Annotated in this window: 53 protein-coding genes (3 of these 53 only partly in view); 30 read left to right on the forward strand and 23 right to left on the reverse strand. The window is 68.2% G+C overall.

Annotated features, from left to right (window positions below):
• On the reverse strand, positions 1-10 hold the start of the coding sequence (gene avs1b, locus I6I07_RS10475; protein WP_198486583.1) for an AVAST type 1 anti-phage system protease Avs1b. The gene continues 5807 nt to the left of window position 1, outside the view; only the first 10 of its 5817 coding nucleotides appear in the window; the start codon lies at positions 8-10; the stop codon falls past the left edge of the window.
• On the reverse strand, positions 1-1181 hold the 5' portion of the coding sequence (gene avs1a / locus I6I07_RS10480) for an AVAST type 1 anti-phage system MBL fold metallo-hydrolase Avs1a (protein ID WP_198486584.1). It extends 13 nt beyond the left edge of the window; 1181 of the gene's 1194 nt are visible here — the first part of the coding sequence; it begins with the start codon at positions 1179-1181; the stop codon falls past the left edge of the window. The genes avs1b and avs1a overlap by 23 nt, the downstream gene beginning before the upstream one ends.
• A 136-nt stretch (positions 1182-1317) precedes the next feature.
• A complete protein-coding gene (locus I6I07_RS10485; protein WP_198486585.1) occupies positions 1318-2586 on the reverse strand; it encodes a type II toxin-antitoxin system HipA family toxin in 1269 nt (422 codons plus the stop codon).
• Entirely contained in the window at positions 2583-2936 is a 354-nt protein-coding gene (locus tag I6I07_RS10490) for a helix-turn-helix domain-containing protein (protein WP_232626028.1), read from the reverse strand. Before I6I07_RS10490 ends, I6I07_RS10485 begins: the two co-directional genes overlap by 4 nt.
• A 186-nt stretch (positions 2937-3122) precedes the next feature.
• Complete coding sequence (locus tag I6I07_RS10495; RefSeq protein ID WP_198486586.1) at positions 3123-3743, reverse strand: TetR/AcrR family transcriptional regulator; 621 nt, start codon at positions 3741-3743, stop codon at positions 3123-3125.
• Positions 3744-3851: 108 nt separating this feature from the next.
• Between I6I07_RS10495 and I6I07_RS10500 the strand changes: the two genes are divergently transcribed.
• The 6 genes from I6I07_RS10500 (at position 3852) to I6I07_RS10525 (ending at position 9826) form a co-directional block, all read left to right on the forward strand.
• Complete coding sequence (locus tag I6I07_RS10500; RefSeq protein ID WP_198486587.1) at positions 3852-5312, forward strand: amidase; 1461 nt, start codon at positions 3852-3854, stop codon at positions 5310-5312.
• Between the two features lie 52 nt (positions 5313-5364).
• Positions 5365-6420 carry a DUF72 domain-containing protein gene (locus I6I07_RS10505; protein WP_198486588.1) on the forward strand — a complete coding sequence of 352 codons (1056 nt, stop codon included), beginning with the start codon at positions 5365-5367 and terminating at the stop codon, positions 6418-6420.
• A gap of 59 nt (positions 6421-6479) precedes the next feature.
• On the forward strand, positions 6480-7541 hold the full coding sequence (locus I6I07_RS10510) for an RNA methyltransferase (protein ID WP_054429103.1): 1062 nt from the start codon (positions 6480-6482) through the stop codon (positions 7539-7541).
• A 119-nt stretch (positions 7542-7660) separates the two neighbouring features.
• The gene (locus I6I07_RS10515; RefSeq protein ID WP_082404322.1) at positions 7661-8326 is read left to right on the forward strand and encodes a hypothetical protein; all 666 of its coding nucleotides are present in this window, start codon (positions 7661-7663) and stop codon (positions 8324-8326) included.
• Between the two features lie 146 nt (positions 8327-8472).
• Positions 8473-9147: a hypothetical protein gene (locus I6I07_RS10520; protein WP_054429102.1), complete on the forward strand. Its 675-nt coding sequence runs from the start codon at positions 8473-8475 to the stop codon at positions 9145-9147.
• Positions 9140-9826: an RES family NAD+ phosphorylase gene (locus tag I6I07_RS10525; protein ID WP_232626029.1), complete on the forward strand. Its 687-nt coding sequence runs from the start codon at positions 9140-9142 to the stop codon at positions 9824-9826. The genes I6I07_RS10520 and I6I07_RS10525 overlap by 8 nt, the downstream gene beginning before the upstream one ends.
• A 12-nt stretch (positions 9827-9838) precedes the next feature.
• On the opposite strand, the gene I6I07_RS10530 is transcribed toward I6I07_RS10525, so the two are convergent.
• Entirely contained in the window at positions 9839-10615 is a 777-nt protein-coding gene (locus I6I07_RS10530) for a Crp/Fnr family transcriptional regulator (RefSeq protein WP_232626030.1), read from the reverse strand.
• A 138-nt stretch (positions 10616-10753) separates the two neighbouring features.
• Between I6I07_RS10530 and I6I07_RS10535 the strand changes: the two genes are divergently transcribed.
• Genes I6I07_RS10535 through I6I07_RS10545 form a run of 3 tightly spaced genes read left to right on the forward strand, consistent with a single transcriptional unit; the run spans position 10754 to position 13713 of the window.
• Positions 10754-11977: an ABC transporter substrate-binding protein gene (locus I6I07_RS10535; protein ID WP_116521108.1), complete on the forward strand. Its 1224-nt coding sequence runs from the start codon at positions 10754-10756 to the stop codon at positions 11975-11977.
• 10 nt (positions 11978-11987) lie between these two features.
• Positions 11988-12902 (forward strand): 3-keto-5-aminohexanoate cleavage protein, encoded by a 915-nt coding sequence (locus I6I07_RS10540; RefSeq protein WP_061073209.1) that lies wholly within the window; start codon positions 11988-11990, stop codon positions 12900-12902.
• Between the two features lie 34 nt (positions 12903-12936).
• Positions 12937-13713: an SDR family oxidoreductase gene (locus I6I07_RS10545; protein ID WP_198486589.1), complete on the forward strand. Its 777-nt coding sequence runs from the start codon at positions 12937-12939 to the stop codon at positions 13711-13713.
• A 15-nt stretch (positions 13714-13728) separates the two neighbouring features.
• Here I6I07_RS10545 and I6I07_RS10550 read toward each other — a convergent pair whose 3' ends face one another.
• Positions 13729-14271: an SMI1/KNR4 family protein gene (locus I6I07_RS10550; RefSeq protein WP_198486590.1), complete on the reverse strand. Its 543-nt coding sequence runs from the start codon at positions 14269-14271 to the stop codon at positions 13729-13731.
• 339 nt (positions 14272-14610) lie between these two features.
• On the opposite strand from I6I07_RS10550, the gene I6I07_RS10555 reads away from it, so the two are divergent.
• Positions 14611-15894 carry an ATP-binding protein gene (locus tag I6I07_RS10555; RefSeq protein WP_420094571.1) on the forward strand — a complete coding sequence of 428 codons (1284 nt, stop codon included), beginning with the start codon at positions 14611-14613 and terminating at the stop codon, positions 15892-15894.
• A gap of 9 nt (positions 15895-15903) precedes the next feature.
• Here the strand turns inward: I6I07_RS10555 and I6I07_RS10560 are convergent, their stop codons facing one another.
• Positions 15904-16302 carry a hypothetical protein gene (locus I6I07_RS10560; RefSeq protein ID WP_198486592.1) on the reverse strand — a complete coding sequence of 133 codons (399 nt, stop codon included), beginning with the start codon at positions 16300-16302 and terminating at the stop codon, positions 15904-15906.
• 211 nt (positions 16303-16513) lie between these two features.
• Here I6I07_RS10560 and I6I07_RS10565 point away from each other — a divergent pair, with 211 nt between their 5' ends.
• Positions 16514-18232 (forward strand): hybrid sensor histidine kinase/response regulator, encoded by a 1719-nt coding sequence (locus I6I07_RS10565; RefSeq protein WP_198486593.1) that lies wholly within the window; start codon positions 16514-16516, stop codon positions 18230-18232.
• Positions 18233-18241: 9 nt separating this feature from the next.
• Here I6I07_RS10565 and I6I07_RS10570 read toward each other — a convergent pair whose 3' ends face one another.
• Entirely contained in the window at positions 18242-18898 is a 657-nt protein-coding gene (locus tag I6I07_RS10570) for a response regulator transcription factor (RefSeq protein ID WP_198486594.1), read from the reverse strand.
• 193 nt (positions 18899-19091) lie between these two features.
• On the opposite strand from I6I07_RS10570, the gene I6I07_RS10575 reads away from it, so the two are divergent.
• Positions 19092-20639, forward strand: a complete 1548-nt coding sequence (locus I6I07_RS10575; protein WP_198486595.1) for an argininosuccinate lyase — start codon at positions 19092-19094, stop codon at positions 20637-20639.
• Positions 20640-20698: 59 nt separating this feature from the next.
• Here I6I07_RS10575 and I6I07_RS10580 read toward each other — a convergent pair whose 3' ends face one another.
• From I6I07_RS10580 to I6I07_RS10595, 4 genes are all read right to left on the reverse strand, one after another.
• Positions 20699-22651 carry a hypothetical protein gene (locus tag I6I07_RS10580; RefSeq protein WP_198486596.1) on the reverse strand — a complete coding sequence of 651 codons (1953 nt, stop codon included), beginning with the start codon at positions 22649-22651 and terminating at the stop codon, positions 20699-20701.
• Between the two features lie 71 nt (positions 22652-22722).
• On the reverse strand, positions 22723-23907 hold the full coding sequence (gene prpF, locus I6I07_RS10585) for a 2-methylaconitate cis-trans isomerase PrpF (protein WP_198486597.1): 1185 nt from the start codon (positions 23905-23907) through the stop codon (positions 22723-22725).
• A 63-nt stretch (positions 23908-23970) separates the two neighbouring features.
• Positions 23971-26589 carry a Fe/S-dependent 2-methylisocitrate dehydratase AcnD gene (gene acnD / locus I6I07_RS10590; RefSeq protein ID WP_198486598.1) on the reverse strand — a complete coding sequence of 873 codons (2619 nt, stop codon included), beginning with the start codon at positions 26587-26589 and terminating at the stop codon, positions 23971-23973.
• Complete coding sequence (locus I6I07_RS10595) at positions 26586-27296, reverse strand: GntR family transcriptional regulator (protein WP_054429081.1); 711 nt, start codon at positions 27294-27296, stop codon at positions 26586-26588. The genes acnD and I6I07_RS10595 overlap by 4 nt, the downstream gene beginning before the upstream one ends.
• A gap of 207 nt (positions 27297-27503) precedes the next feature.
• Between I6I07_RS10595 and ykgO the strand changes: the two genes are divergently transcribed.
• From ykgO to I6I07_RS10615, 4 genes are read left to right on the forward strand one after another with little or no spacing between them, the layout of a single operon-like run.
• On the forward strand, positions 27504-27644 hold the full coding sequence (ykgO, locus tag I6I07_RS10600) for a type B 50S ribosomal protein L36 (protein ID WP_025138121.1): 141 nt from the start codon (positions 27504-27506) through the stop codon (positions 27642-27644).
• Positions 27645-27665: 21 nt separating this feature from the next.
• On the forward strand, positions 27666-28781 hold the full coding sequence (locus tag I6I07_RS10605; RefSeq protein WP_232626031.1) for an NAD(P)/FAD-dependent oxidoreductase: 1116 nt from the start codon (positions 27666-27668) through the stop codon (positions 28779-28781).
• A gap of 18 nt (positions 28782-28799) precedes the next feature.
• Positions 28800-30452, forward strand: a complete 1653-nt coding sequence (locus I6I07_RS10610) for a nucleoside recognition domain-containing protein (RefSeq protein WP_198486599.1) — start codon at positions 28800-28802, stop codon at positions 30450-30452.
• An 18-nt stretch (positions 30453-30470) separates the two neighbouring features.
• Positions 30471-30719, forward strand: coding sequence for a hypothetical protein (locus tag I6I07_RS10615; RefSeq protein ID WP_198486600.1), 249 nt, complete (start codon positions 30471-30473; stop codon positions 30717-30719).
• Here the strand turns inward: I6I07_RS10615 and I6I07_RS10620 are convergent.
• The 3 genes from I6I07_RS10620 to I6I07_RS10635 all read right to left on the reverse strand — a co-directional run bounded on the left by I6I07_RS10620 (position 30698) and on the right by I6I07_RS10635 (position 32950).
• Positions 30698-30916: a hypothetical protein gene (locus I6I07_RS10620; protein ID WP_198487735.1), complete on the reverse strand. Its 219-nt coding sequence runs from the start codon at positions 30914-30916 to the stop codon at positions 30698-30700. The two genes, I6I07_RS10615 and I6I07_RS10620, sit on opposite strands and share 22 nt — an antisense overlap.
• A gap of 72 nt (positions 30917-30988) precedes the next feature.
• Positions 30989-31627, reverse strand: coding sequence for an alginate lyase family protein (locus I6I07_RS10625; protein WP_232626032.1), 639 nt, complete (start codon positions 31625-31627; stop codon positions 30989-30991).
• A 483-nt stretch (positions 31628-32110) separates the two neighbouring features.
• Positions 32111-32950 carry an alpha/beta hydrolase gene (locus I6I07_RS10635; protein ID WP_198486602.1) on the reverse strand — a complete coding sequence of 280 codons (840 nt, stop codon included), beginning with the start codon at positions 32948-32950 and terminating at the stop codon, positions 32111-32113.
• 66 nt (positions 32951-33016) lie between these two features.
• On the opposite strand from I6I07_RS10635, the gene I6I07_RS10640 reads away from it, so the two are divergent.
• Entirely contained in the window at positions 33017-33421 is a 405-nt protein-coding gene (locus I6I07_RS10640; RefSeq protein ID WP_232626033.1) for a hypothetical protein, read from the forward strand.
• Here the strand turns inward: I6I07_RS10640 and I6I07_RS10645 are convergent.
• Together I6I07_RS10645 and I6I07_RS10650 are read right to left on the reverse strand one after the other, a co-directional pair.
• A complete protein-coding gene (locus I6I07_RS10645) occupies positions 33418-34680 on the reverse strand; it encodes a Zn-dependent hydrolase (protein WP_198486603.1) in 1263 nt (420 codons plus the stop codon). The two genes, I6I07_RS10640 and I6I07_RS10645, sit on opposite strands and share 4 nt — an antisense overlap.
• A gap of 5 nt (positions 34681-34685) precedes the next feature.
• Complete coding sequence (locus tag I6I07_RS10650; protein ID WP_198486604.1) at positions 34686-36041, reverse strand: dihydroorotase; 1356 nt, start codon at positions 36039-36041, stop codon at positions 34686-34688.
• A 101-nt stretch (positions 36042-36142) separates the two neighbouring features.
• Here I6I07_RS10650 and I6I07_RS10655 point away from each other — a divergent pair, with 101 nt between their 5' ends.
• From I6I07_RS10655 to I6I07_RS10715, 13 genes are all read left to right on the forward strand, one after another.
• Positions 36143-37039 (forward strand): LysR family transcriptional regulator, encoded by an 897-nt coding sequence (locus I6I07_RS10655; protein ID WP_198486605.1) that lies wholly within the window; start codon positions 36143-36145, stop codon positions 37037-37039.
• Positions 37040-37254: 215 nt separating this feature from the next.
• Complete coding sequence (locus I6I07_RS10660; RefSeq protein ID WP_198486606.1) at positions 37255-38346, forward strand: DUF917 domain-containing protein; 1092 nt, start codon at positions 37255-37257, stop codon at positions 38344-38346.
• An 11-nt stretch (positions 38347-38357) separates the two neighbouring features.
• The gene (locus I6I07_RS10665; RefSeq protein WP_198486607.1) at positions 38358-40013 is read left to right on the forward strand and encodes a urocanate hydratase; all 1656 of its coding nucleotides are present in this window, start codon (positions 38358-38360) and stop codon (positions 40011-40013) included.
• A gap of 50 nt (positions 40014-40063) precedes the next feature.
• A complete protein-coding gene (locus I6I07_RS10670; protein ID WP_420094572.1) occupies positions 40064-41404 on the forward strand; it encodes an MFS transporter in 1341 nt (446 codons plus the stop codon).
• A gap of 22 nt (positions 41405-41426) precedes the next feature.
• On the forward strand, positions 41427-42545 hold the full coding sequence (locus tag I6I07_RS10675) for an MBL fold metallo-hydrolase (protein ID WP_232626034.1): 1119 nt from the start codon (positions 41427-41429) through the stop codon (positions 42543-42545).
• A 110-nt stretch (positions 42546-42655) separates the two neighbouring features.
• A complete protein-coding gene (locus I6I07_RS10680) occupies positions 42656-44329 on the forward strand; it encodes an HAL/PAL/TAL family ammonia-lyase (RefSeq protein ID WP_198487480.1) in 1674 nt (557 codons plus the stop codon).
• Positions 44330-44561: 232 nt separating this feature from the next.
• Positions 44562-45260, forward strand: a complete 699-nt coding sequence (locus tag I6I07_RS10685) for a glutathione S-transferase N-terminal domain-containing protein (RefSeq protein WP_198486608.1) — start codon at positions 44562-44564, stop codon at positions 45258-45260.
• 253 nt (positions 45261-45513) lie between these two features.
• The gene (locus tag I6I07_RS10690; protein WP_198486609.1) at positions 45514-46866 is read left to right on the forward strand and encodes a c-type cytochrome; all 1353 of its coding nucleotides are present in this window, start codon (positions 45514-45516) and stop codon (positions 46864-46866) included.
• Positions 46859-47761 (forward strand): c-type cytochrome, encoded by a 903-nt coding sequence (locus I6I07_RS10695; RefSeq protein ID WP_198486610.1) that lies wholly within the window; start codon positions 46859-46861, stop codon positions 47759-47761. The genes I6I07_RS10690 and I6I07_RS10695 overlap by 8 nt, the downstream gene beginning before the upstream one ends.
• A 72-nt stretch (positions 47762-47833) precedes the next feature.
• Positions 47834-48760 carry a LysR family transcriptional regulator gene (locus I6I07_RS10700; protein ID WP_198486611.1) on the forward strand — a complete coding sequence of 309 codons (927 nt, stop codon included), beginning with the start codon at positions 47834-47836 and terminating at the stop codon, positions 48758-48760.
• A 106-nt stretch (positions 48761-48866) separates the two neighbouring features.
• On the forward strand, positions 48867-50282 hold the full coding sequence (tcuA, locus tag I6I07_RS10705; protein ID WP_198486612.1) for an FAD-dependent tricarballylate dehydrogenase TcuA: 1416 nt from the start codon (positions 48867-48869) through the stop codon (positions 50280-50282).
• Positions 50269-51474: a tricarballylate utilization 4Fe-4S protein TcuB gene (gene tcuB / locus I6I07_RS10710; RefSeq protein WP_198486613.1), complete on the forward strand. Its 1206-nt coding sequence runs from the start codon at positions 50269-50271 to the stop codon at positions 51472-51474. Before tcuA ends, tcuB begins: the two co-directional genes overlap by 14 nt.
• 88 nt (positions 51475-51562) lie before the next feature.
• Complete coding sequence (locus I6I07_RS10715) at positions 51563-52528, forward strand: Bug family tripartite tricarboxylate transporter substrate binding protein (RefSeq protein ID WP_198486614.1); 966 nt, start codon at positions 51563-51565, stop codon at positions 52526-52528.
• Between the two features lie 68 nt (positions 52529-52596).
• Here I6I07_RS10715 and I6I07_RS10720 read toward each other — a convergent pair whose 3' ends face one another.
• The 5 genes from I6I07_RS10720 to cydB all read right to left on the reverse strand — a co-directional run.
• The gene (locus I6I07_RS10720; protein WP_198486615.1) at positions 52597-53073 is read right to left on the reverse strand and encodes a hypothetical protein; all 477 of its coding nucleotides are present in this window, start codon (positions 53071-53073) and stop codon (positions 52597-52599) included.
• Positions 53074-53126: 53 nt separating this feature from the next.
• A complete protein-coding gene (locus I6I07_RS10725) occupies positions 53127-53849 on the reverse strand; it encodes a hypothetical protein (protein WP_198486616.1) in 723 nt (240 codons plus the stop codon).
• A gap of 102 nt (positions 53850-53951) precedes the next feature.
• Positions 53952-55361 carry a PLP-dependent aminotransferase family protein gene (locus I6I07_RS10730; RefSeq protein ID WP_198486617.1) on the reverse strand — a complete coding sequence of 470 codons (1410 nt, stop codon included), beginning with the start codon at positions 55359-55361 and terminating at the stop codon, positions 53952-53954.
• A gap of 25 nt (positions 55362-55386) precedes the next feature.
• The gene (locus I6I07_RS10735; RefSeq protein ID WP_006391468.1) at positions 55387-55527 is read right to left on the reverse strand and encodes a DUF2474 family protein; all 141 of its coding nucleotides are present in this window, start codon (positions 55525-55527) and stop codon (positions 55387-55389) included.
• Positions 55527-55540, reverse strand: partial view of a cytochrome d ubiquinol oxidase subunit II gene (cydB, locus tag I6I07_RS10740; RefSeq protein WP_198486618.1) — the 3' end only. The gene runs 994 nt beyond the window's last position; the window shows 14 of its 1008 coding nt (coding positions 995-1008); its start codon lies off the right edge, out of view — the gene reads right to left on this strand; its stop codon occupies positions 55527-55529. Before cydB ends, I6I07_RS10735 begins: the two co-directional genes overlap by 1 nt.

The raw sequence follows: 55540 nt of genomic DNA on the forward strand, positions 1-55540 counted from the left end.
TGCCCTTCAATTTCGATCCAATCCGTCGCTTTGTCATGCACGGTAAACGAGGCCCCGCTCTTTGAGACGTGATTGCGAAGGAAGGCTGAAGCTGGTGTCGGGTAGTTGAAATAAAGTGTGCGGGAGAACGATGCGGGCCGATCTACGATGGCCGCAAGAACTTCGATGTCAGGATGGCCATGCGCATTGCCGTTCGACGAAACGATATACCTGGGAGCATCGACGAGTCGGAGCAATTCCGGGCTCGTGTTGCGCAGGCTTCCATGGTGAGAAATCTTGATCGCATCGAAGAGCATTGAGTGGCCGTGTGACTCCAGGGCACGGAGCGCTGGAACAACGTCCTCCGCCCAGGCATCTGCAAGCATCAGGACACGAGCCCCACCAAGTTCAATGATCGTCGCGATTGAACTGCCGTTCGTGATGGAGACGTCGGGATCGTAGACGGCTTCGAGGTCTTTTCGTTCTCGAGCTGACACAGGGACAGGGCGTGATGCCGCACTTTCGCCTGCGTGCTCGCACACCAACTCGAAGGCGTCGTCTATCTCGCCGCCCGTTCCTGTTGGGCCGTTGTAACCCATTTGACGCAGCCGCCCTTTCCACCACTTCAGAAGTCCATCGAGGCGTTGTTGCGTTGGGCCGATGACGCGGATATTGCCCCCTGCGAGTTGGAACACGGGCGCGCGTTCGACAGCAATACTCGTCGCACCATCATGGTCGTTCCATCGATACCCGCCACGGCGTATCAGCGCGGCGAGCGAGCTCCCTTGCCGCGCGCTGATGTCCTTGGGTCCGTTCGGCAAGATACCAATCTGCACCGGATGTCCGCGTCGATTGATTGCATCAAGTATCAACCGATCCGTAGGCCGAATAGCGGCGTCATTTATCGCGGTCAGGCTGCGCAAACTGTTGTGCCACACCTGCCCAACACTGACTACTTTGGGTGCAGCAGATTTCTCGTTGATTGTCAGAAATCTTATGAGGCCGGAAATGTGGTCTGCGTCAATGTGACTTGCGATGACCAGATCCAGATGCTCGCCCCTAGATGCGATCTCCAAGAGATCCGACTGAATATGATCGTCAAATGTTTTGGCGTAACCACCATCAACAAGCACATTCGATCCTGCGGCACTAAGAAGAAACGCGTCTCCATTTTCAGCAGGGTACATTCTTATTCGCAACATGTTGGCTCCCTCTTGGAGTATGGTTATTACGCGGCCCCTGGGAGTGATCGAACTCCATCATCGGAAATGCATGAGTCCATAGTGCTGATCTAGATGAGAAAATTAACGGTGATGTTGAGCTCTGACGTGAAAAGTTTCAGCCCCGACCTGCGAATGCACGAAACTCTGCATGGGCTGAGAAAGCCCCCACCGTCAGAACAATGTCGGCGCCTGAGATGCCGGTCCTGCGCGCAGCGTCCTGCCAGCCATCGACCGCTGCCACCACTTCCTCCACCACCTGCCGAGCAGGGCCATCGCCAAGCCCGTAGAACGCCGCCGTGCCGAGAACCGTCTCCAGGCTCGGCCGGTTGTCGACATCGTCGATGTTCAGGACATGCTCCGCCTTGTCGATGTTCGGGTTGACATCAAACGCCGGCGCAAAGCGCCACCCGGTCTTGCCAAGCACGAAGCCATGGTTGCGCAGGTGATCGTCCCGGTTGCCGACCGCGACGTTGAATACCACGCGACGGAACAGTTGTGCCAGATCCGCGTCTGCATGCTCTGCATCGCCCTGGGCGCGGATGAACTGGGCTAATTCCAGGTAGCTCGTTCCCTCGCTCTGCGTCTTGCGCAGCAACGTCATCGCCGAGGCATAGAAGCGCCGGGCGCCATGTGCACGATCGAACCTCTGCACGCAAAAGGTGTGGAAGTCGTTGCCTAGCCTGATTAACCTTGCGGGCGGTACATCCACGCCTGCCTTCCGGGCCAGTTGGTGAACCACGTACTCCCAGGCCCCGACATCCCGGTCATCGTCACGCGCGGGGAACTTGGCGATCCAGAGCGAACCGTCGGCTTCGGTGAAGTTGGCCTTCGGCCTGGCACCACCCAACGAGGCGCCCGGCGCGACGAGCACCGCCAGCCACCTGCGCAGGGCATCGAGGTCGTCGATGCGCCGATTGCTGAGCTGATAGGCCACCACCTCCAGTTCGCGCAAGGTCGTCACCGGAGGCGCCGCCATCTTCTCGTCACCAAGGAAGGTTTCCGTGCCCAGCCGGCGAAAGCGCAATGCGCCCTGACGGGTCTGGTCCTGTACGCCGATGAGGAAGTCCCAGGCGTAGAGCGTGCGGGGTGGCCGCTTCTCGTCCTTGGCCTGCAGTGCCTCGCGGCGCTTCATGAGCGTTTGGCCCCAGCGGTCCGGCGATGAGTCCAGGAAGATCCCGAAGTTGCCCAGTTCCGGCTTCGGAAAGAAAGGGTGTTCGTCCAAGGAGAGATCGGGGTCCAGCGCGAAGGCGCGCGGATCCTTGAGCCAGTCTCGTTCATAGTGGAAGCGAATCTGGCCACGGTCATGGGCCAGCGTGCCGACCAGGCATGGAGGGCCGAGGTCATCGTCCAGCCAGACTTCCAGGGCATTGTCCTGCTTGCTCATGCCGACCCCTTGCGATTCTGGGCCGACGAAGGGGGGACCTTTTGGCGGCTGGCGTCTGATGGCGACTCCAGCGCTAGATCCTGCAGCTTGCGCCCGATCCGGTCGTCGGCAGCCAGCAGATTGAGATCGCCTTCAAGGCCCAGCACGGCCAGCACCCGGATATAGGCCCCCAGGGTTGCACCAGGATCGCCTGCCTCGACCTTGTACACGGTGGTTCTGGAAACCCCTGCACGTTGTGCCACCACCGTGTTGCTCAGCTTGCGCCTCTTGCGGGCAAGGCGTAGCCGTTCGCCCAACTCGGAGAGCAGGCGCTGCTCTTGAGGAAAGACAACGGGAGGTTTGCGCGGCATGTTCGCTATAAAAGACAAAAATTGCTATATTTGTCCATGATAGCGAAATATAAGGCCTATGGCTAGAACTTGCCAACAGGCATCAAACTGGTACTATTCCTGGTCCAAACTAGATATCTAGACTGGGAAAACTCTTTATTAATCAATGGGTTGAATGCTGGGTTTTGTTCCCTTCACCCGCTCCATTCACCGACGATCGACCGTACCCTGCCGCGCGATGACGGCCTCGACGATCCGCCGCAACTGTCGGTCGGCGTCGCGGACTGACTGGTTATGCGCGGACACCTGCGCACCCTCGAACAGGAACGTGAGTTCGCTCGCCGTGTCTTCCGGCGACGCCAGGCCCGCCCGCTCGCACAGGCTGGCCAGCCGCCGCCATTGCCGCAGCTTGTGTTCCTCGATCAGTTTGCGGCCGGGATGTTCCGGATCGGGCAGTTCCGCGATCGAGTTGATGAACGCGCAGCCGCGGTGCGACCAGGCGCGCGCCTCGTCCGAAAAATAGGTGACCCATCCGAGGATCTGCGCGCGGGGATCGTCCGGATGCGCGGCTTCGATGGCATCGAGCGCGCGCCAATAGTCGTCGATCACCTGGCGCAGCCATTCGGTCACCAGCACATCCTTTGATTGGAAATGGCGATAGATCGCCATCTTCGTCGTGTTGCCGCGGGCGGCGATGGCGTCGACGCCGGTCGCCCGGATGCCATCGTTGTAGAACAGCTCGCCGGCCGCCGCGAGCACGCGTTCGCGCGGCGCGGGAGTGGGGGCGGGCACGGCCTCGTTCTGGTTGTCGCTCTGTTTTCTTGTCATGGGTTCTTGACGGAGATACCGATCGGTATCATCATTCGGATTCCGTTGATACTGATCAGTATCACTCAGTGGCGATTCTATGCCACCCCTGGTCGATAGGAAACAGTAATGAAGCTCTCAGAGTACGTGCAATACGACGCGGTCGGGCTTGGCGGCCTCATCGCGCAAGGCGAGGTGAGTCCGCGGGAACTCGCCGACACGGCGCTTCGAGCCTGCGCGCGGGTCAATCCGCGGATCAACGCGGTGATCGAAAGCTGGTCGCCGGACCTGGCCGACGTTGACGCCGCGCGGGACAGACATTCGCCTTTGGCGGGCGTCCCCTTCCTGATCAAGGATGTGGGGGTCGCGATGGCCGGCAGGAAAAACGAGTTCGGCAGCCGGCTGGCGCAAGGCTTCACGGCCGCGGCCGATTCGCTGCTGATGCGGCGCTTTCGCGAGGCCGGGCTGGTGACCCTGGGGCGAACCGCCACGCCCGAGTTCGCCTGGAGTGGCACGACCGAATCCACGCTGTGCGGCCCGACGCGCAATCCCTGGAACGTGGCCCACGGCGCGGGCGGATCGAGCGGCGGCGCCGCGGCGGCGGTGGCCGCCGGCATCGTGCCGTTGGCCCATGCCACCGACGCGGCCGGCTCGATCCGCATTCCCTCGGCGGCTTGCGGCGTGTTCGGGCTCAAGCCGACGCGAGGCCGCGTGTCCAATGGGCTCGCGCTGGAAGAGGCCATCAACGGCCTGGCGGCCCAGCTTGGCGTCAGCCGTTCGGTGCGTGACAGCGCCGCGCTGCTGGACGCGGTGCACGGCGCGGCCGATGGCGAGCCGTATGCGATTGCGCCGCCGGTTGGCCGTTACCTGGCGCAAGTCGGCATCGAGCCCGGCAAGCTGCGTATCGGCGTCATGCCGCAGGCCTGGGGAGGCCAGCGCACCCAGGCGCCCATCCTGGAGCGCCTCGCCGATGCGGTGCGGCTGTGTGCCTCGCTCGGCCACGAGGTCGAAGAGGCCGAGGCGCCGCTGGGCGTCAGCTGGGAGGCGTTCGTGCATGCCAGCTCGGTGCTGTGGTCCGCCAATATCGCCGCATGGATCGACGGTATCGCGGGCGCGATGGGGCGTCAGCCCGACCTGGCAACCCTGGAGCCGCAGACGCTCGCGGTCTATCGAACGGGGCGCGGGATCGGCGCCATCGAGATGCTCCATGCCCTCGATCTGCGCAATGCCGTGACCCGCGGCGTGGCGGCGTTCTTCTCGCGCTACGACCTGCTGTTGACCCCCACGCTGCCCGACCTGGCTCCGGCCTTGGGGACCTATGCCGCCGGCGCCGACACGATGGACGGCCACCAATGGACCGACCGCGTCTTCGGCAGTTCGCCGTTCACCCCGGTTTTCAATGCCGCCGGACTGCCGGCCATGTCGGTGCCGTTGTTCCAGGACGCCGCGACCGGCCTGCCGATTGGCATGCAGTTCGTTGCGCCGGCCGGCCGCGAGGATGTGCTATTCCGGGTGGCCGGCCAGCTGGAGCGCAGCCTGCCGTGGGCGGCGCGGCAGCCAGGCGAGTGGGCGTCGACGGGGAACGATTGAGCCGGCGCGATTCAAGTACCCTATAGCCCATCCCCATGCCAGAACCCCCCGTATGCAAGACGATCTTTTCGGCGATGCGCTACCCGTGCCGCCGGCCAACACGCCCGATCATGCCGCGTCTCGTGCCACTCCCGACCTTTCCGCCCTTCGCGGCATGGCCAGGGTGCTGCCCGCTTCCGCGGGAGAGGAATGGCGCGCGCTCGCCCAGCAGTTGCCGGCCCAATTGCGCTTTGGCGTCTCCACCTGGTCATACCCGGGTTGGGAAGGGCTGGTCTGGGACGGTGAATACGATTCGAGCACGCTGTCCCGACACGGTCTGGGCGCCTACCATCGGCATCCGCTGTTGCGCACGGTTTGCGTGGACCGCACTTTCTGGCAGCCGTTGACGGCGAGCCAGTACGCCGCCTACGCGGGGCAGGTCGATGACGATTTCCGTTTCGTCGTCAAATGTCCCGCCAGCGTTACCGACGCCCAGGTGCGTGGCGAAGCAGGCAGGACACGCGAGGCCAACCCGCTTTTCCTCGATCCGTCGGTGGCTGTCCAGGAATTCGTGCGCCCGGCGCTCGAAGGCCTGGGCGCCAAGCTCGGCGTCCTGGTGTTCCAGCTGAGCCCGCTGCCGCTGGGCATGCTGAGCCGCTCGGCATCGCTGTTCGAGAAACTGGATCGCCTGCTGGCGGCTGTCCGGGAGGCCTTGTCCGGGCATGACGCCGTGATCGTCGCCGTGGAAGTGCGGGACCCGGAACTGCTGGGTCAGGCGCTGGTTGACACGCTCAGGGCGCATGGGGCCACGTTCTGCCTGGGCCTGCATGGCAAGATGCCGCCGATCGACGCGCAACTGCCGGTGCTGCGCGCGCTATGGCCGGGGCCGCTGGTCTGCCGGTGGAACCTGAACCGCGTCTTCGGCGCCTATGGCTATGCCGACGCGCAGAAGAAGCACGATCCGTTCAATGCCATTGTCAGCGAGGATCTCGCCACGCGCACGGTGCTGGCGCGCACGATCCGCGGCATCACGGGCGCGGGCCAGCCGGCCTACGTGACGATCAGCAACGATGCCGAGGGCTGCGCGCCGCTGTCCATCCTGCAACTGGCCCAGGCCATCGCGGCGTAGGGCCGAGCCCGGCGCGGCATGCCGGGCGCCGGTGCCGGGCGCGGTAAAATCCGCTCCCCATGCGCTACTCCGATTTCCAACAACGTCTCGCCTCCCTGGGCGCCCAGCCGACTCATCGCGGCCGGGTCATGCGCGCCTGGCTGACCGGGCAGGCGTTCGACAGCGACACCTGGCGGCGGCGTTTCGACAACTTCCTGCCGCTGGCGGTGCGCGAGGCCCTGCCGGCCCTGGCGGCGGAACTGGACGGGTTGGCGCGGGTGCGCTCCGAACACGCCGGACATGACGGCTCGCGCCTGCTGGTCGACCTGGCCGACGGGCAGATGGTGGAAAGCGTGCTGCTGCCGCGCGACGGGCTCTGTGTGTCGACCCAGGTCGGCTGCGCCGTGGGCTGTCGTTTCTGCATGACCGGCAAGAGCGGCCTGATCCGTCAGGTCGCCAGCATGGAGATCCTGGCCCAGGTGGTGCTGGCGCGGCGCTTGCGTGCGGTGAAGAAAGTCGTTTTCATGGGCATGGGCGAACCGGCGCACAACCTCGACAACGTGCTCGAGGCCATCAATCTGCTCGGCACCGACGGCAATATCGGCCACAAGAACCTGGTGTTCTCCACCGTGGGCGATCCGCGCGTGTTCGACGCGTTGCCGCGGCAATCCGTCAAGCCCGCGCTGGCGCTGTCGCTGCATACGACGCGGGCCGAGCTGCGCGAGCACCTGCTGCCGCGCGCGCCGAAGATCGCGCCGGAGGCCTTGGTGGAACTGGGTGAAAAGTACGCCCGCGACACGGGCTACCCGATCCAGTACCAGTGGACCTTGCTCAAGGGCATCAACGACGGCGACGATGAGCTGGACGCGATTCCGCGCCTGCTCAAGGGCAAGTTCGGCGTGCTCAACGTGATTCCCTTCAACAGCCTCGAGGGTGATGACTACCAGCGTCCCGAGACCGAACGCATCCGCGAGATCGTGCGCATCCTGCACCGCCGCGGGGTGCTGACCAAGATCCGGAACAGCGCCGGGCAGGACGTGGACGGCGGCTGTGGCCAGTTGCGGGCCCGCGCGGTGGGGGCGGAGCAGGTGGTGGAACTGCGCCGCATACACAGTGGAAGGCTGAAGGCCGCGGTTCGGTGATGAGGCGGTATTGCGTCTGACATTTGAAAAACAGGAGCGTGCGCTCAAGGCGCTTTGCCGCCCGCGTGGGCAGAATAGCCAGCTTTCGGTATCCAGACCGGTGGTGCACTGGGTGAAGCATGTTTCAAGTTCCCGACGGCGTTGCCTTTCAGCTATTCATCGACCATCGCAGGGCAGACCTTCAGCGAATCGCACGTCATACTCGAGGCGAATGTCAATTCGACGATGTCGTCAGTGAAGCCTGGATCTTGGCATCACGCCTGCAGACGAGCAGCAGTGAGTGCTTGGATATGTTGGACGAGGCTTGTCAAGAAAGACTGTTGAGCCATCTCTACCAACAGTTGGTTCGCTACACCGAGCAAACTGTCCGACACGCTGTGCGGCTCGACCATTCACCCGTCGGGGGCGACCACAGCGGAGATCTCCATCCTGTGGCCTATCTGCTTGTCAGCAATGAAGGACGCGATCCGTTGCGTGAATTGCTCGAGCAAGAGACCGACACGGAAGTAGAGTGCGACCTGCAGGGGCACGGCTCACTGGCGGCCGCCTACGTGTACCTTCTGCGTCAGCTCGACAACCAGATGTCCCGTGTTGCTGATCACCTGCGGATATCTCGCTCCTATGCCTATCGCTGTTGTGCGAATGCCAGAGAGCTGGCAGCCCGTCTCAGGCATATTCCGGTTCCCATCCCTGAAGACTTCGCGCCAGGCCCTTGGAGATCGTTTCGGTTACGTCGCGCTCACCTACAGCTTGCGTTTAACTTCGATGACCAATTGTCAGTCTGACGAAGGATGCTGCGCTTATGTTTGCTGGATGGGCTAGGGCACGCGACGGCAGAGGACGGAAGCACCCCTTCAAGAGGCGTGGGATGGTGGTGAGTGGTTATATTGGTTATGATGATTTTCATATCTATCATAACCATGAGGTTGCCATGACCCCGATCCGCACACAGGCAGATCTGCTTGATGTGATGACGGGCTCTCCCGAGGAAGTTGGCCAGCGGCTGAAGCGCGTTCAGGCCGACCAGGTCGTCGCCATCGGGTTGGAGCACGCATCCGCGAAAGAGGCTGGCATGATTGCCGAAACGTTGGCCCGCTTTGTTCAACTGGTCAATCTGAATGTCATTCGGCACGAACGCGAAACCCTCGAATCGCTGGTTGAAGTTTTGGTGCCCAAGGCGCCACCCACACCCGTTCAACTCAAAGAGGCGGCGATGTTGGCGAAAGCCCGCATCGCCGTGCTTCGAGAGGGCAATTGGCTGACGGCTGCGGAGATCGCCGATCTGGCAGGCTTCAGTTCCAGCAATCCCAGCGCTCAGCCCAACAAGTGGAAGCGTGACGGCCTGATTTTCGCGATCCGGCATCTGGGCGTTGATTACTTTCCTGACTACGGGTTGGACCCCGACACAGGCTATCGGCCACTCAAGGCCATGGCTGCTGTGATCAAGGTTCTTGGTGGTTCGAAAGACAGCTGGGGCCTGGCTTATTGGTTTGCCTCGGCCAACAGCTTTCTCGGCGGCGCGCGTCCACAGGATGTGCTTGCAAAGCAACCGGACCGCGTTATCGCCGCGGCCGCGGACGAACAGGAAGGGATTGTGCATGGCTGAACAAGCTGGAAAATCGTCACCGATTCCGCCTGCTGACATTACGCCGTCGCCCGTGCCAGCACTGCATGTCTCAAGGATGACATGGCCGCAGGGCATGACGTTGCATCGGATCCATCAGGCCAAGTACGCGGGCGCCGAGTTCAACCCCGGTGTCAAAGGCAATGCGCGATTCAGCCCGATCATGGATGCTCAAGGCAGGCGGATCCCGACGCTTTACGGCGGAAGTTCGTTCGACTGCGCGGCGATGGAAACCGTGTTCCACGACGTTTCGTTCGCACCAGGGTTCAAGAGCTATGACAAAACGAAGCTTGAGGGGCACGTGCATTCCCAGGTCCAGCCGGGCGTTGATCTCGTGTTGGCCGATTTGCGTGGGAAAGCGTTGCGAAAATTGGGAATTTCGCGCAGGCAACTGATCGATACCGAGAAGGATCGATACCCTGCCACGCGAAAATGGGCCCAGGCCATTCATGCAAGGTGCCCTGATGTGCAGGGCCTGTGTTGGACTTCAAGGCAGGATGACAGCGCACAGGCCGCGATGTTGTTCGGAGATCGTATCGCTGCCGACGTGCTGAGTCAGACCGGGCCCTCTCGCAGCTTGCTGAAGGATGAAAATGCCTATGACGATGTGTTGAACCTTGCTGAAAAAATAGGTGTGAACCTCGTGTCGGGGAAAAACTGAAGGATCCCGGTCCTACGCCGGCATGTCCGCCGGATGATCCGCCGGTTCCCGGTTCAGCTTCGCATGGCGGTACAAGCCTTCCCGGTCCAGGATCGTCATGCCGCCATAATGCGTCTGCAATACGCCCTCCCGCGCCAGCCGCGTCAGCGCGGCGTTGCAGCGCTGGCGCGAGACGCCGCACAGGCTGGCGATCTCCTCCTGCGAGATCTTGAGCCGGCCGTTGGTGCCGGAATGCTGCTCGGCGTTCAACTGCGCGGCGACGGCCCGGGCCACGGTGGTGTCGACGTCGAGCAGCACGTTGCCGGTGTAGCAGGCCATCAGCCAGTTCACGCGTTGCGCCAGGTGCATCATCAGCGCCTTGGTGAATTCGATGTTGTGGTTCCACAGGCGTTCGCAGGTGTCGCGCGGCAGGATCGCGACCTGGCTCGGGCGCAGCGCCACCACTTCGTATTCGAACGGCTCGCGGCGGATCATGGTGGCCTCGCCGAACCAGCTGCCGGTGCTGAAGCCGGCCAGCGACAGCGACCGGCCGTCCGACCCGCGCGACGACCATTTCACCAGACCGTCCACCACGCCATACCAGCCCAGCGATTTCGAGCCTTCGCGGAACAGGCGTTCGCCCGCCTGCAACGTGACCACGCGCAGTTCGGCGCGCACCACCTCGCGCTCCAGGCGCGGCAGGCCGTTGTACCAGGGCACGACGCCCAGCATCCGGTCCACCGGATCCTGCTTGGGCCGCCGCCTGGGGCTGGCTGATTCGTGGCCAACGCCGCCCGCCGGTGCTCGCATGGTTTTCCCCGTTTCGCCGTGGTGATCGCGCCCAGGTAAACCCTAGGGCGCTTTGTCAACATGATGACTGTTCGCTTTGGGGGGCAGTCCGAGAATGTTCGGGGCCCCAGAGCCAAAAAACCATAAGAGGAGACAGGTATGTTGTCAATGCCACGCAGGTTTTCGCGCGCTGTCCTGGCCGGCGCCATCGCCGGCGCGCTGCTGCACGCGGGCGCGGCCCGGGCGCAGATTTCCGACGATGTGATCCGGATCGGCTTCATTACCGACATGTCGGGGGTCTATTCGGGGCCGGACGGCCCAGGCGGCGCCGAGGCCATCAAGATGGCCATCGAGGAGATGGGCGGCGAGATCAACGGCAAGAAGATCGAGCTGTTGACGGCGGACCATCAGAACAAGGCGGACATCGCCTCGGCCAAGGCGCGCGAGTGGTTCGACCAGCGCGGCCTGGACATGCTGATCGGCGGCACCAATTCCAGCACGGCGCTGGCGATGTCGAAGGTGGCCGCCGACAAGAAGAAGCCGATCATCGTGGTGGGCGCCGGCGCGCCGGCCCTGACCAACGAACAATGCACGCCGTACACGCTGAACTACGCCTACGACACCGTGGCGCAGGCGCGCGGCACCGGCGCGGCGGTGGTGAAGGCGGGCGGCAAGAGCTGGTACATCCTGACGGCCGACTACGCCTTCGGCCACGCGCTGCAGGCCGACACCACCAAGGTAGTCGAGGCGGGCGGCGGCAAGGTGGTCGGGTCGGTCAAGCATCCGCTGTCGACCAGCGATTTCTCGTCGTTCCTGCTGCAGGCGCAGGCCAGCAAGGCCGAGATCCTGGCCCTGGCCAATGCCGGCGCGGACGCGACCAACGCGATCAAGGCGGCCAACGAGTTCGGCCTGACCAAGACGATGCGGCTGGCCGGCATGATTATGTTCATCAACGATATCCACGCCATGGGCCTGGACACGGCGAAGGGCATGTACCTGACCGACAGCTGGTACTGGAATGCATCGGACGAGACGCGGGCCTGGGCGCAGAAGTTCTACGAACGCCGCAATGCCATGCCGTCGTCGCTGCAGGCGGCGGATTACTCGGCGGCCATCCAGTACCTGCGCGCGGTCAAGGCCACCGGCACGGACGATGCCGACAAGGTGCTGGCCTACCTGCGCGAGAACAAGCTCAACGACGTCTATATCAAGAACGGCGTGGTGCGTCCGGACGGGCGCGTGGTGCACGACATGTACCTGCTGCAGGTCAAGACGCCCGAGGAATCGAAGGCGCCCTGGGACTACTTCAAGGTGGTGCAGACCATCGACGGCAACGAGGCCTTCACCACCAAGGCCGAGACCCGCTGCGCCCTTTGGAAATAAGAGAACCGCCATGGCAAAACGCAAAGTGATCGTGACCATTGCCCCCACCGGGGGCATGGCGTTCAAGAGCCAGAATCCGCACCTGCCGACCCAGCCGGCCGAGATCGCCGAGGACGTCTACCGCTGCTACAACGCCGGGGCCAGCGTGGTCGCGCTGCACGCGCGCCGCCCCGACGACCAGGCCACCTGCGACGCGGCCATCTACCGCGACATGAACCAGCGCATCCGCGAACGTTGCGACATCGTGCTGAACAACTCCACGGGCGGCGGCGTTCATGGCGACATGGTCAAGGAGACCACGCCGGGCACCTGGGAGATCCTGTGGGAAGAGCGGCTCAAGGGCATGGAGGCGGGCGCCGAGATGTGCACGCTGGACGCCACCACGCTCAACCTGGCCTTCGGCGACCGCGAGTACCTGATGAACACGCCGCTGAGCCGCGCGCGCGAGATGGCGGCCGGCATGAAGGCGCGCGGCATCAAGCCGGAGTGGGAGGTGTTCAGCCCGACGCACATCCTGCAGGACGCCACCACGCTGATCGGCGAGGGACTGGACGAGGAACCGCATTTCATCAACCTGGTGATGAACGTGCACCGCAACTTCCAGAACGCCATGCCGTTCTCGCCGCGCCACCTGCAGATGATGGTGGACCTGCTGCCGAAGAACAGCATCTTCTGCGTCAGCGGTATCGGGCCGTCGCAGCTGGAGGCCAACATCAGCGCGCTGCTGCTGGGCGGCCACGCGCGGGTGGGGCTGGAAGACAACCTGTATTACCGTCACGGCGAGCTGGCGACCAACGTGCAGCTGACCGAACGCATCGTGCGCATCATTCGCGAGATGGACATGGAGCCGGCCACGCCCGCCGAGGCGCGCGAGATCCTGGGGCTGCCGCTGCGCGGCGGCGTGCGGCCGGCATTCGCGCTGTGAGACCGATGCGGCATTTTCCAAGGGGTGAAGCCTGATGATCGAATCGTTGAAAGGCAAGCGGGTCCTGATCACCGCCGGCGCGGGCGGCATCGGCCTGGCGATCGCGCGCAAGTTCCTGGCGTCGGGCGCGCAGGTGCATATCTGCGATGTGGCCGCGGAGGCGGTGCAGGCGGCCGTGCAGGCGCATCCGGGCTTGAGCGGCAGCGTCACGGACGTGTCCGATGAGGCCCAGGTGCTGGCCATGTTCGCGGACCTGGCCACGCGCTGGGGCCGGCTCGATGCGCTGGTGAACAACGCCGGCGTCTCGGGCCCCACCAGCCGGCTCGAGGACACGGACCTGGCGGCGTGGCGGGCCACGCTCGACGTCAACCTGACGGGCACGTTCCTGTGCGCGCGCAGCGCGGTGCCGCTGCTGCGCGAGGCCGGCGGCGGCGCCATCGTCAATATCTCGTCGGTCGCGGGCCGCCTGGGCTTCTCGCTGCGCAGCCCCTACAGCGCCAGCAAGTTCGGGCTGGCCGGGCTGACGCAGACCTGGGCGATGGAGCTGGGGCCGTCCGGCATCCGCGTCAACTCGGTGCTGCCGGGCGTGGTGGCGGGCGACCGGGTCGAACGCATCATCGCCGCGCGCGCGGCGGCGGGCGGCGTCAGCAACGACGCCATGCGCGCGCAGCTGGTGGAAAAGGTGTCGCTGCGCAAGATGACCCAGCCCGAGGACATCGCCAATCAGGTGGCGTTCCTGTGCTCGGACGAGGGCGCGATGGTTAGCGGCCAGAGCATCTCGGTGTGCGGCAACGTCGAATACCTGGGGTGAGGGCGTGCCCGAACCCTACGCCATCTTCGCGTAGCTCGCGATCAGGGCCTCGAAGGACGGAGCCACCGGCATGAACCAGCCGTCCTCGATGAAGCCGTCGACCAGCGCGTCCACCGGCTGATCCGTGATCTCGAGATCGGCATACCCCGGGTACAGCTCGCCGTCGGTGTAAATGATGCGGCCCGCATGTCGGCCCTGGTTGATCTCGACGTAGGTACAGAAATCGCCGCCCAGGCCCAGCACCGGCGCGAACGGCAGGAAGGCCGGGTTGTGGAAGCCCATGTGCGGCGTCAGCAACGCCAGGTCGAAATCCGGGTCGCCGTTGCCGATGCCGAAGAAGGTGTTCATGTCCGCCAGCGCGGGCGAGACGCCGGCGCGGTGGGCCTCGGCGAATTCGAAGCCGAACAACAGGCCGTTGCTGCGCTTGAGGAAAGCGCGGTAGGCGGCCGAGAACCGGGTGTGCCAGGCGTCTTCGTAGGCCTGGATCGCGCCTTCCGAGGCGCCATCGAACGTCTTCAGGATCTTGCCGGAACGCAGCAGCTTGTCTAGCGGGTCCATGGGGATTCCAGTCCTTTCGAGAGGGCGGGGACGCCGCGCGGGCGGCGGACAACGCAACGCCTGGTCAGCATACCCTGCCGCGCCCGTCCTGCCTGTTTCACTTTTTTTCACAAATCCCACACAAAAGGCGGCGGAACGCGGGCGGGCTTGTTCCCTATCATCCCGGGGGCGCGCCCGCCAATAGACGCGGGCCCGGCCGTGCGGCCGCCGCGCCACCTTGCCCCCCGCTGTTTCCCGCTACCCCGCCTGCACCGCCACGCGGGCGCGCCCGCCGCGTCGAACCGTCGGCGCGCGGCCCGAAGGCCATCGATGCTCAAATTTCTCGTTCGCGTTTTCGTCGTGGTTCTGATCAGTCTCGGGGTGGCCTACCAGCTCGTGGACAAAGGCCTGGGCACGCTGTTCCGGCCGGTGGTGGAGAACGTCGCCTTCCAGTCGCTGCGCGGCCAGGTCCATGAACTACGCCAGCGGCTCGACGACGTCGCGCCGGCGCAGCGCGAAGCGGTGCTGCGCGAGCAGATCCGGCCCTACTACGGCCTGCGGCTGCAATTGCTGGGCCCGGACGAGGTGCGGCTGAACCAGGAAGAGCGCGAGCAGCTGGAAATCCTGGGGTTCGTGATGCGGGACGAGTACAGCACCCACCTGGTGCCGCTGCCCGGCAAGCCGGCCCAATGGCTGGAAGTGCGCCTGCCGGGCGAAGGCCTGGTCGATACGCTGCTGACCTGGGGCGTGTGGGGGTTCCTGGGGGTCATGGTGGCGATAAGCCTGCTGGCCCTGTGGGCGCTGCCCATGTGGCGCGACATGGACGCGCTGCGCAACGCCGCGCTGCGGATGGGCCAGGGCGAGCTGAGCATGCGCGTGCACCTGTCGCGCATTTCCGGCATCCGTCACGTCGGCGAGAGCTTCAACACCATGGCCGAGCGGATCGCCGCGCTGGTCGAGAACCAGCGCAGCCTGACCAACGCCGTGTCGCACGAACTGCGCACGCCGCTGGCGCGGCTGTCGTTCGAGGTCGATCTGCTGGACCGCGGCGGCCTGCCGGCCCGCCACGGCCGCGTCCTGCGCGACATGCGCGCCGATATCTCGGAGCTGGAAAGCATGGTGGCCGAACTGCTGGTGTACGCACGCCTGGAGCGGCCCACCGAGGAAACCGTGCAGCTCGAAACGGTGGATACGCGTGACTGGCTGGGCGAAGCACTGGCGCAGGTGGCGCACCTGGCCGAGGCGCGCAACGTGCGCTGCGTGGTGGCGCCGAACCATCCGCCGCACGTGCGCCTGAACCCGCGCTACATGAGCCGGGCCTTGCTCAATCTGGTGCAGAACGCGGTGCGCTATGCGCGCGGCCGCATCGACATCGCGCTGACGCAGTGCGCCGAGGGCGGTTTCGAGCTGGTGGTGGACGATGACGGGCCGGGGATCGCCGCGGCCGACCGCGAGCGCATCTTCGAACCCTTCATCCGCCTGGATGAAAGCCGCGACCGCGGCACCGGCGGCGCGGGCCTCGGGCTGGCGATCGTGCAGCGGGTGGCGCTGAGCCACCGCGGCAGCATCAGCGTGACCGACAGTCCGGAGGGCGGGGCGCGCTTCGTGCTGCGCTGGGCCGCCGACCAGGGGCTGCCCGAATAGCGTCGGGCGTCAGCGGCATTCGCCGCGCGCGGTGGCGTCGACCACGGTGCCCGAGGCGTCGGCATAGAACTCATAGATGCAGGTGTAGTACCCGCTCTGGTTGCCCGTGCCGGTCTTGGCGGTCAGGACGGTGCTGTTGGGCGTCATGCCCTGGCCCTGCTCGTAGTAGGTGTAGTTGTAGTCGTTGCTGTAGTTCTCGTATTCCTTCCACACGTACTTCGTCTTGCCGGCATCGCCCGACGAGACGGCGTCGGGCTGGCCGAAGCGCTTGGCGACCTTCTGGATCGGCTCGCCGATCCACGATTTGGCATCGCTGCGTGCCTGGCTGTCGTAGGCTTCCATGATGCAGCCCGAGAGGCTCATCGAGAGGATCGCTGCCGCGGTGAGTTTGAGGGCCTGTCCTGGCATTTCCGTTTTCTGTTCTCTGTTGGCGCGCCGCGGGAAGGGACGCCCGAAAATGATAAGTGGCGCGCGGGGGCGGGATCAATCATCCGCGGGCCCTCGCGGTGTACTAGTACACCGCGGCGCGGCGGGCGGAATGCGCGCCGGCGGGCCAAAAAGACGGACAATGCCGCTGGGAAACGGCGCGCGCGGCGCGCAACGGAAAAGCCGGGGACGTATGGCGGAGAAGGTCAGGGACACCGAGCGGGCGCAGGCGGGCGTGCGGCTGCTGAGCGCATTGCTGGTGACGGTCTACGCGCCGATCCTGGCCTGGGCCGGGCAGCTGCCCGCCGAGCTGGCCACCATCATGGCGATCCATGGCGTGGCGTTCCTGGGCGTGGCGCTGCTGCTGCGCTGGGCCGTCATCCGTTGGCCCGGGCACTATCCGGCACGGCGCCTGCTGGCCATGCTGAACGATTACGCGGCGCTGGGCTTTCACCTGATCCTGGGCGGACGGGCGCTGTTGCCGGTCTACGCGGTGGTGCTGTGGATGACCATCGGCTACGGCGTGCGCTACGGATCGCGCTATCTGGTGGCGGCGACTGCCGCGGCGCTGCTGGACCTGGTGGTGGTCGCCAGCCTGACGCCGTACTGGCGCGAGCAGCCCTACGTCACGGTGATGCTGTTCCTGACGACGCTCATCGTGCCGGCCTACACGCACTTCCTGCTGCGCAGCAACGAAAGGTCGCATGCCCGCGAGCGCGAGGCGACGCAGGCCAAGACCCGGCTGCTGGCGCAGGCCAGCCACGACCTGCGCCAGCCCATCCATTCGATCGCGCTGTTCGCGGACTGCCTGCGCGATGAAAACCTGAACGGCCACCAGCGCCACCTGGTCGACAGCATCGACCGTTCGCTGCACAGCGTCTCGCACCTGTTCCGCTCGATCCTGGACAGCTACACGCTGGACAGCGGCAAGCTCGAGCCCAGGATCGAGGCGGTGCGCGTGGGCGATGTGCTGGACGCGGTGGTGCGCGACAGCCGCGACGGCCTGGGCCTGGGGGCCGATGCGCCGATCCGCGTGCGCGCCGGCGCCCACCTGGTCCGGACCGATCCGCACCTGCTCGGCACCATCGTGCAGAACCTGGTGTCCAACGCCGTCAAGTACGGCGAGGGGCGCGGCATCCTGGTGGCGGCGCGCCGCCGCGGGCGCACGCTGGCCCTGCAGGTGCATGACCGTGGCCGCGGCATCCCGGAGGCGAACCAGGGCATGGTGTTCGACGAGTTCTACCGGGTGCGGCGGCCGCGCGACAGGGATATCGAAGGGCTGGGGCTGGGCCTGTCGATCGTCAAGCGGCTGTGCGGCCTGCTGGGACTGCGCGTGAGCCTGCGTTCGCGGCTCGGGCGCGGCACCACGGTCACGGTCGAGGGATTCGAACTGCTGGAGCGCGCGCCGCCCGAAGGGGCGCGGCGCACGGCGGCGCAGGCGAGCGTGCTGAACGGATTGCGGGTGCTGCTGATCGAGGACGACGCCAACGTGCTGATGGCGACGGCCATGCTGCTGGAGCGCTGGGGTTGCGTGGTCGCCAGGGAAGTCTCGTTGCCGGCGGCGCCGGCCGACTGCAATGTGATCATCAGCGACTACGATCTGAATGCCGAGGTGACGGGCGCGGAGTGCATCGCGCGGGTCCGGCAGCGGCTGGGGCGGCCGGTGCCGGCGCTGTTGCTGACCGGGCACGACACCAAGGCGATCCGCGAAGCGGTGGCCGATCCGGCGCTGCCGGTGCTGGCCAAGCCGATCCGCGCGGCGGAACTGCGGTCGTTGCTGACGACGCTGGCGCTGGGCGCGGGAACGCCCGCAGCCGGGACGCCCGATGCCGGGACGCCCGATGCCGGGATGCCCGCCGCGGGGACGCCCGCCGCGGGGTCGCCCGCCGCCACGATGACACTACGGTCCTGAGGGGGCGCGTCAGGCCGGCCCGCCGCGCGTGACGGCCGCCTGGGCGCCCAACGCCGCCGCCGCCGCGCGCGACGGCACGTTCAGCGCGCGCAGCACGGCCGACACATGGATGCGGACCGTGAACGGCGAGATATGCAGGATCCGCGCGATCTCCTTGTTGGTCAGGCCTTCGACCAGCATCGCCAGCACGTCGTGCTGCCGCTGCGTGAGGCTAGCGATGGCGTCGGCCAGGTCGGTGTCGCCGGACAGGTTCGGCCGGTTGTACTTGACCACCAGATCGCCCGCCCGCACCGCCAGGATGGCCTCGCCGATCTCCGCGGGCGATACCGATTTGCCGATGAAGCCGTCCGCGCCGGCGGCCATGACCGCGTCGATCTTCTGCGTGTCGTTGATGACCGAGACCACGATCAGCGAACTGCGCGGGCACAGCCGCCGCAGATCCGAGATCCAGTCGAGGTTGCTGCTTTCCGGGAACAGCAGGTCCAGTATCAGCGTGTCCGGCGGGCCGTCGCGCTGGATCAGCGCGAAGACTTCGTCGAGGCGACCGGCCTCGCCCACCGCGGCGGCCGGGGCGATGCGCCGGATGATCTCGCACATGCCCATGCGGAACGTGGGGTGGTCGTCGGACACCAGGAATCGTTCGGGTGAAACGGTTGCATCTGTCATGGCGCTGGGCCCCTCCTGCCTGTGCCCGCTGGAATTTTTTCCGCATGTTATGCGCAGCGCCGGGGTTTCGGCGCATCCCAAGGACCCCTGGTCGATAACTGTTACGTTTTCGTAAATTGCATTTTCATGCGCAAGACGAGCAAAAATGGTGTTTCATACGGGGGTTTCCTTTCCCCCTCATAACGAGAACGCCATGAGACATTTCCTGCCCGCCCTGGGCGCAGCCCTAGTCCTTTCCCTCGGCGCCCACGCCGCGTCGGCGCAGCAGGCGCCCGCCGCCAGCGCCGCCGCCAAGCCGGTGCGCGATCCGTTTTTCTGGCTCGGGGAGATCAACAAGGCGACGGCGGTGATCAACACCGACGAAGGGCTGCTGGACAAGTCCATGGCGCCCCGGCTGGCCGCGGGCGTGGCGAAGGTGATCAACGACGGCAACCAGCCCGGCGCCAAGCGTCCGGCCAGCGTCATCACCTTCGAGCCGCTGCTGATCAAGGCCGCGGGCGAGGACGTGACGCTGCTGCACGCCGGCCGTTCCAGCCAGGACATGCACGCCACCTACCGCAGCGCCATCCTGCGCGACAAGCTGCTGGATCTGGCGGACCAGTTGAACGCCACGTCGCGGACGCTGGTGGAGCTGGCGGCCAAGCACGCCGGCACCATCGTGCCCAACTACACCAACGGCGTGGCGGCCCAGCCCAACAGCTATGGCCACTATCTGCTGGGCCAGGCGGCCGGCCTGGAACGCGATGCCCAGCGCATCCGCGAAGCCTACGCGCGCATCGACCGTTCGCCCATGGGCACGACGGTGTTGAACGGCACCAGCTGGCCGCTGGACCGCAAGCGCATGGCGCAGTACCTGGGATTCACCGCGCTGGTGGACAACGCCTATGACGCCTCGCAGATCTCGTCGATGGACCAGCCGGTGGAAGTGGCGTCGATCGTCACCAGCATCGCGCTGCGCACCGGCAGCTTCGTCGAAGATGTGATGACGCAGTACGCGCAATCGCGGCCCTGGATCCTGCTGGAAGAGGGCGGCGGCAACACCTACGTGTCCAGCGCCATGCCGCAGAAGCGCAATCCGGGCCTGCTCAACGACACGCGCAGCGACGCCTCGACCGCGGTGACGCTGGCCATGGGGCCGGTGATCCAGACGCACAATATCACCCCGGGCATGAGCGACCCGAAGGACGTCAAGCAGAACTCGGCGATGGTCGATGCCGGCATCTCCGCGCTCAAGCGCTGGGACCGCGTGCTCAAGGCCATGGTGATCAGCCCGGACCGCGCGCTGGAGGAACTGAACAGCGACTGGACCGCGTCCCAGGAACTGGCCGACGTGCTGATGCGCAAGTACAAGCTGCCGTTCCGCGACGGCCACCACTTCGCCTCCGAGGTCGTGAGCTACGCCAAGACCAACAACATCAAGCCGCTGGACTTCCCGTATGACCAGGCGCGCCGCATCTACGCCGAGGCCATGAAGGGCTCGAAGTACCCGAACGAGCTGCCGATGAGCGAGGCCGAGTTCCGCTCGACGCTGGACCCGGTGGCGATCGTCAAGAACCGCGCCACCAGCGGCGGTCCGCAGCCGGCGGAAATGGAGCGCATGATCAAGCAAGCGCGCGAGCAGCTGGCCGCGCAGGACAAGTGGATCAAGGATCGCCGCGCCCACATCGCCGATTCGCTGGCCAGCCTGGACAAGGCGTTCGACGCGCTGGTGGCCAGCGCGCCGAAGGACAAGGGCCAGTAAGCGAGTTCAGCCAGCGTGGCGCGGGACATCAAGCGATGGCCGCGCCGCGCTGGCTCACTTCAGCGGCAGGCCATCGAGTAGCCGCAACGGATCTGGTCGGGCAGGTCGCGTCCCTGCGCGGGGTCGACCGCATCGTCCGGGGCATCCCACGCGATCAGCTGCGCCACGTCGTTGTTGCCGACCGGCCGGGCGTAGATCCACAGCCGGTCGCCCGCCCACGAGAATGCCAGCGCGCTGACGCTGTATTCCTTGGGCGCGCGCAGGTTGGCCAGCAACCGGCCTTGCGCCATGTCCACCACCACCACCGTGTTGTCGGCGCCGCTCAGGGCCAGCAGGCGGCCATGGGCGCTGCGCGCGGCGGCCGAGGTGTAGTAGACGGCCGGGGTCTCCAGGTCGAAGCGGGCATTGCCCGTGCGCAGGTCGATGGCGCGCAGGCGCCGGCCCTCGGGCGTTTCCGCGATGGCCACGGCCCAGTCGCCGCGCCGGCTGCCGAAGACCAGCTTGGGCGTCGCGGTCCGGATGCTGGCGGCCACCCGCGCGGTGGCGGGGTCGATGCCGTAGCCGTCGCGGTCGGCGGCCCAGAACAGGCCGTCGCCGAAAGCGATGGCATCGCTCGGCACCCACGGCAGCGCCTGTTCCAGCGTGTCGCTGGCGTCGCGCCGCAGCGAGGCATCCCAGTGTTGTTCGCGCCAGCGTCCCTGCGGCGTCATGGCGTACAGCATGTCGCCCAGGCGCAGCGCCACGCCGCCGGCGGCAGGCAGGGTCCAGTCGTCGATCTGCCGCTCGGGCAGCCGCGGGCTCAGGGCGTGGGACACGGCGCCGCGCTGGCCCGGGCGCCAGGCCAGCAGGGTGCGGCTGCCGTCGTCGCGAAAACCCAGTGCCCAGACCTGGCCGTCGGCGCCGATCTTGAGGGCATGCGCCAGGCCGAAGCCCGCGGTGGCTTCGCGCTCGATGGCGGTCACCGCCTTGTCGCCGGGCCGCGCGGCGGCGTCCGCGGCGGCCATGCGCGGCACGAAACGCTGGGTGGCCGTGCCGGAAGCCAGCAGGCTGCCGTCGGGCAGCGCCAGCAGGCGCCAGCCATCGTTGTCGTAGCGCCGCAGGTCGGATTCGTCGGCCGGCAGGCGGATGCCGGACACGGCCGTTTCGGGCAGCGAGGCCGCGGCGGGGGCGGGCGCGTTCGGGGCCGTCGCGCGGCCGCGCGCGTAGGCGTCGAAATAGGCCTGCATCAGGTGGTCGGCGTCGTTTTCCGGCAGGGCCCGCAGGCGTTGCGCCAGGCCGTCCAGGTAGCGGGCGAGGGCGGCGTCGGCGTGCTCGACGCTGTCGCTGTTGTATTCGATGTGCGGGTCGGGAAAGCAGGTCACGCCGACCATGCAACGGGTCAGGCGGAAACGGCGCGTGACGGTGGTGGCGGTGCCGCCGTACCAGACCAGTGTCAGCGCGTCGCGGCCGGTCAGGCCAGAGAGATCCATGACGGTGCCATAGTCGGCCTGGGTGCGACTGGATTTGCCGCGTTCGCGCTGGAACGACCAGCGCGCCACCGGCGCCGAGAAGAACGGCAACGCCTTGATGTTTTCGGGGGAATGGTCGGGCTGGCGGGCGATGGCGGCGCGGAACGCGTCCTGCTCGTCGCGGGTGATGACGCCGCCCGCCAGCGCCTTGGCCAGGACCGGGTCGGCGGCATCGCTGGCCTGCTGGTCCAGCGCCTGTTTCAGCGCGGGCAGATGGCGGGCGCCGATCTCGGGCCAGTAGAACTCCATGGACGACAGCGGTCCGCTGTCGTCACGGCCCTGGAAGCCGCCCAGGTCCTTGCCGGCCAGGCCTTGTTCCAGGTCGGCCTTGACCGTCGCGTACGGTTGCGGAATCAGGTAGTAGCGGCCCTGCGTGTAGGTGGTGCCGGGCAGGGGCTGCATCAGGATCGGGGCCGCGCCCGCGCTGGCGCAAAGCAGCAGCGCCGCGCTGGCCAGGACGCGCTTGAATCGGCGTAGCGCGCGCGAGGCGCCAGGTTGTGCCATGGACGGTTCCGTCGGCGGGCGCGGGCTGCGGCAGAGGATACCGCAGCCCGCGCCCGCCGATGGCCGGGGCGTCAGAACCCGGTGGGCGGAATGTGCACGCAGCCTTCCATCAGCACGCGCGCGCTGCGGCTCATGATGGCTTTGGTGACCGTCCATTCGCCGTCGACCAACTGGGCCTGCGCGCCGACGCGCAGCGTGCCCGACGGATGGCCGAAGTTGACCTGGTCGCGCTGTCCGCCGCCGGCGGCCAGGTTGACCAGCGTGCCGGGCACGGCCGCGGCGGTGGCGATGGCGACCGAGGCGGTGCCCATCATGGCGTGGTGCAGCTTGCCCATGGACAGGGCGCGCACCAGCACGTCGATGTCGCCGGCGCCGATCTGCTTGCCGCTGGACGAGGTGTAGGCCTTGGGGCTGGCCACGAAGGCGACCTTGGGCGTGTGCTGGCGCGCGGCCGCGTCTTCCAGTTTCTGGATCAGGCCCATGCGCAGCGCGCCGTGGGCGCGGATGGTCTCGAAGCGGGCCAGCGCGGCGGCGTCGCCGTTGATGTCGTCCTGCAGTTCGGTGCCGCTGTAGCCCAGGGCTTGCGCGTCCAGGAAGATGGTGGGGATGCCGGAGTTGATCATGGTGGCCTTGAAGGTGCCTATGCCGGGCACTTCCAGGTCGTCCACCAGGTTGCCGGTGGGGAACATCGAGCCGCCGTCGCCTTCCTCGGCCGGGTTCATGAATTCCAGCTGCAGTTCGGCGGCCGGGAAGGTTACGCCGTCCAGCTCGAAGTCGCCGGTCTCCTGCACCGCGCCGTCGGTGATGGGCACGTGGGCGATGATGGTCTTCTGGATGTTGGCCTGCCAGATGCGCACCACGGCGATGCCGTTGCGCGGCACGCGGGCCGGGTCGACCAGGCCGTTGCTGATGGCGAAGGGACCGACGGCGGCCGACAGGTTGCCGCAGTTGCCGCTCCAGTCGACGAAGGCCTGGTCGATCGAGACCTGGCCGAACAGGTAGTCGACGTCATGTTCCGGCCGGCTGCTCTTGCCGATGATGACGGTCTTGCTGGTGCTGGAGGTGGCCGCGCCCATGCCGTCGATCTGTTTGCCGTAGGGATCCGGGCTGCCGATGACGCGCATCAGCAGCGCATCGCGCGCCGGGCCCGGCGCGCGGGCGGATTCGGGCAGGTCGTCGAGCTTGAAGAACACGCCTTTGCTGGTGCCGCCGCGCATGTAGGTGGCGGGAATCTTGATCTGGGGGGCATGGGCCATGGGGCAGTCCTGATGTCTTGGGGAGAGAGGGCGGGCGCCGCGGCGCCCGCCATGCGGTGGATGTCAGCCGGCCTTCTTGGCCGAACCGGCGGCCGATTCGGCTTCCAGGAAGTCCTGCGCGAAGCGTTGCAGCACGCCGCCGGCCTCGTAGATCGACACTTCTTCGGCGGTGTCGAGGCGACAGGTCATCGGCACTTGCAGCGTCTCGCCGTCGCGGCGGTGGACCACCAGCGTCAGGTCGGCGCGCGGCTTGCGCTCGCCCGCCACGTCGTAGCTCTCGGTGCCGTCCAGGCCCAGCGTCTTGCGGTTCACGCCCGGCTTGAATTCCAGCGGCAGCACGCCCATGCCGATCAGGTTGGTGCGGTGGATGCGTTCGAAGCCTTCGGCGGCGATGGCCTCGACGCCGGCCAGGCGCACGCCCTTGGCGGCCCAGTCGCGCGACGAGCCCTGGCCGTAGTCGGCGCCGGCCACGATGATCAGCGGCTGCTTGCGGTCCATGTAGGTCTCGATGGCTTCCCACATGCGCATTTCGCGGCCTTCCGGTTCCACGCGGGCCAGCGAGCCCTGCTTCACGTTGCCGTCGGCGTCCTTGACCATCTCGTTGAACAGCTTGGGATTGGCGAAGGTGGCGCGTTGCGCGGTCAGGTGGTCGCCGCGGTGGGTGGCGTAGGAGTTGAAGTCCTCTTCCGGCAGGCCCATCTTGTGCAGGTATTCACCGGCGGCGCTGTCCATCAGGATGGCGTTGGACGGCGACAGGTGGTCGGTGGTGATGTTGTCGCCCAGCACGGCCAGCGGCAGCATGCCGCGCAGCGTGCGCGCGCCGGCCAGGGCGCCTTCCCAGTACGGCGGGCGGCGGATGTAGGTGCTCTGCGGGCGCCAGGCGTACAGCGGGTCGACCGTGGCGTCGCGCTCGTTGCGCAGGCCGAACATGGGCGCATAGACCTTGCGGAACTGTTCCGGCTTGACGGCCGCCTTGACCATGGCGTCGATCTCTTCGTCGCTGGGCCAGATGTCCTTCAGGCGGATCTCGCGACCATCGGCACCCGTGCCCAGCACGTCGCGCTCGATGTCGAAGCGGATGGTGCCGGCGATGGCGTAGGCCACCACCAGCGGCGGCGAGGCCAGGAAGGCCTGCTTGGCGTAGGGATGGATGCGGCCGTCGAAGTTGCGGTTGCCCGACAGCACGGCGGTGGCGTACAGGTCGCGGTCGATGATCTCCTGCTGGATCACCGGGTCGAGCGCGCCCGACATGCCGTTGCACGTGGTACAGGCGAAGGCGACGACGCCGAAGCCGAGCTTTTCCAGGTCTTCGGTCAGGCCGGCCTCGTCCAGGTACAAGGCCACGGCCTTGGAGCCGGGCGCCAGCGAGCTCTTGACCCACGGCTTGCGCGCCAGGCCGGCGCGGTTGGCGTTGCGCGCCAGCAGGCCGGCGGCGATGACGTTGCGCGGGTTGCTGGTGTTGGTGCAGCTGGTGATGGCGGCGATGATGACGGCGCCGTCGGGCATCAGGCCCGGCTGGTTCTCGACCGTGCCGGCGATGCCGCGTTCGGCCAGGTCGGCCACCGGCAGGCGGCGGTGCGGGTTGGACGGACCGGCCAGGGTGCGCACCACGGTCGACAGGTCAAAGCGCAGCACGCGCTCGTATTCGGCGGTCTTGAGGCTGTCCGACCACAGGCCGGCGGTCTTGGCGTAGGTTTCCACCAGCGCGATCTGCTCGTCCTCGCGGCCGGTCAGGCGCAGGTAGTCGATGGTCTGCTGGTCGATCGAGAACATCGCGGCGGTGGCGCCGTACTCCGGCGCCATGTTCGAGATGGTGGCGCGGTCGCCCAGCGTCAGGCTGGCGGCGCCTTCGCCGTAGAACTCCAGGTAGGCGCCGACCACTTTTTCCTTGCGCAGGAATTCGGTCAGCGTCAGCACCACGTCGGTGGCGGTGATGCCGGGGCCGGCGCGGCCGGTCAGTTCGACGCCGACGATGTCGGGCAGGCGCATCCACGAGGCGCGGCCCAGCATCACGTTCTCGGCTTCCAGGCCACCCACGCCGATGGCGATCACGCCCAGCGCGTCGACGTGCGGGGTGTGGCTGTCGGTGCCCACCAGCGTGTCGGGGAAGGCCACGCCGTCCTGCGTGTAGATCACCGGCGACATCCGCTCCAGGTTGATCTGGTGCATGATGCCGTTGCCCGGGGGCACCACTTCGATATTGCGGAAGGCCTGCTTGGTCCAGTCGATGAAGTGGAAGCGGTCTTCGTTGCGGCGGTCTTCCACCGCGCGGTTCTTGGCGAAGGCGTCGGGGTCGTTGCCGCCGTATTCCACGGCCAGCGAGTGGTCGACGATCAGCTGCACCGGCACCACCGGGTTGACCTTGGCGGGGTCGCCGCCCTTCTCGGCGATGGCGTCGCGCAGGCCCGCCAGGTCGACCAGCGCGGTCTGGCCGAGGATGTCATGACAGACCACGCGGGCCGGATACCACGGGAAGTCCAGGTCGCGGCGGCGTTCGATCAGCTGCTTGAGCGCGTCGGCCAGCATCGCCGGATCGCAACGGCGCACCAGGTTCTCGGCGTGCACGCGCGAGGTATAGGGCAGGCGGTCGTAGGCGCCGGGGGCGATGGCGTCCACGGCGGCGCGCGCGTCGAAATAGTCCAGGCGGGTGCCTTGCAGGGGCTTGCGATAGGATTTGTTCATGCCTCGGTGCGCTTCAGGTTGCCCTGAGCGATCTGTTTTTCAATGTTGAGACGGGATGCGCGGATGTGGCGGCGCATCAGGAGTTCAGCCAGCTCGCCATCGCGGTCGGCGATGGCGTCGAGAATGCGGTGATGCTCGGCATACGACTGCCGCGGGCGGTTGGGAGTGGTCGAGTACTGGATACGGTACATCCGCGCCAGCTGGTAGAGCTCGTCGCACAGCATGCGGAACAGCATCTGGTTGCCGCTGCCCTTGACGATGCGGTAGTGGAAATCGTAGTCGCCCTCCTGCTGGTAATAGCCGGTGCCGGCCTGGAAGGCCTCGTCCTTTTCGTGGGCGTGCAGCACCTGGCGCACCTGCTCGACTTCGGCCGGCGCCATGCGCTCGGCCGCCAGGCGGCAGGCCATGCCTTCGAGCGATTCGCGGATTTCGTAGAGTTCGGCCAGTTCCTGCGGGCTGAGCGAGACCACGCGGGCGCCGGCGTGCGGCACGCGCACCAGCAGCTTCTGGCCTTCGAGCCGGTGCAGGGCCTCGCGCAGCGGGCCGCGGCTGACGCCGTGGATGCGCGCCAGTTCGGGTTCGGAAATCTTGCTGCCGGGGGCGATCTCGCCTTTGACGATGGCGGACTGGATCTTGCGGAAGATGTGTTCCGCCAGGGTCTCGCTATCGCCCGACGCGGCGCCGGGAAGCGTCAGCACTTTGCTCATTGTGTCAACAATCAAGGGATTTTCAGGGTGAAAACCCGTTCTAAATCGCCATGAGGCGATTGATTGTCAACAATTTACCTTCCGTCTGATCTTGGTGCAAGCACTGTTGGCGGGCTTCGCGTGACAAATGTAATGTTATTACATATCATTTACGTCGGCCCGCGCCGCGCGGGTCGGTTTTTCTTTCGATCCTTGCCGGAGTCCCGCATGAAAGTCCTTTCCTCCCTTAAAGACGCCAAGACCCGCCACCGGGACTGCCAGGTGGTCAAGCGCCGCGGGCGCATCTATGTGATCTGCAAATCCAATCCGCGCTTCAAGGCGCGCCAGGGCGGGGCCAAGAACAAATAGGCGCGCGCCGTGGAACCGAAAGTGCTTGAAGTCGCCGTGGTCGGCGCCGGGCCGGCCGGCATCGGCATGGCCGTGGCGCTGCGCCGCCATGGCGTGAACCGGCTGGCGGTGATCGACCGGCATCAGGTGGGGGCCTCGTTCCTGTCCTGGCCGCAGGAGACGCGTTTCATCACGCCGTCGTTCTACAGCAATCCGTTCGGCCTGGCCGACCTGAACGCCGTGACCGAGACCAGCTCGCCGGCGCTGACGGCCGGCATGGAGCACCTGGACGGCCCGCGTTACGCGCAATACCTGGCGCGGGTGGCGCAGGCGCATGACCTGCCGCTGGCGCTGGACTGCGAGGTCTCGGCGCTGACGCGCGGCGCGCGCGGCGAATTCCAGCTGCAGACCTCCAGGGGCGCCGCGCTGGCGCGGGCGGTGATCTGGGCCACGGGCGAATACCAGTACCCCGATCTGCGGCCGTTCGTCGGCGCGGCCGACTGCCTGCATTACGCGCAGGTCGATAGCTGGTCGGCCTTCGAGGCGGGTGAATACCTGGTGATCGGCGGCTATGAGAGCGGCGTGGACGCGGCGGTGAACCTGGTGGCGCGCGGCGCGCGGGTGCAGCTGCTGGCGCGCAAATCGACCTGGGACCCCGCCAGTGCGCACGACCCCAGCCTGTCGCTGTCGCCCTACAGCCGCCAGCGGCTCTACCAGGCGCTGGACAGCGGCCGGCTGGAGATCGCCTTCGGCGTCAATGTGCTGGAAGTGCGCCGGCTGGCGGCGGGGTTCAGCGTGCACGCAGAAGACGGGCGGGTCTTCGCCACCGCGAACGCGCCGATCCTGGGCACCGGCTTCCTGCGCGGCGGCGGCGCGCAATTGATCCGCCCGTGCTTCGACTGGACGCCCGACGGCAGGCCGGTGCTGAGCGCGCACGATGAATCGACCCTGATGCCGGGCCTGTTCCTGGCCGGGCCGCAGGTGCGTCAGGACCGACGCATCTATTGCTTCATCTACAAATTCCGCCAACGCTTCGACAGCGTGGCGCGCATGGTCGCGCAGCACCTGGGCCTGCCGCCGCTGGAGGCCGAGCGGGCCGCCGGCGCCTGGGGCCCATTCGGCAACGCCGATTGCTGCGACGAGGCCTGCGAATGCTGACGGCGGCGGGTGGACGCGATGCGGCCGGACGCCATTGAATCGGCCGAGGCCGTGGTGGTGCTGGCGGGCCTGGAGAATGCGGGCAAGTCGGCGTTGTTCCGCGGCCTGACGGGCCAGGCGGTCGGCGACGAGAGCAACGTGGCCGGGTCCACCGTGGCCTGCCGCGAAGCCGCGCTCGATGGCGCCGCGATGCGCGTGGTGGATACGCCCGGCGTGCGCCTGCGCGGCGACAGCGCCGCCACCCGGCTGGCCCTGGCGCGGATGGCGCCGGCCGCCGTGGTGGCGGTGGTGATGCGCGCCACCGATGCGCCCGACCTGATGCGCGAGGTGCTGGCCGCGCTGCATGGCGCGCACCGGATCTGCGTGGTGTTGACCTTCGCGGACAAGTGCGATGACGCGCCGGCGCTGGCGGCGCGCTGCGGCGCGGCGCTGGGCGTGCCGGTGGCCATCATCAATGCGCGCGCGCCGGCGCCGCGGGAATTGGCGGCGGTGCGCCATGCCCTGGCCGGCGCGGTGGCCTTGCCCGCGCTACCGGCCAAGCCCGTGCTGTGGCACGCGTCGCTCGCGCGTCGGCCGCAGCGCACGCCGTTCGAGCACGCCGGATTGGGCCCCTGGTGGGCGCTGCTGGCGTTGCTGTCGAGTTTCGCGCTGCCGGTGTACCTGGCCTACGGCCTGTCGGGCTGGTTGCAACCGCTGGCGGACGCGGCGCTCGTCGAACCCTTGACGCGCGCCCTGGCCGGCGCGCCGCTCGCATTGCAGACCCTGCTGGTGGGCGGCTACGGCCTCGTCAGCCTGGGGCTGTATTCGTTCATCTGGGCCTTTCCGGTGGTGGCGCTGATCGGCCTGGCGATGGCGCTGACCGAGGAAAGCGGCCTGAAGGACCGCATGACCGCGGCGCTCGATCCCGCGCTCAGGCACATCGGCCTGAGCGGGCGCGACCTGGTGCCGGTGCTGTCGGGCTTCGGCTGCAACGTGGTGGCGACGTTCCAGAGCCGGGCGTGCTCGGCCTGCACGCGGCGCGCCTGCGTCAGCCTGATCGCGTTCGGCTCGGCCTGCAGCTACCAGATCGGCGCGACGCTGTCGGTGTTCGGCGCGGCCGGGCGGATGGGGCTGTTCGCGCCCTATCTGTTGCTGCTGTTCCTGGTGGGGGCGGCGCACACGCGCCTGTGGCATGGCGCGTTGCCGGCCGAGACCGCCGCGCCGCTGCCGGGCCGGGCCTATTTGCAATGGCCGTCGTGGCGCGGCGTGGCATGGCGCCTGCGCGCGGTGGTGGCGCAGTTCCTGAAGCAGGCGATGCCGGTGTTCCTGTTGATCTGCGCGGTCGCGTCGCTGCTGGACGGGCTGGGCGCGTTGCAGGCGCTGGCGTCGCTGTTGCGCGCGCCGATGGCCGCGCTGGGCCTGCCGGCGGACGCCGCGGCGGGCGTGGTGTTCTCGATCCTGCGCAAGGACGGCCTGCTGGCGTTGAACCAGGGCCAGGGCACGCTGCTGGCCCGCCTGGATGCGGCGCAGATGTTCGTGCTGGTGTGGCTGGCGTCGACCTGTTCGGCCTGCCTGGTGACGCTATGGACGGTCGGGCGCGAATTGGGCGCGCGCCACGCCTGGGGCCTGGCCGGGCGCCAGGCCGTGACCTCGCTGGTCTCGGCCTGGTTGCTCGCGCAGGCATTGACCTGATTGCCCGGAGAAACGGAAATGATCCCTGAAACGTACGCGCAGTGGCATCGCTGCATCACGGTCGACTGCGGCCTCGCATTGACCCCGGCCTTCATCGCCCAGCGCCTCGCGGCGATGGCGGACCCGCAATCGGAGGAGACGTTGCGCTTTCGCCGGCTCTACGGCGACGCGCATTGGCAGCGCGTGCAGCGCTGGTTCAAGCTGGCGAACGATCCGGCGGCCGCGTCGGCCGCCGGCCAGGGCGTTCAGGGGCCGGTGTCCGGATAGTTCGGGCCGGCGTCGCGGAAGCCGCCGCTGCTGTAGGGGTTGACCGCGCCCGGATGCGGCGGGCCGCCCGGACCCAGTGAGGAACAGCCGCCCAGTATCAGCAGGGCGGCCAGCAGGGCGAGTGTGCGAGTGGTGGTGGCTTGCATGGTGATCTCCGGCGACTGCCCCTCGGCGGTCGCATACAGCATATTCGACATGATCCAGTTTACGCCTGGCGCGGTACTTCGGCATCGGCGCGATGCGTGGGCCGTCCGGGCGGTGCGGCGGCGTCAGGAGCGGGGCAGGATGCCGTGGGTCGCCATCAGCGTCAGGTCGCCGCCCAGGCGCGGTTCGTTGAACGGCCCGGCGGCCTGGATGTCGTCGATGCCCTTGCGGTAGATCGCCTGCGCGGTGCGCAGCAGGCCGGCGTCGCGGGTGGCGAGGGCGGTCGCCATGATGCCGACGCCGGTCCAGTAATAGTGATTGTTGCGTTTGTGCCTGGGGTCGTCCCAGTAGGCGAGGTTGGCGCGCGACAGTTGTTCGAGCCAGGGAGCGATGAGGCCGCGCTGCGCCGGCGTGGCCAGCGGCAGGATCTTGAGATACGCCATGGCCGCCGCGCCGTGGGTCCATTCGCGCAGGTAGTCGGCCTGGTCGTTGTTGCCGTGGATCATGCGGCCGAGCATGGCGCCGTCCTTGGCCCAGGCGGCCAGCCACGTCAGCGCGCATTGGCCGGCGGCGGCGTCGCCATGCGCCAGGTAGGCATCGGACAGGTCGGCGACGCGGCGGGCGTAGTCGTTCAGCGGCCGGGTCTGGGCCTGGTTGCGGGCCTGCAGCGCTGGGTCGATCTTCGAGTGGGCGGCGTCGGTGTAGTAGCCGGTGCCTTCGAGGTCGCGCGGACCGGGCGGCGCACGCGCGCCTGCTCGACACACCACGCCAGCCGGGGATCGCCGGCGGCCATGATGTCGGCCTGCACGTCCAGGCGCAGGCGCGGCAGCAGCCGGCCCAGCAGTTGTTCGCAGTCGCGCCGCAGGTAGCTGGGTTCGCCGGTGAGGCGGCCGATGAGGCGCAGCAGGGCGGCGTCGCGCGCCAGCACCAGCAGCTGATAGCGGCCGCCGGCGGCGGGGCGCAGCAACCAGGCGCCGGTGGCGATGCGCAGCAACGGGTCGAGCGTGTCGGCCAGCTTGCCGAGCTCGGCGGGCGACAGATCGTGCGGATCGTAGCCGTCCGCCGCGTCCGCGCGCGCGGGGGATTGCTGCAGGGCGTCGGCCTGGCGGCGGTAGTCCTCGGCCAGTGCTTGGTCGCCCGCGCACAGCGCCGCGCCGGCGGCCAGCAGCGCGCCGTCGCCCAGGGCCAGCCAGGCGCCGATGCGCAGTCGTTGCAGGGTGAAGCGGGTCATGGCGTGACGGGTCTTCCTAGTCGCCGGCCCGGCGCCGCAACTGCGCGTCGATGAAGCCGAGGATGGCCCGGGTTTCGTCATTGTCGCCGCCGACCTCGGCGTTGATCTGGCCGTGGTTGCGCGCGACCGGCAGCACCTGCGCCTGGCCGCCGTGTTCGATCAACCGCTGCGCATAGTCGCGCGAACGCTGGCACGACTGCGGCCGCAACGATGAACAGACCAGCAGCGTGGGCGGATTGGCGCCGCTCAGTTGCGCGGCGGGCGAGGCGGCGCGCCATTGCGCCGGATCGCTGCCGAACGCCTTGTCGTAGAAGCCGGCGTGTTCCGCGGCCATGATGCGCGGCAGGTCGAAGGGCGTGCCGTCCAGGATGATGCTGGCCAGCCACGGCGTCACGCCGGCGCGCTGGCGCATGGCGGCGTCGGCGGCCAGCAGGGCGAGCAGGTGGCCGCCGGAGGAATGCCCCATCAGCAGGATGCGGCCGGGATCGGCGCGCCAGCCGGCGGCCTGGCGCTGGACCCAGGCCACGGCCAGCCCCAGGTCTTCGGCCTGGGCCCGCGGCGGCGCCTCGGGCAGCAGGCGGGTATTGACCGAGACGACCACGAAGCCCAGCGGCAGCCAGCGCGCCGCCTTGTCCTGGATGAACACGGGCTCGGCCTTGTCGCCATGGAGCCAGGAACCGCCGTGCACCAGCACCAGGATGGGGGCAAGCGGCGCGGCGGGCGTGGCGGGCAGGTAGACGTCGGCCAGTTGCGCGGCGTCCGCCCCATAACGCTGATCCGTGAGCGTGGCGGCCGACGCCAGGCCAGGCGGCAGGCAGAGCAGCGCAAGCAGGCAGAACAGGCGGAGGGCGGACATGGCGGCGGCGTGGTGGTCGGGATGCCGGGTAATGTAGCCCGGCGGCCGCGCCCGTGCGATTTCCTGTTGTTCTTCGCCACGGCGTCGCTGTTCGGCGCCTGCCTGACCGCCAAGCTGCGCACGGGCAGCTATGGGCTGGAAATTCCCGATGCGCCCTATCTGTACGAACGCGCCGATTTCTTCCTGGACGCGGTGGTCGCCGGGTTGGTCGCGACGGCGGCCCTGGCGCTGGCGGAGCGATTGTCACGCGGCCGGCTTCCGGCGCTTGGGCGCGCCGGGCTCGTCGCCGTGGCCGCATTGCTCGCGATCTACCTCGGGCCGCCGGACCCCCAGGTGTTCGGCAACACCTGGGCGCGCTGGGAGGCGACCTTCGAACTGTTCCTGGGCCAGTGGGATATCGCGTTGCCGCTGGCGCTGGCTGCCGCGGCGGTGCGCGGCGCCTTGCGCGGGGTGGCCGGATCGCGGCGCTAGCCGCGCAGCCTGCGATCCAGTTCCAGCACGGTCTGGTACAGCACGCGGGTGCCGTCCAGCAGCTGCGCCGGCTCGATCCATTCCTCGGGGCAGTGGCTGCGCCCGTTCAGGCAGGGGATGAAGATCATGCCGATGGGGCCGGTGGGCGCCATGTAGACGGCGTCGTGGCCGGCGCCGCTGGGCAGGCGCATGTTGGCGTAGCCGAGCTGGTCGGCGGCGGCTTGCACCGCGTCCATTACCAGCGGCGTGCAGTCCGTGGGCTGGGCCCGGCTCAGTGGCACGAAGCCGGCGCTCAGGCGCAGCGCCTTCAGGTCGGCGGCCACGCCGGCCATCAGCGTCTCGGGGAAGGCGTCCAGCACCGCGTTGCTGTCGCTGCGCATTTCCAGCGTCAGCTCGACGCGGCCGGGCACGGCGTTGGCGGCGTTGGGCGTCATGGCGAGCTTGCCGACGGTGGCGACCACGTAGTGCGGATTGCCGCTGGCGGCGCTGGCCTGGCGGCTGGCGGCGTCGATGATGCGGGCCGCGCCGACCAGGGCGTCGCGGCGGATGTCCATGGGCGTGGTGCCGGCGTGGTCGGGCTGGCCTTCGACCGTGATCAGCACGCGGCGGATGCCGACGATGTTGGTGACCACGCCGATGGGCAGCTGGCGGCTCTCCAGCACCGGACCTTGCTCGATGTGCAGTTCGACGAAGGCGGCGGTGCCGTCCGGTCCGCGCAAGGGCCGGGCCAGCGCGGCGGGGTCGCCGCCGATGCGGGCGATGCCTTGCGCCAGCGTCTCGCCGTCGGCGTTGCGGGCGGCCAGCATGTCGGCGCTGAGTTGGCCGCTCAAGGCCCGGCTGCCGACGCAGGAGATGCCGTAGTCGCTGGGCTCTTCCGACAGGAAGTCGATGACCTCGAACGGGTGTTCCAGTTCGATGCCGTGTTCCCGCATCGTGTGGGCGACCTCGATGCCGGCCAGCACGCCGATGATGCCGTCGAAACGGCCGCCGCTCATGACGGTGTCGCAATGCGAGCCGGTGGCGATGGGTTTGCGTTGCGCGTTGCGGCCGGCGCGGGCGCCGACCAGGTTGCCGCCGGCGTCCAGGCGCGTGGTCAAACCCGCGGCCTCGAATTCACCGCGCAGCCACTCGCGCGCCTCCAGGAACAGCGGCGAGAACGCGCGCCGAGTCCAGGGCTGGTCGGGCAGGGTGTAGCGCGACAGGGTCTCGACGCGGGCCCAGAGGCGTTCGGCGTTCAACGGAGGAAAGGACATGGCCATGCCGTTCATGCCTTGCGCGGACGCAGGAAGCGGCCGTCGCCCTTGTTGTTGACGATGCGGCGGCCATCATAGACCTGCTGGCCGCGGCACCAGGTGCCGGCCACGCGCACCGTGAACTCGCGGCCCTCGAACGAACTCCATTGCACCGCCGACAGGCTGGTGGACGGATCGTAGGCATGGCGTTCCGGCGTCAGGATGACGATGTCGGCGTCCTTGCCGACTTCCAGCGTGCCCTTGCGGTCGTCCAGCAGGAAGTGGCGCGCGGGGTTGTCGCACAGCTGGCGCACCACCATCGACGGCGAGATGCCGTGTTCCTCGCAACCGGTCCAGAAGGCCGGCAGCAGCGTTTCCAGGCCCGGGCCGCCGGACGAGTTCTTGAAGACGTTGGGGTTCTGTTTGCGCTCCAGGCCCCAGCTGACGTGATCCGACGACACGAAGGTGCACTCGTCGTTGGCGATGTGGGTCCACAGCAGGTCGACCTCGGCCTTGGGGCGGATCGGCGGATAGTGCTTGGTCTTGGCGCCGAAGCGGCGGGTGTGTTCCTCGTGGTTCAGCATCAGGTACTGCACGCAGGTCTCGATGCTGGCGCGGTGGCCGTTGCGGCGGAACATGTTGCAGATCTCGAAGCCGCGCGACGTGGACACGTGCACCGCGTGGGCGCGGGCGCCGGTCTCGGCGCCGATCTCATAGATCAGCGCGGTGGCCAGGTTCTCGATCAGCGGCGTGTGGGCGCGCATGAAGGCGTCCCAGCCGGTGTCGTCGGCCTCGATCAGGCGCGCGATGTTCTTGCGCGTCATTTCCTGCATCTGGTTGTGCACGCCGCACACCAGGCCGGACGGCGCGATCAGGCGGAAGGCATCGTACAGATCGTCTTCCTCGATGCGGGGGAAGCGGCCGGGCGTGGCTTCGAAGGTGGAGAACTTGAAGGCACAGACGCCGCCTTCGATCAGGCCGGCGGCGGCGGCCAGGCCGTGTTCCTTGTTCAGGGTGCCGAACAGCGCCACGTCGACGTGGCAGTCGCGCTCGACCTCGGCGATCTTGGCGTCCAGGTGCGGACGCGAGGCGACCGGCTCGGGATCGTCGTAGGGCATGTCGACCATGACCGTGACGCCGCCGGCGGCGGCGGCGCGCGAGGCCCAGCCCAGGCCTTCCTGGTTGGCCTGGCTGCCGGAGTGCACCTGGCCGTCGACCACGCCGGGGATGATCCACTGCCCGCTGGCGTCGACGCTGTCGCGTGCCGCGGGGGCGGCGCCGGTGCCGCGCGCGGCGATCCTGCCGTCCTGCACGGCCAGCCAGCCGTTTTCCACGATGCCGTGCGGATCGACGATATTGCCGCGCACCACCCAATCGAAATCGCTCATGACCACTTCCATCCAATGAAGAACTGAAGGGCAGTGTAGTAAGCACGATTCAAAACGTCTTATGCTTATATGTGCATGGGAATTAACATCAGGTTAAGCATATGAAATTGAATCTGCGCCAGATCGAGGTCTTCCGCGCCATCATGTTGAGCGGTTCGATCAGCGGCGCCTCCAAGCTGCTGTTCGTGTCGCAACCCGCCGTCAGCCGGCTGATCGCCTACACCGAGCAGCGCCTGGGCCTGATGCTGTTCGAGCGCATCAAGGGGCGGCTGTACCCCACGCCCGAGGCGCGGCGGCTGTTCGTCGAAGTGACCGCGCTCTACCAGAACGTGCAGCGCGTCAACGAGGTGGCCGACAACCTGGCGGAGAACCGCGAGGGCCAGTTGCGCCTGTCCTGTAGCCCGAGCCTGGGCCAGTCGCTGCTGCCGCGCGCCATCGCCCGCTTTCGCCAGCTGCATCCGGAGATCCGCATCGTGCTGCAGACGCTGATCCCGGCGGTGATGGAGCAGTCGCTGCTGACCCAGCAGGTCGAGCTGGGCGTCGCCTATATGCCGGTGAACCATCCCAGCCTGGCGACCCGGCCGCTCTATGAGAACCGCATCGTGGCGGTGCTGCCCGCCGGCCATCCGCTGGCCGGACGCCGCCAGGTCACCGCCGCCGAGCTGGCGCGCGAGCCGCTGATCGGCTACAGCGCCGACATTCCCTTCGGCATGCTGGTGCACAAGCTGTTCGGCGCCGAGGACGCGCAGCCCGAGCCGCGCATCGAGGTGCAGCAGGCGCACGTGGCCTGCGCCCTGGTGCAGGCCGGCGCCGGCGTGGCGCTGGTGGACGAGATCACCGTGGCCGGCCCGATCTGGTCGGACGTGGTGACGGTGCCGATCGCCGATACGGTCAACGCGCCGGTCAATGTGTTCCACCTGCAATTGCAGCCGCTGTCGCGCCTGGCGCAGGCCTTCATCGACGTGCTGGTGAGGCTGGACCAGCCCGCCGGCGCCTGATCTTTTCCCCTGCCGGCGCCTGGGGATATCCCTAGGTCCGTTCTGCCCCCGGATTGCCCTTCTCTCGGGGCGCACCCCGCTATTAACTCAATGTTATGAACAAGGCATAAAAGGTAATACGACATTAACGGGATTGGTTCCTATGATGCCCTCGTCTATCCAGCGCGAACGCCGCTGGAGCCGCTAAACGCAATCGGGAAAGGAAGGGCGCAGCAATGGGAAGAATCTTGACGATGCAGGATGTCGAAGCCGCGGTCAGGGGCGGTTCGGTGTTTGCCTGTGGCGGGGGCGGCTGGGCCGAGCATGGCCGCGAACTGGGATCGCTGGCCGTGACCATCGGCCGGCCCGAACTGGTGTCGATGGACGAAGTGCCCGATGACGCCTGGATCGCCACCGCCGCCGCCATCGGCGCGCCCGGCGGCCTGACCGACTGGCAGATGCTGGGCATCGACTACGTCAAGGCGGCCGAGCGCCTGCAGGATGCGCTGGGCGAGCGCCTGTATGGCCTGATCATCGGCCAGAACGGCATGTCCAGCACGCTCAACGGCTGGCTGCCGTCGGCGGTGCTGGGCACCAAGGTGGTGGACGCGGTGGGCGACATCCGCGCCCATCCCACCGGCGACATGGGCTCGCTGGGCCTGGCCGGCAGCCCCGAGCCGATGATCCAGTGCGCCGTGGGCGGCAACCGCGCCAACAACGCCTATATGGAACTGACCGTGCACGGCGCCACCGGCAAGGTGTCGCCCGTGCTGCGCAAGGCCGCCGACATGGCCGGCGGCTTCATCGCCAGCTGCCGCAACCCGATCCGCGCGTCGTACGTGCGGCGCCACGCCGCGCTGGGCGGCATCAGCCGCGCGCTGGCGCTGGGCGAAGCGATCCTGGCGGCTCAGCCCAAGGGCGGCAGCGCCGTGATCGACGCCATCTGCAAGGCCACGCAGGGCGAGATCATCGGTTCCGGCAAGGTGGTGCGCAACACCCTCAAGTACACCGAGGAAGCCTTCGACATCGGCACGGTCGAGATCGGCGAGGGCGCGGGCAAGCGCGTCATCCACGTCATGAACGAACACATGGCGGTGACCGACGGGCAGGGCGAGCGCATCGCCTGCTATCCGGACGTGATCACCACGCTGGACGCCGATGGCAACCCGGTCAGCGCCGGCAAGCTGCGCGAGGGCCTGCAGGTGTCCATCCTGCACGTGTCCAAGCAGCACATCCCGCTGTCCTCCAGCGTCACCGACGCGTCGGTCTACCCCATCGTCGAGAAGGCGCTGGGCATGGACTTCACCGGCTACGCGCTGGGCCACTGAGGGGTATCGCGATGAAACGTGAATTCAAGGTGCCGGGCGGCGCCACGCTGCGTTGCAAGGGCTGGCGCCAGGAAGCGCTGCTGCGCCTGCTGGAGAACGTGCTGGCGGTGGGCGAGGACCCCGCCAACCTGGTGGTCTACGCGGCGCTGGGCCGCGCCGCGCGCGACTGGCCGTCGCACGACGCCATCGTGCGCGCGCTGATGACGCTGGAAGAAGACCAGACCCTGATCGTGCAATCCGGCAAGCCCATCGGCGTGCTGCGCACCCATCCGCAGGCGCCGATCGTGATCATGGCCAACTGCAACATGATCGGCCAGTGGGCGCATGCGGAGAACTTCTACCGCCTGCAGGACGACAACCTGATCTGCTGGGGCGGCCTGACCGCCGGCGATTGGCAGTACATCGGCTCGCAGGGCGTGATCCAGGGCACCTACGAGATTTTCTCGCGCATCGCCGAGCGCCATTTCGACAACGACCTGCGCGGCCGCTTCATCCTGACCGCGGGCATGGGCGGCATGGGCGGCGCCCAGCCGCTGGCGGGCCGTATGGCCAACGCCGCCATCCTGACGGTCGAGATCGATCCGGAACGCATCGAGAAACGCATCAAGGCCGGCTTCCTGGAACGCCGCGCCGACACGCTGGACGAGGCGCTGGCGCTGATCCGCGACGCGCAGGCGGCGCGCCGCCCGCTGTCGGTGGGCCTGCTGGGCAATGCCGCCGACGTGTTTCCCGAGATCCTGGCGCGCGGCATCGTGCCCGACATCGTCACCGACCAGACCTCGGCGCATGACCTGGTCTACGGCTACGTGCCGGCCGGCCACACGCTGGAGCAGGTGGCGCGCATGCGCCGCGACGACATGACGGGGCTGATGAATGCCAGCCGCGCGTCGATCGTGCGCCACGTCACCGCGATGCTGGGCTTCAAGGACCGTGGCGCGGTGGTGTTCGACAACGGCAACCTGATCCGCACGCACGCGAAGCAGGGCGGCGTCGAGCGCGCCTTCGAGATCCCGGTGTTCACCGAGGCCTTCCTGCGCCCGCTGTTCGCGCGCGCCATCGGCCCGTTCCGCTGGATCGCGCTGTCCAACGACCCCGACGACATCCGCAAGATCGACGACTTCCTGCTGCGGCGCTTCCCCGACAACCTGATCGTGTCCAACTGGATCCGGCTGGCGCGCGAGTCCGTGCCGTTCGAGGGCCTGCCGGCGCGCATCGCCTGGCTCGGCCACGGCGAGCGCACCGAACTGGCGCTGGAAGTGAACCGCATGGTGCGCGGGGGCATCCTGGCCGCGCCGGTAGCGTTCACCCGCGACCACCTGGACGCCGGCGCGATGGCGCATCCGAACATCATGACCGAGAACATGCGCGACGGCTCCGACGCCATCGCCGACTGGCCGCTGCTGAACGCGATGATCAACTGCTCGTCCAGTGCCGACCTGGTGGCGATCCACTCGGGCGGCGGCGGCTACAGCGGCTACATGACCAGCGCCGGCGTGACGGTGGTGGCCGACGGCACCGACGCGGCGGCGCAGCGCCTGTCGCTGTCGCTGACCAATGACACTGCCAGCGGCGTGCTGCGCTATGCCGACGCCGGCTATGAAGAGGCGCTGGACGAAGTGGACAAAAAGGGTATCGACCGCATCGACACGATGGCGGCGCGGGTCTGAACGGCAGTACATAACAGCCCCGGATACGGGGCGAATCAACGGGAACGTCAATGAAAAACATCGCAATCAACCCGGGCGCGGGGATGGTGGGGGGCAATGCCGCCCACGCGGGCGCCGATGAGCACAAGGGCGCCAAGAAGGCGGTCATCGCCGCCTCGATCGGCAACGCCCTGGAGTGGTACGACTTTTCGGTCTACGCGCTGTTCGCGGTGTATATCGGCCAGAACTTCTTCCACAACGAAGACCCGACGGTGCAGCTGATGGCCTCGTTCCTGGCTTTCGGGCTGGGCTTCGTGGTGCGGCCGCTGGGCGCGCTGGTGCTGGGAGCCTACGGCGACCGCGCCGGCCGCAAGGCCGCGCTGACGCTGACCATCATGCTGATGGCGCTGGGTACGCTGCTGATCGCCATCGCGCCGCCGTACGCCGCCATCGGCGTAGGCGCGCCGCTGCTGATCGTGTGCGGCCGCATGCTGCAGGGCTTCTCGGCCGGCGGCGAAGTCGGCGGCGCCACCGCCTTCCTGGTCGAGCACGCGCCGGCCGGCAAGCGCGGCCAGTACGCCTCGTGGCTGCAGGCCAGCATGGGTATCTCCAACCTGCTGGGCGCGCTGGTCGCCACGCTGGTGACGACGCTGCTGACCGAAGACCAGGTGGGCGAGTGGGGCTGGCGCATTCCGTTCATCGTCGGCCTGGCGATCGCGCCGGTGGGGCTGTGGATGCGCCGCGCACTCGACGAGACGCCGCATTTCCGCGAGGAACAGCAGCGCCAGGCCGCCAGCGGCAAGCCCGCCAAGGCGCCGCTCTTGAGCGTGCTGCGCGATTATCCGCGCGAACTGTTCACCGGCCTGTGCATGTCGGTGCTGTGGGCCATCGGTCCGTACGCGCTGATCATCTTCATGCCGATCTACGTGCAGAAGAGCATGGGCTTCACCAGCTCGCAGGCCTTTCTGGGCGCGCTGGTGGGCAACCTGTTCCTGATCGGCGGCTGCTTCTTCTCGGGCACGCTGTCCGACCGCTACGGCCGCCGCACCGTGCTGCGCGCCTCGGCCCTGCTGCTGCTGATCGCGGTGTATCCGTTGATGATGTGGCTGCAGGCCAACCACACGCAGTTCGCGCTGATCGTGGTGCAGTCGTCGTTCTGCCTGCTGGTGGCGCTGTACGTCGGCACCGCGCCGTCGGCGCTGTCGGAAGTGTTCCCGACGGCGGTGCGCTCGTCCGGCATGTCCCTGGCCTACAACACCGCCGTGACGGTGCTGGGCGGCTTCGCGCCGGCCATCCTGACCTGGATCACCTACACCACCGGCGTGGCCTTCGCGCCGGCGCTGTATGTGATGGGCGCCTGCGTGGTCGCGCTGGTGGCGTTGACCGTGCTGCCGCAGAAGAATCATGTCTGAGGCCGGCAAGCGGTTTACGAACGTGGCGCTTGCAAGCTTGCCGGCGCGCCGGCCGGCCGCGAGCGGCCTGCGCCGCTGGCTCGGCCGCGCCGCCGCCGCGCTGGGCGTGGCGGCCATGCTGGCCGCGCCTGCCGCGCAAGCGGCTGAAGGCGCCGAACTGGTGCTGCTGGGCGTGGCCGGCGGCCCGACCTGGTACGGCAATGACGCGCCCCACGGCATCTCGTCGGCGCTGGTGGTGGACGGCAAGGCCTACATCGTCGACCTGGGCTCGGGCGCCTACCGGCAACTGCGCCGCGCCGGCATCAAGCCGGGCGCCGAGCAGGCCGTGTTCCTCACGCACCTGCACACCGACCACATCATCGACCTGGCCAGCCTGCTGATGTACGACCCCAGCGCGCGCCGCCGCGCCAAGGCGTCGCTGCAGATCTACGGGCCGGGCCGCCGCGGCGCCTTGCCGCCGCTGGCGCCGGGCCTGGCGGGCGATCCGGTGATCCATGCCGAGAATCCGGGCGCGGGCACCGTGGACCTGGTGGACTCGGTGGTCGCCGGCATGGCCGCCGACCTCAACATCCGCGTGCGCAGCGAAGGCGTGCCGGACGTGCGCGGTTTCTTCCAGGCGCATGACATCGTCGTGCCGGCCGGCGTGGTGAAGGATCCGAACGTCGATCCGGCGCCGCCGATGGAGCCGTTCGAGGTCTGGCGCGACGAGCGCGTGACGGTCAGCGCGATCCTGGTGCCGCACGGGCTGGTGTATCCCAACTTCGCCTACCGTCTCGACACCGCGTCGGGCTCGGTGGTGTTCTCGGGCGACACCGCGCTCAGCCCCAACCTGGTCAAGCTGGCGCGCGGCGCCGACATCCTGGTGCACGAGGCGATCGATCCCGCCTGGGTCGACCATATCGTCGGCCCCAAGCCATGGGACGCGCGCCAGCAGGCGCTGGCCCGGCAGCTGCTGGAGGCGCACACCACGCCGCAGCAGGCGGGCGAGGCGGCCACCCAGGCCGGCGTGCGCAAGCTGGTGCTGTCGCACCTGGTGCCCGGCGATGCGCCGGCCGACCATTGGCTGCACGCCCGCGAGACCTTCAAGGGGCCGGTGGTACTGGGCCAGGATTTGATGCGTATTCCCCTGAAGCAACCCTAGGGCCTGTTCACACTAAAAGGAGCCTCGCACAGGCTCTAAGCGTCATCGGAGGCGGAATGAAGTCTTTGCGTGTGGAAACCCATCGACGCGCGGCGTGCGCGTGGAGCCGGATGGCGCTGCTGGCGGCGTTGATGCTCGGCACGGCCGCGCAGGCGGCAGACGATTGCAGCGTAACGCTGGACGGTAAATCGTTGACCGCCGCGCAGGTGCTGGCGGTGGCGCGGCAGGATTGCGCCGTCGCCATCGCGCCGGCCGCGGCGCGGCGCGCGGCGCGCGCCTACGACCTGCTGCTGGCCTACGCGCGCCTGGACAAGCCGGTCTACGGCCTGAATCGGGGCGTGGGACTGAACAAGGACCAGACCATCTTCCAGGGCGGCGAGATCTCGCCCGAGGTGCGGCGCCTGTCCGAACAGTTCAACCGCAACCTGCTGCATTCGCACAGTGCCGCCTACGGCGCCGAGGCGCCGCGCGACGTGACCCGCGCCGCCATGCTGATCCGCCTGAACACCGCGCTGTTCGGCGGCGCCGGCATGCAGCCGGCGGTGCTGGAGCAATACGCCGCGTTTCTCAACCGCGACGTGACGCCGGTGATGCTGGGCGAAGGCTCGGTCGGCCAGGCCGACATCACCATCCTGCCGCAGATCGGCCTGGTGATGATGGGCGAGGGCGAAGCCTGGCACGGCGGCCGTCGCATGGGCGCCGAGCAGGCCCTGCGCGAGGCCGGACTGGCGGCGGTGCGTCCGTTCGGCAAGGACGCGCTCTCGATGGTCAGCTCGAACGCCTACGGCGCCGCGCTGGCGGTGCTGGCCGCGCACGATGCGCGCGCGTTGCTGGCGCAGGCCGACGCGGTGGCGGCGCTGTCGCTGGAAGGCCTGGACGGCAACCTGGCGCCGCTGCTGGCGCCGGCGCAGGCGCAGCGGCCCTACGCCGGCCAGCGCCAGACCGCCGAGCGCATGCTGGGCCTGCTGCGCGGCAGCGCGCTGTGGAAGCGCGACCCGCAGCGGCCATTGCAGGACCCGCTGAGTTTTCGCACGGTGAGCCAGGTGCATGGCGCGGCGCGCGACCTGCTGGCGCTGCTGGACCGGCAGTTGCAGGTGCAGATCAACAGTTCCGACGATAACCCGACGGTGGTGCTGGATGCGGCGCCCGCGGCCGATGCGCCCGAGTACGAGACGCAGTATTACGTGACCTCGGGCCCGGTGCGTGGCGCGGTGATCCCCAGCGCGGGGTTCGATCCCAGCGCCTGGGTCCTGCCGTTGCAAGGTACCGCGGTGGCGCTGTCGCAGGTGGCGCAATTGTCGGCGCAGCGCACCTTGCGCCTGACGGATCCGGCGTTCACGCGGCTGCCGCGTTTTCTCAGTCCGGGCAATGGCGCCATCGGCTATGGCCCGATCCAGAAGACGGTGTCGTCGCTGGCGGCGGACGTGCGCGCCCTGTCGGGGCCGGTCGTGACCGACGTGCAGCCCCAGGCCGGCAACATCGAGGACGTCGGCACCAACGCGCCGCTGACCGGGCTGCGCGTGACCGGCCAGGTCGCGTCCCTGACCCGGCTGCTGGCGGTGGAACTGATGCACGGCGCCCAGGCGGTCGACCTGCGCTATCCGCAGGGGCCGGCGGCGGCCCTGGGCCAGGGCACCGCCAGCCTGTGGCGGGACTTCCGCGCGCAGGTGCCTGCCATGGTCGAGGACCGGCGCAACGACGCCGACGTCATCACCGCCACCGCCTTCCTGCGCCAGGCCCGGGCGCAACCGCCGGCCTGGGGCCGGGCCGACGCGGAGCGCTGAACGGCAGGGCGGGAAAGCCCGCCCGCGCCCGTCCGCAAACCCCTGCCGGTGATACGGTTTTTTCCTGGAACGGACCGTTGCGTCGCCAGTGCCCGCGCCGCGGCCACAAGGCGCTTGCCGACGGGCGATTTGCGCTACATTTGCCCGACGCGCCGCGGGGCGTCGGCCAGTGGCCGCGCCCGCCACGATCGCCACCCCTCATCGCCACCCGGATCTCCAGGAGCTCCCCCGCATGTCTTCCCTCGACTCGTTCGCCATCACCCGGAAATGGCCCGCCCGGCATCCCGACCGCATCCAGCTCTATTCGCTGCCCACGCCCAATGGCGTCAAGGTGTCGATCCTGCTGGAAGAGCTGGGCCTGCCCTATGAGCCGCACCGGGTCAGTTTCGATTCGCAAGACCAGTTCTCGCCGGAATTCCTGTCGCTCAGCCCGAACAACAAGATCCCGGCCATCCTCGATCCCAACGGTCCGGACGGCAAGCCGCTGGCGCTGTTCGAGTCCGGCGCCATCCTGGTCTACCTGGCCAGCAAGACCGGCCAGTTCATCCCCGCCGACACCGCCGGGCGCTACGAGACCCTGCAATGGGTGATGTTCCAGATGGGCGGCATCGGCCCGATGTTCGGCCAGCTGGGCTTTTTCCATAAGTTCGCCGGCAAGGACTACGAGGACAAGCGTCCGCGCGACCGCTACGTGGCCGAATCCAAGCGCCTGCTGGGCGTGCTGGACAAGCGCCTGGAAGGCCGCGACTGGGTCATGGGCGACCAATACACCATCGCCGACATCGCCATCCTGCCGTGGGTGCGCAACCTGGTTGGTTTCTACGGCGCGGGCGAGCTGGTCGAGTTCTCGCAGTTCAAGAACGTCGCGCGGGTGCTGGAGGCCTTCGTGGCGCGTCCGGCGGTGGCCAAGGGTCTGACAATTCCGGCCTGACGGGCGGTTTGCACCGGGGTCGGCCGGGGCCTGACGCCCCGCCGGTCCCGGGGAAATGGGTCCAACATCGGACTGTTCTCGTGTTAACGAGTCTCCAAGATTCGGCCTGCTTGCGCCGCGTCAAACAACCCCGATACTTTCATGCTTTTCGGTAATATGTTTATTACTGAAAAGCGTAAGCTGCCTCCATAAGCTGGACGACGCAGTACGAACACCCGACGTGCGCGCTGCCCGGCACGCAACGGAGGGTCAAATGAAGCATTTCGGGATCAAGGCGGTGGCGCTGGTGGCGCTGCTGGGGATAGGCGGCGGGATTGGCGGCGCCCACCTGTTGACCGCCATCCGCAAGACGGACAGCACCACCACCGTGGATCCGCAGGACCGCCGGCTGGCCGAAGCCGGCGCCTATATCGCGCGCACCGCCGACTGTGTCGCCTGTCATAGCGTGCCGGGCGACAAGCCCTTCGCGGGCGGCCTGGCGATGCAGACGCCGGTCGGCACGATCTACTCGTCCAACATCACGCCCGACAAGACCGCGGGCATCGGCGCCTACAGCTACGCCGACTTCAAGAACGCGGTGCAGTACGGCATCCGCAAGGACGGCGCCGCGCTCTATCCGGCCATGCCGTATCCGTCGTACGCCATCATGCCCGACCGCGACATCCAGGCGCTCTACGCCTACTTCATGGCCGACGTCGCGCCGGTCGACAAGCCCAGCGCCGATTCGACCATTCCCTGGCCCCTGAACATGCGCTGGCCCATGGCCTGGTGGCAGCTGCTGTTCGCCGGCAAGCGCGACTTCGCCGCGCCCGCCGGCGCCAACGAGAAGGTGACGCGCGGCGCCTACCTGGTGGAAGGCCCCGGGCATTGCGGCGCCTGCCATACGCCGCGCGGCCTGGCCTACCAGGAAAAGGCGCTGTCGATGGCCGATGGCGACGCGTTCCTGTCTGGCGCCGTGATCGACGGCTGGCGCGCCAAGAGCCTGCGCGGCGAGGCCCGCGGCCTGGCTTCCTGGAGCGCGGCCGACATCGCCCTGTTCCTCAAGACCGGCCGCACCGACCGGGTCGCGGTGTTCGGCGCCATGGCCGACGTGGTCGAGCACAGCACGCGCTATTTCACCGATGACGACCTGGCCAGCATCGCCGCGTATCTGAAGCAGCTGCCGCCCGTGAAGGGCAAGGTGCCGGTGTTCCCGGCCAAGGCGGACGCCACCACCGCGTCGCTGCTGGCCGGCCGCTACGACTCGCGCGGCGCGGTGATCTACATGGAGCATTGCGTCATCTGCCACCGGGCAGACGGCCAGGGCATGCCGCGCATCTTCCCGGCGCTGGCGGGCAACTCCGCGATCTTCGCGCAGAACCCGCAGTCGATCATCCAGATCACCCTGGAAGGCGGCAAGATGCCCGCCAACGACCATGACACCATGGCCTTCGCGATGCCGCGCTTCAACCACCTGAGCGACCAGGACATCACCGACGTCATCAACTTCATCCGCACGGCCTGGACCAACCAGGCGCCGCCGATCGCCAGCGACGAGGTCGCGCACATCCGCGACTTCCTGGCCAGCAAGAAGCCGAACATCGTGTCGGGAGGCAAGCATGAATAACCTGTACAAGATCGCCGCCACGGTGGCGCTGGCGGCCGCGGCCGGCGGCGGCATGACCGCGCTGGCGGCCCCGCCGGCGCCGGCCGAGACCAAGACCTTCGCCGTGCTCGACAAGGACGGCAAGCGGTTGGCCGACTACACCATTCCGTCCGACACCCTGATCGACAAGGAACCCAACGCCGAACAGATCCGCCACGGCCAGCGCCTGCTCAACGAAACCCGCCGGCTGCTACCGAACAACACCGGCGCCAGCCTCAACTGCAGCAGCTGCCACGTGCAGCAGGGCAAGAAGCCGCTGGGCGCGCCGTACATCAATTCGGTCAATTCGTTCCCGCAGTTCAACCCGCGCGCGGGCCGCGAAGTGACGCTGGCGGATCGCATCAACGGCTGTTTCCAACGCTCCATGAACGGCAAGCCGCTGGACAAGGAATCGCCGGAAATGCTGGCGATGCTGGCCTACATGAAGTGGCTGGCGCAGGACGTGCCGCATGGCGCCCAGGTGCAGATCAAGAACGCCTGGCCCATCGATACCAAGCTGGTTCCCGATTCGGCGCGCGGCAAGACCCTGTACGGGGCGCAGTGCGCGGCCTGCCACGGCGCCAACGGCGAGGGCAAGCGCGACGGCGCCGGCAACATCGTGTTCCCGCCGCTGTGGGGCGACGAATCGTTCAACATCGGCGCGGGCCTGGCGCGCACCTACAAGGCGGCGGCGTTCATTCGCAACAGCATGCCGATGGGGGTGAACACCCATGGCAACTGGGGCGAGGGCGCGGTGCTGTCCGACCAGGACGCGGTGGACGTGGCCGAGTACTTCACCCACATGCCGCGGCCGGACTTCCCGCCCAAGGACAAGGACTGGCCGGACGGCAAGAAGCCCAAGGACGCGCGCTACTGACGCGTGGCGGGGCGGGCCGCCGGCTTGCCCCGCGTCCTACAATCGGCGGGTCATCCTTTGTCCGGGCCCGCCATGGAACTGCGCCAGCTTCGTTATTTCGTTCGCGTCGTCGAAGCCGGCAGCATCGGCCGCGCGGCCATGTCGCTCGGCATGGTGACGTCCGCGCTCAGCCAGCAGATCAGCCGGCTCGAAGGCGAACTGGCCACGCGGCTGCTGCAACGCAGCGCCAGCGGCGTGGTGCCGACCGACGCCGGCCTGGCGTTCTTCCGCCAGGCCCAGCTCGCGCTGCGCCATGCCGACGACGCCGTCCACGCCGCGCAGCAGGCGCGCCTGGCCGGCCATGTCAGCGTCGGCCTGTCGTCCACCACCGCGTCCATCCTGGGGGCGCCGTTCGTGCAGGCCATGAACCAGCGCTATCCCGACATCCGCCTGCATCTGGTCGAGGCGCTGTCGGGCCACCTGGCCGACATGCTCAACGGCCGCCAGCTCGACCTGGCCGTCGTATTTCACGCCGAAGCGGCGCGCCGCTGGAGCGTGATGCCGCTGCTGGACGAGCCGTTGTTCCTGTGCGCCGGGCGCGGCATGCCCGGCCTGCCCGCCGGCCCGACCACCCGCCTGGAAGCGATCGCCGGCCTGCCGCTGGTGCTGCCCAGCGGCCGCCACGGGCTGCGCGCCCTGGTCAGCCAGGCGTTCCAGCAGCGCGGGCTGACGCCGCGCGTGGTGGCCGAGGTCGATGGCCTGGCGCTGCTGATGGACGTGGTGCAGCTGGGCTATGCCGCCACCATTCAGCCCAGTTCCGCCACCGCGCGCATCGCGCCGGGGCCGCTCGCCATGGCGCGGATCGACGACGCCGACCTGTTCCGGCCCAACCTGCTGGCCAGCCTGTCGGACGACGAGCTGTCGCCCGCCGCGCTGGCCGCGCGCCTGGTGCTGGCCGACGTGTCGCGCGGCCTGGCGCGCGACGGCAAGTGGGCGGTGACGACGTTGCACGCGGCCTGAGCGGATGCCGCACCCTTCACGAATCATGAAGACCCGTTGACGCCGCGCTGATATCGCGGCGCGCGGCGCCGGCCTACAGTCCGTTCCTTGATCCGGGAACGAACACATGGTCGACGTATTGGTGGTGGGCGGGGGCAACGCGGCGCTATGCGCGGCCCTGATGGCGCGCGAGGCGGGCGCCAGCGTGTTGCTGCTGGAGGCAGCGCCGCGCGAATGGCGCGGCGGCAATTCGCAGCACACGCGCAACCTGCGTTGCATGCACGACGCGCCGCAGGACGTGCTGGTGGACGCCTATCCGGAAGAGGAATACTGGCAGGACCTGCTCAAGGTCACCGGCGGCCAGACCGACGAAAAGCTGGCGCGGCTGGTGATCCGCGAGTCCGCCACCTGTCGCGACTGGATGCGGCGCCACGGCGTCAATTTCCAGCCGCCGCTGTCGGGCGCGCTGCACGTGGCCCGCACCAATGCCTTCTTCATGGGCGGCGGCAAGGCGCTGGTGAACGCCTATTACCGCAGCGCCGAGGCCCTGGGCGTGCGCATCCGCTACGACGCGCCGGTGGACGCGCTGGAACTGGAGAACGGCCGCTTCAAGGCCGCCCGCATCGGCGCCGAGCGCATCGAGGCGCGCGCCTGTGTGCTGGCGGCCGGCGGTTTCGAGTCCAACCGCGACTGGCTGCGTGAGGCGTGGGGCCAGAACGAGCGCGGCGAATGGCCGGCCGACAACTTCCTCATCCGCGGCACCCGCTACAACCAGGGCGTGCTGCTCAAGTTCATGCTGGACGCGGGCGCCGACCGCATCGGCGATCCGTCGCAGTCGCACTGCGTGGCGATCGACGCGCGCGCGCCGCTGTACGACGGCGGCATCTGCACCCGCATCGACTGCGTCTCGCTGGGCGTGGTGGTCAACCGCGACGCGCAACGCTTCTACGACGAGGGCGAGGACTTCTGGCCCAAGCGCTACGCCATCTGGGGCCGCCTGACCGCCATGCAGCCGGGGCAGATCGCCTATTCCATCATCGACGCCAAGGCCGTCGGCCGCTTCATGCCACCGGTGTTTCCGGGCGTCACCGCCGATTCCGTGCCGGAACTGGGGCGGCGGCTGGGGCTGGACCCAGTGGCGTTCGAGCGCACCCTCCGCGAATACAACCAGGCCTGTAGAACCGGCACCTTCGACCACACGACGCTGGACGACTGCCGCACCGAGGGCCTGGCGCCCGCCAAGACGCACTGGGCCCGGCCCATCGACACCGCGCCGTTCTACGGCTACGCGCTGCGGCCCGGCATCACGTTCACCTATCTGGGCCTGAAGGTGGATGAGACCGCCGCGGTCCGTTTCAACGGCGTGCCCAGCGACAACCTGTTCGTGGCGGGCGAGATGATGGCAGGCAACGTGCTGGGCAAGGGCTACACGGCGGGGGTGGGCATGTCCATCGGCACCGCCTTCGGCCGCATCGCCGGCACCCGCGCCGCGGCCGCCGCGCGCCAATCGCATCAAGCAGGAGCACAGCATGCGGCAGCTTGAGACCCTGGCCCGCGAGGCCCAATCGTTCGCGCAGCCGGCCCCGGCGATGATCGAACAGCCGGTGCGCTGGCATGGCCGTGGCGCCGCCGTGCTCAGCCCGGACGAAACCGAGGTGGCGCGCGTCATGCAGATCTGCAACGCCTGTCGCTACTGCGAAGGCTTCTGCGCCGTGTTTCCGGCCATGACCCGGCGGCTGGAGTTCGGCAAGGCCGATCTGAACTACCTGGCCAACCTGTGCCACAACTGCGGCGCCTGTCTGCACGCCTGCCAGTACGCGCCGCCGCACGAGTTCGCGGTGAACGTGCCGCAAGCCATGGCCAAGGTGCGATTGCAGACCTATACCGAATACGCGTTTCCGGCCGCGCTGGGCAAGCTGTACCAGCGCAACGGACTGGCGCTGTCGCTGGCCACGGCGGCGGGGCTGGCGTTGTTTCTGGCGTTGATGGTGATGCTGACGGGCGGGCTGTTCCATGCGCCGCTGGCGGGCAATTTCTACGCGGTGTTCCCGCACAACACGCTGGCGCTGATGTTCGGCGCGGTGTTCGGCTGCGCCATGCTGGCGCTGGGCATCGGCGCGGCGCGCTTCTGGCGCGACGTCAGCCCCGGCGCGGCCAGCGGCGCGGCGGTGGCCGAGGCCGCGCACGACGCGCTGCGCCTGCGCTACCTGGACGGCGGCCACGGCAAGGGTTGCAACAACGCCGACGATGCCTTCACGTTGTGGCGCCGCCGGTTCCATCACTTCACGTTCTACGGCTTCATGCTGTGCTTTGCCGCCACCTGCGTGGCCACGCTCTATCACTACCTGCTGGGGCAGCAGGCGCCGTATCCGTTCTGGAGCGCGCCGGTGCTGCTGGGCACGGCGGGCGGCATCGGCCTGCTGATCGGGCCGGCGGGGCTGCTGTGGCTGAACCTGAAACGCCATCCGCTGCAGGGCGACGCGGCGCAGAAGCCGATGGACCGTGGCTTCATCGCGCTGCTGCTGCTGACCAGCGCCACCGGCCTGGCGCTGCTGGCCGGCCGCGACACCGGCGCCATGGCCCTGCTGCTGGCGGTGCACCTGGGCGTGGTGATGGCGCTGTTCCTGACCCTGCCTTACGGCAAGTTCGCCCATGGCATCTATCGCTCGGCCGCGCTGTTGAAGTGGGCGATCGAAAAGCGGCAGCCCGACAAGTTGCGGTTGGGCGCCGATTGAGCCGCGCGGCGGCCGCCCGCCGGCGGCCGGCCCGTGCATGACGGCGTCCTCGAAGGCGCCGCGATTCCAATATCCTCAGGAGACTTGCATGTTCCCTCATCGCCTTGCCCATGCGGCATTCGCCGCCTGTCTGCTGCCGGCCGCGCACGCGCAGACCTTTCCCGCCAAGCCCATCACGCTGGTCGTGCCGCATTCGGCCGGCGGCACCTCGGACATCCTGGCCCGCACCGTGGCGGCCGAGGCGGCCAAGACGCTGGGGCAGACCATCGTGATCGACAACAAGGGCGGCGCCAACGGCACCATCGCCGCCAAGCAGGTGGCATCGGCCGCGCCCGATGGCTACACGCTGCTGCTGGCGACCGCCAGCACGCATGGCATCAACCCGTCGCTGTACTCGCGCATCTCGTACGACGCGGTCAAGGATTTCACGCCGGTCACGCTGCTGGCCACCGTGCCCAACGTGCTGGTGGTTGGCCCCAACGTCAAAGCCGCGACCGTGTCCGAGCTGATCGCCTACGTCAAGGCGCGGGGCGATCGCAGCAACATGGGATCGGCCGGCGCCGGCACGCCCGGCCACCTGGCCGGCGAGATGTTCAAGCGCGCCGCGGGCCTGCAGTTCACGCACGTGCCGTACAAGGGCGGCAGCCCGGCCATCACCGACCTGATCGGCGGCCAGATCGACTTCCTGTTCACGACGATTCCGGGCGTGCTGCCGCACGTCAAGGCGGGCACGCTGCGTGCGCTGGCGGTGACCTCGCCGCAGCGCTCGCCGGCCTTGCCCGAGGTTCCGACCATGGCGGAATCGGGCCTGGCGGGCTTCCAGGCGCTGTCGTGGCATGGTGTGGTGGCGCCGGCGGGAACGCCGGACGCGGTGGTGGCGCGCTTGAACGACGCCCTGGGCGGCGCGCTGGCGGCGCCGGCGGTCAGGCAGCGCCTGATGGAAGAAGGGGCCCAGGCGTCGAGCCTGCATACCGCCGACTTCGGCGCGTTCATCCGCCAGGAGATCGCGGCCTGGGCGCAGGCGGTGAAGGATTCCGGCGCCACCGCCAACTGAGGCGTGGCGCATGCCGGGCCGGCATTGGGGGCCGGCCCTGTCCCGCCGAGGGGAAGATGCCGGTCGGGTCAGCGCGCCTGGTAGGCGTCGCACAAGGCCAGGTATTCGTCGGCGCTGATCTCCAGCGCCATGGCCTGGATCAGCACGCGCTTGCGGTTCGGCAGCGAGGTCTTCAACTGGATCTGCCTGGCGGTGGGGATGCCGACGTAGGTCTGGTTGACGTAGGTGTTCTCGTTGATCGCGTCCCACGGAATGACCGTGCCGTCCGTCACCTGCAGGCCCGCGCGGGTGAAGGTGATCACCGGCCTGGCGGTGCCGAAGGCGCGCGTCAGGCAGCGGATCACCAGCCAGACGCCGATGGCCGCGATGGCGGCGAAGAACGCCATGCCGCCGAGATTGCCGCGGGTGCGCGCGGCCAGGGCGCCGAACACCACCGCGGCCACCGTCCAGATGACGGCGCCGACGATGAGGCGGTTGCGCGAGTAGTACACCGGACGGTCGGCCAGTGTTTGGGCTTGGTGCGAGGCGGAGCTGTAGATTTCCATGTCGAGGCTGCGTGATGGGGATGGGAGGCCGCCACGATGGGCGGATGTCGGGGTCAGGCGTTGGGAAGGTAGCGCTGCAGACAGGCCAGCATCACAGGCTCGTTGTCGATGCGGGAGCGGTCGATCTTGTGGGTCTTGCCCTGCGCGACGATGATGAGCGTCTCGTCGGTCTCCATGCCTTCGCTGTCGGACTGCGTGCGGATCGTGTCGATCGCCGTCCACGGAATCTGCCGGCCCTTGTGCACCAGCCCGGCCGCGTTCATGCCGAGGGTGCCGAAGGCGACGGTGGCGCCGGCGTCGATGCGGCGCTGGGCGTCGGCTTCGAGATTGCCGCCGACGCGCGCGTCCAGCTGTTCCAGCAGTTCATCGGCGCCTGCCCAGATTCCCAGCCGCAAGCGCACGCGCTCGCCGTTGGCCAGCGTGAGCAGCAGATGGTCGCGATTGTGCCGATGGCGCATCGACGCGATGTCGCTGAACGCCACCGTGCGTGCGCCCAGGCGCAGCGCGCGGTCATCCAGCGTCAACGCGGCGGGCGCGCGCCACCAGGCGACCAGGTCGGAACCGCGCCACAGCAGATAGCCCACGGCGGGCAGCGTCAGGAAGAACACCAGCCACATGGCGCGATAGCGCAGCATCTCGACCAGCAGGCTGCGCGGCAGCAGCCAGATGTCAATGATGGCCAGCAGTTGCGCGCTGAACAGGTACAGCAGCGCGGCTGCGCCGAGGTAGCAACCCAGCGCATGGCGCGGTAGAACACGGGGAAAGGAAGCCGTCATGAGCAACGCGCCGCGACGCGGCACCGTCCTGATGTTGAAGGCTTCGCACTCTAAGGGATGCGCGTCGGGGCGGGGTTTCCATCTGTATCAATATGGCGGATTTCATGTCGCCATGAGCTTGCCGAGCGTCGCCATGCCTTGCTCCATCTCCGCGTTCCAGGGGTGTCCGCAGTTCAGCCGCAGGAAGTTGCCGAACGCGCCGGACGAGGAAAACAGCGGGCCCGGCGCGATGCTGATGCCGTGGTCGAGCGCCGCGCGATGCAGGCGCAAGGTGTCGATGTGCGCGGGCAGTTCGACCCAGGTGAAGTAGCCGCCCAGCGGCCGCGTGGCGCGCGTGCCCTTGGGAAAGTAGCGCGCCACCGCTTGCAGCATCTCGCCTTGCTGCAAGGCCAGCGTCTGGCGGAACTGGCGCAGGTGGCGGTCGTAGCCGCCCTGCGCCAGGTAGGCGGCAATCGCGGCCTGCGTCGGCGCGGCGGTGGCCAGGCTGGTGGTGAGCTTGTTGCGCATGATGGCGCGGGTGTAGCGCCCGGCCGCGACCCAGCCCACGCGGTAGCCCGGCGCCAGCGTTTTCGAGAACGACGAGCAATGCATCACCATGCCATCGGCGTCAAAGGCCTTGGCGGGCCGCGGCCGCGTGGCGCCGAAGTACAGCTCGCCATAGACGTCGTCCTCGATCAGCGCCACGCCGTGGCGCGCCAGCAGCTTGACCAGCGCCTCCTTCTTGGCCTCGGGCATCAGGCTGCCGAGCGGATTCTGGAAGGTCGTCATCAGCCAGCAGGCGCGCGGCTGGTGCTGCACGATGGCCCGCTCCAGCGCCTGCAGGTCGATGCCTTCGCGCGGATGCGTCGCCACCTCGATGGCGTGCAGCTGGTTGCGTTCGAGCGATTGCAAGGCGGCATAGAACGTGGGCGATTCCACGATGACCGCGTCGCCGGGCCGCGTGACCGCGCTCAGGCACAGGTTGAGCGCGTCGAGCGCGCCGTTGGTGATGATGATGTCGTCCACCGGCACCGTCAGGCCGTCGGCCAGGTAGCGCAAGGCGATGGCGCGGCGCAGCGCGGCATCGCCGGGGCTGAGGTCGTCGATCGAGCCCCACGGGTCCAGTTGCTGCACCGTGGTGGCCATGTAGCGCGCCAGCCGGCTGTAGGGCAGCAGCGACGGGCTGGGAAACGCGGAGCCGAACGGCAGCATGTCGCGCCGCAAGGTGGCGTTGAGCACCTGCAGCACGTTGTCGCTGACGTCCACCGGGTGGCGGCCGGCGGCGGCGCTGGACAGGTCGTCCGGCTCGGGCAGCGCGGCCTGCGAGGCGCGCAGCACGTAGTAGCCGGAGCGGTCGCGCGCGCGGATCAGGCCGCGCGCTTCCAGCAGGTAGTAGGCCTTGAACACCGTCGACGGGCTGACGCCGCGGCTGGCGCTGGTCTGGCGCACCGAGGGCAGCCGGTCGCCCGCCTGCAGCAGGCCCGACAGGATCGAGGCGGTGATTTCTTCGGTCAGCCGTTCATAGCGCTTCATGGGAGGATCCGGGGAAGACGGCGGTTCAGGTCGACATGCCGATGGCGCGCATCACCAGCCGCAGCGCGCCGGCGGCCAGGCCCAGCGCCGCCACGCCGCCGGCCCAGATCAACAGCAGCCACAGCAGCCGGCTGCGCCAGGAGGGCAGGGAGGTCGGCGCGGCCATCAGTGAAACGCCT

The organism is Achromobacter deleyi (genome assembly GCF_016127315.1).
Classification (GTDB): domain Bacteria; phylum Pseudomonadota; class Gammaproteobacteria; order Burkholderiales; family Burkholderiaceae_B; genus Achromobacter; species Achromobacter insuavis_A.

What these genes read in the sequence shown, in the direction of transcription:
- I6I07_RS10725 (WP_198486616.1), bottom strand. Translation starts at nt 53,849, where the DNA reads ATGACGGCTTCCTTTCCCCGTGTTCTACCGCGCCATGCGCTGGGTTGC.
- I6I07_RS10495 (WP_198486586.1), bottom strand. Translation starts at nt 3,743, where the DNA reads ATGACAAGAAAACAGAGCGACAACCAGAACGAGGCCGTGCCCGCCCCC.
- I6I07_RS10730 (WP_198486617.1), bottom strand. Translation starts at nt 55,361, where the DNA reads ATGAAGCGCTATGAACGGCTGACCGAAGAAATCACCGCCTCGATCCTG.
- I6I07_RS10685 (WP_198486608.1), top strand. Translation starts at nt 44,562, where the DNA reads ATGTCTTCCCTCGACTCGTTCGCCATCACCCGGAAATGGCCCGCCCGG.
- I6I07_RS10660 (WP_198486606.1), top strand. Translation starts at nt 37,255, where the DNA reads ATGGGAAGAATCTTGACGATGCAGGATGTCGAAGCCGCGGTCAGGGGC.
- I6I07_RS10570 (WP_198486594.1), bottom strand. Translation starts at nt 18,898, where the DNA reads ATGACAGATGCAACCGTTTCACCCGAACGATTCCTGGTGTCCGACGAC.
- I6I07_RS10500 (WP_198486587.1), top strand. Translation starts at nt 3,852, where the DNA reads ATGAAGCTCTCAGAGTACGTGCAATACGACGCGGTCGGGCTTGGCGGC.
- tcuA (WP_198486612.1), top strand. Translation starts at nt 48,867, where the DNA reads ATGGTCGACGTATTGGTGGTGGGCGGGGGCAACGCGGCGCTATGCGCG.
- I6I07_RS10515 (WP_082404322.1), top strand. Translation starts at nt 7,661, where the DNA reads ATGTTTCAAGTTCCCGACGGCGTTGCCTTTCAGCTATTCATCGACCAT.
- I6I07_RS10545 (WP_198486589.1), top strand. Translation starts at nt 12,937, where the DNA reads ATGATCGAATCGTTGAAAGGCAAGCGGGTCCTGATCACCGCCGGCGCG.
- I6I07_RS10720 (WP_198486615.1), bottom strand. Translation starts at nt 53,073, where the DNA reads ATGGAAATCTACAGCTCCGCCTCGCACCAAGCCCAAACACTGGCCGAC.
- I6I07_RS10560 (WP_198486592.1), bottom strand. Translation starts at nt 16,302, where the DNA reads ATGCCAGGACAGGCCCTCAAACTCACCGCGGCAGCGATCCTCTCGATG.
- I6I07_RS10655 (WP_198486605.1), top strand. Translation starts at nt 36,143, where the DNA reads ATGAAATTGAATCTGCGCCAGATCGAGGTCTTCCGCGCCATCATGTTG.
- I6I07_RS10565 (WP_198486593.1), top strand. Translation starts at nt 16,514, where the DNA reads ATGGCGGAGAAGGTCAGGGACACCGAGCGGGCGCAGGCGGGCGTGCGG.
- I6I07_RS10520 (WP_054429102.1), top strand. Translation starts at nt 8,473, where the DNA reads ATGACCCCGATCCGCACACAGGCAGATCTGCTTGATGTGATGACGGGC.
- I6I07_RS10485 (WP_198486585.1), bottom strand. Translation starts at nt 2,586, where the DNA reads ATGAGCAAGCAGGACAATGCCCTGGAAGTCTGGCTGGACGATGACCTC.
- I6I07_RS10510 (WP_054429103.1), top strand. Translation starts at nt 6,480, where the DNA reads ATGCGCTACTCCGATTTCCAACAACGTCTCGCCTCCCTGGGCGCCCAG.
- I6I07_RS10580 (WP_198486596.1), bottom strand. Translation starts at nt 22,651, where the DNA reads ATGGCACAACCTGGCGCCTCGCGCGCGCTACGCCGATTCAAGCGCGTC.
- prpF (WP_198486597.1), bottom strand. Translation starts at nt 23,907, where the DNA reads ATGGCCCATGCCCCCCAGATCAAGATTCCCGCCACCTACATGCGCGGC.
- I6I07_RS10535 (WP_116521108.1), top strand. Translation starts at nt 10,754, where the DNA reads ATGTTGTCAATGCCACGCAGGTTTTCGCGCGCTGTCCTGGCCGGCGCC.
- I6I07_RS10595 (WP_054429081.1), bottom strand. Translation starts at nt 27,296, where the DNA reads ATGAGCAAAGTGCTGACGCTTCCCGGCGCCGCGTCGGGCGATAGCGAG.
- I6I07_RS10490 (WP_232626028.1), bottom strand. Translation starts at nt 2,936, where the DNA reads ATGCCGCGCAAACCTCCCGTTGTCTTTCCTCAAGAGCAGCGCCTGCTC.
- I6I07_RS10715 (WP_198486614.1), top strand. Translation starts at nt 51,563, where the DNA reads ATGTTCCCTCATCGCCTTGCCCATGCGGCATTCGCCGCCTGTCTGCTG.
- I6I07_RS10620 (WP_198487735.1), bottom strand. Translation starts at nt 30,916, where the DNA reads ATGTCGAATATGCTGTATGCGACCGCCGAGGGGCAGTCGCCGGAGATC.
- acnD (WP_198486598.1), bottom strand. Translation starts at nt 26,589, where the DNA reads ATGAACAAATCCTATCGCAAGCCCCTGCAAGGCACCCGCCTGGACTAT.
- I6I07_RS10635 (WP_198486602.1), bottom strand. Translation starts at nt 32,950, where the DNA reads ATGTCCGCCCTCCGCCTGTTCTGCCTGCTTGCGCTGCTCTGCCTGCCG.
- tcuB (WP_198486613.1), top strand. Translation starts at nt 50,269, where the DNA reads ATGCGGCAGCTTGAGACCCTGGCCCGCGAGGCCCAATCGTTCGCGCAG.
- I6I07_RS10645 (WP_198486603.1), bottom strand. Translation starts at nt 34,680, where the DNA reads ATGGCCATGTCCTTTCCTCCGTTGAACGCCGAACGCCTCTGGGCCCGC.
- I6I07_RS10575 (WP_198486595.1), top strand. Translation starts at nt 19,092, where the DNA reads ATGAGACATTTCCTGCCCGCCCTGGGCGCAGCCCTAGTCCTTTCCCTC.
- I6I07_RS10505 (WP_198486588.1), top strand. Translation starts at nt 5,365, where the DNA reads ATGCAAGACGATCTTTTCGGCGATGCGCTACCCGTGCCGCCGGCCAAC.
- ykgO (WP_025138121.1), top strand. Translation starts at nt 27,504, where the DNA reads ATGAAAGTCCTTTCCTCCCTTAAAGACGCCAAGACCCGCCACCGGGAC.
- I6I07_RS10700 (WP_198486611.1), top strand. Translation starts at nt 47,834, where the DNA reads ATGGAACTGCGCCAGCTTCGTTATTTCGTTCGCGTCGTCGAAGCCGGC.
- I6I07_RS10550 (WP_198486590.1), bottom strand. Translation starts at nt 14,271, where the DNA reads ATGGACCCGCTAGACAAGCTGCTGCGTTCCGGCAAGATCCTGAAGACG.
- I6I07_RS10610 (WP_198486599.1), top strand. Translation starts at nt 28,800, where the DNA reads ATGCGGCCGGACGCCATTGAATCGGCCGAGGCCGTGGTGGTGCTGGCG.
- I6I07_RS10615 (WP_198486600.1), top strand. Translation starts at nt 30,471, where the DNA reads ATGATCCCTGAAACGTACGCGCAGTGGCATCGCTGCATCACGGTCGAC.
- I6I07_RS10530 (WP_232626030.1), bottom strand. Translation starts at nt 10,615, where the DNA reads ATGCGAGCACCGGCGGGCGGCGTTGGCCACGAATCAGCCAGCCCCAGG.
- I6I07_RS10525 (WP_232626029.1), top strand. Translation starts at nt 9,140, where the DNA reads ATGGCTGAACAAGCTGGAAAATCGTCACCGATTCCGCCTGCTGACATT.
- I6I07_RS10735 (WP_006391468.1), bottom strand. Translation starts at nt 55,527, where the DNA reads ATGGCCGCGCCGACCTCCCTGCCCTCCTGGCGCAGCCGGCTGCTGTGG.
- I6I07_RS10690 (WP_198486609.1), top strand. Translation starts at nt 45,514, where the DNA reads ATGAAGCATTTCGGGATCAAGGCGGTGGCGCTGGTGGCGCTGCTGGGG.
- I6I07_RS10650 (WP_198486604.1), bottom strand. Translation starts at nt 36,041, where the DNA reads ATGAGCGATTTCGATTGGGTGGTGCGCGGCAATATCGTCGATCCGCAC.
- I6I07_RS10665 (WP_198486607.1), top strand. Translation starts at nt 38,358, where the DNA reads ATGAAACGTGAATTCAAGGTGCCGGGCGGCGCCACGCTGCGTTGCAAG.
- I6I07_RS10670 (WP_420094572.1), top strand. Translation starts at nt 40,064, where the DNA reads ATGAAAAACATCGCAATCAACCCGGGCGCGGGGATGGTGGGGGGCAAT.
- I6I07_RS10695 (WP_198486610.1), top strand. Translation starts at nt 46,859, where the DNA reads ATGAATAACCTGTACAAGATCGCCGCCACGGTGGCGCTGGCGGCCGCG.
- I6I07_RS10680 (WP_198487480.1), top strand. Translation starts at nt 42,656, where the DNA reads ATGGCGCTGCTGGCGGCGTTGATGCTCGGCACGGCCGCGCAGGCGGCA.
- I6I07_RS10540 (WP_061073209.1), top strand. Translation starts at nt 11,988, where the DNA reads ATGGCAAAACGCAAAGTGATCGTGACCATTGCCCCCACCGGGGGCATG.